The following is a 55,487-nucleotide window of genomic DNA, read 5'->3' on the forward strand; positions in this document are numbered from 1 at the left end:
ACCGGTACACGTAGCGGCACCTTTGTAGCCGTCGCCCTGATGCTGGGAGGCGGTGTCCTAGTCACGGCGAACGTGTTCGCCTCGGCGACCGAGGGCGATTCGGCTCAGACGGCCTCCGCGGGCCAGGCGTTCACGATCGACTGCCCGGACGTCGGCGCGGGACTGACCGCCGTCCCCGAGCAGGCGAAGGAGGAGGTCGACAAGGAACTCGCCCTGCTGGACCAGCAGACGGCCGAGGCCTACCAGAGACTGAAGGACACCTCGGCAGCCCAGCAGCAGGACCCCGGCTTCGTGGACAACGCGATCCTGGGCCCGCTGAAGGACAAGCGGGCGGCGACGATCGCACGCATCCTGCAGGCGATCGACCGTGTGGGCGATCCCCCGCAGGGAATCGAGGGCCTCGCGGGGTGCACGGCGGTCCGCTCCACCGCGGCGCCGGAGGACCAGCAGGGGCAAGAGGGCCAGCAGGGCCAGGAGGGTCAAGAGGGACAGCAGGGCAGCCCGCAGCCCTCCACGGGTGACGGAGCCCAGAACGGCCAGAACGGCCAGGGCAACCAGGGCGGCGGACAGGCCGGCGGCGGACAGGGCGGCAACGGCCCCGTCGTGGCGGACTTCGCCGACATCATGAGCATCAGCCCGAACGCGCCGCGCGGCCCGCAGCCGTCGGACGCCTCTTCCGGCACGTTCTCCTCCGAGTGCGGTGTCAACGCCAACGGTCTGTTCAACTCCGACAACATCATCGTCGCCCCCGGAGTGACCAACGGCGCCCACCACTTCCACGACTACGTCGGCAACCAGTCCAACAACGGACTGGCCACCATCGACGACCTCGCGAAGGCCGAGACGAGCTGCAAGGACCAGGGCGACAAGTCGTCGTACTACTGGCCCGTGCTGCGCGTCCAGGACGGCACCGTCGAGCGGGACGCCCAGGCGCCCGGCGGCGGCACCGAGGGCAACGCCGGGAAGATCGTGACCCCCAAGGAGGTCACCCTCACGTTCGTCGGCAACCCCGTCAGCAAGGTCACCCCGATGCCGCGCCTGCTGCGCATCATCACCGGTGACGCCAAGGCGTTCGTCAACGGGCCGGCCAACGCCAACGCCTCGTGGAGCTGCACGGGTCACGAGGACCGGCAGCTGAAGGAGAAGTACCCGCTCTGCCCCGACGGCAGCGACGTGGTCCGCACCTTCCGCTTCCAGAGCTGCTGGGACGGCCAGAACGTCGACAGCGCCAACCACCGAACCCACGTGGCGTTCGCCGACGCGGGCGGCAACTGCCCGCAGGGCTTCAAGGCCATCCCGCAGCTGGTCCAGCGCATCGTGTACGACGTCAAGGCGCCGAGCGTCCAGGACGGCGGCAAGACGGTGCCGTTGTTCGCGGTGGACTCCTTCCCGGAGAACCTGCACAAGCCGGTGACCGACCACGGTGACTTCATCAACATCTTCGACGAGGGCCTGATGCAGGAGGTGGCCGACTGCATCAACCAGGGCCGCACCTGCGGTGCCGGCGACGACGGTGCGGAGGAGCCCGGCGACGGCGGGAACGACAACCCCGGCGGGGAGGAGCCCGGCAACGGGGGCAACGACAACCCCGGCGACGGCGGGAACGACAACCCCGGCGGGGAGGAGCCCGGCAACGGAGGTAACGACAACCCGGGCAACGGAGGTAACGACAACCCCGGCAACGGAGGCAATGACAACCCCGGCAACGGAGGCAATGACAACCCCGGCGGGGAGGAGCCCGGCAACGGCGGGAACGACGACCCCGGCACGGACGAGCCTCCGGCGGACACCCCGGACGACGGCCAGGACGACGGCCAGAACGGAGGCGGCGACACCCCCGACGCCCCCGTCACGGTGACGCCCAAGGCCGACTCCACGCCTCCGGCGGACGAGGACGACACCGCCGCCCCGCCCGCCGGCGGACACGAGCACCACAGCGGGCAGCAGCAGGACCCGCAGGAGCAGCAGACGGCGCCCGCGCAGCAGATCCCCACTCCCGGCGCGTACGCCCCGAGCCCCGCGGGCCAGGTCGGCCAGCAGGCGATCAACGGCGGTCTGGCCGACACCGGGACCAACCTGTGGCCGGCCGGCCTCGGAGCGGTCCTGGCGATCGGAGGATTCCTCCTGCTCCGCCGTGCGAAGAGCGGTTCGTTCTAGGTCGTGTCGTCAAACGCCCCCCTGCTCAGCGACGCCTGGTACGGCACTCCCCCAGCTCCGCTGGGAGGTGCCCCCACGCTGCGTTGTCGAATCGTCCGAGTAGCCCACTACGAGGACGACTCTCCGCCTTGCGATGCACCGCACCTGGGGGCACCTCCCGGCGCAAGCCGGGGGAGCCGCTGAGCCCGCCCTTCGGGCGGTGGGGGCACCTCCCAGCGGTAGCTGGGGGAGCTCGTTTGACGACACGACCTAGCCCGGGTTCCGGGCAACCGCAGTGAAGACCCCTCGGCGACCGGGCCACCGCCCGGTCGCCGAGGGCGTGAGCGGCTCCGCGGGCACATGGGTGCCCGCGGAGCCGGTGCACGTCCACGACACAGGCCACACGCCGGCCGGAGACGCCGTCAGACGCCCTTCGTCGCGTGGCGCTCGGCGATCCGCAGGACGGCGGCCGCCGCCACTCCCGCCGTCAGGCCGAAGGTCAGCGCGGCCGGTGTCCCGACGACCAGGCCGGCGGAGAGGAACAGCGGCGGCCACTGCAGGCCGGACCCGTCCAACGCCAGCCGCAGCAACTGCGAGGCGACCAGCCCGAGGACGGTCGCGCAGACCGCGCCCAGTGCCATCGCCGGGAACGTGGCCCGCGTGAGCAGCACGGGCAGTCGTCGCAGCAGCCACCACACGACGACGAGCAGCAGCACGTCGGCGGCGCGCGCCAGGAGCCAGTCGGCCGACATGCCGCCCACCGGGGCCGTCCACGCGCCGAGGAGCAGCCACTGGCGCAGCAGCTCACCCGGCTCGGACAGCAGCCCGATGCCCGGGGAGTACGTCTGGATGGCGGCGGCGACCGACTGGTACGACAGCACCACCAGGGACACCGCGATCACCGCCGTCCCCACGGTCGCGGCCAGGCGGCCCGTACGCGCCGGGACGACCGCCTGGGGGAGGGGGTCCGCGTCCTCGGCGGTGACGCGCGCCACGAGCACGGTGACCGCCGCCGCGAACAGCGAGGCCACCGCGGTGGCCTCCCGCCCCGTGGTGATCAGCGACGCCAGCTGGGGCAGGACGCGGTAACTGCCGTGCCCGTACGACGCGATCAGCCACGGTGCGGAGACGGTCACCGCCAGTGTTCCGGCCACCATGCCCCACGCCCACACCGCGAGCAGAGCAGCGGTCCGTCGACCGTGCACCGGGGGCAGCCTGCGCAGCAGGAGCAGTGCGCCCGGCACGAAGAAGACGAAGACCGCGGCGAACCGGATCTGCAGCCCGGTCCGGTAGAGCGTGAGGTAGTCGGCGCCTCCGGTCGCCGTGACGCCTGTCAGGTCCCGGGCCGGCGGGTCGTACGCCCAGGGGGTCAGCCAGACCTGGAGTTCCGCGGCGGCCCGGCTGCCGAGCACGTCGACGGCGCCGGGCAGGTTCAGCGCGTGCGCGCTCGCCCCGGCCCACCACAACAGCGCCGTGAGCAGCAATCCCCCGGTCACGACCGGTATCGCCGCGCGCCGGTGTGTCATTTCCCGTCCCCCCGCTCGATCGTTCGTTCAGCGGGCGTTGATCATAGGGGCACCCGGCCCCGGCCTTCCGGGCGGGTGGGCCGGCACTCCCGCGAACGCCGGGCCCCCCGATGTCCCGCCGAGGGGCGTGCCGACGCGATATCTGCCGTGCCGTGCCGCCGTCCATCGGGTGCGCCGAAAGCCTGGACCGGAAAGCGCGGTAAGAGCGGAAAGGACCGGACGGCCGGATGACGCCCCCTTTCTCTTCCCTTTCCTTTCCGCAGCCCGCGGCTGCCCGCCGTGGGCAGCTCTGCGATCCCCGCGGCGCCGCAGGCGCCGCACCGCCCCGGGGACGCAGAAATCCCCGTACCGCAATTGCGGTACGGGGATTTCCTCACGTATATTGAGTGTTTCTGTGCGCGCACAGAAAAGGCCCCTCAACGGGGGCCAACAGGAACAGCATAACCGACAGGGAGCGAATGTGTCAACTCGCGAAAGTGTCGAACTGCAGAAGGAGCAGGAATTCATCGACCGGCTCTACGAGCGGGTCGACACGCTGCGCGGGGTCGCCGCCCAGCGCGTGGACGACGTAATGTCCCCGGTGGGCAACGGCATGCAGGCCCGTCTCGAGCGCGACATCCTCGTCGCCGAGCGGTCCGGGCTGCTGGCGGCCCTCAACGCGGTCGACGGCTCGCTGTGCTTCGGCCGGATCAACCTCACCGACGGCGCCGCGCACCACATCGGCCGCATCGGGATCCGGGAGGACGACACCGACCACACCCCCCTCCTGATCGACTGGCGCGCACCGGTCGCCCGGCCGTTCTACGTCGCCACCGGTCACACGCCCATGGGCCTGCGCCGGCGCCGGCACATCACCACCGAGGGCCGCCGGGTCACCGAGCTGCACGACGAGGTCCTCGACCTCGAGGACGGCGACCGCACCGGCTTCGAGGACCGCACGGGCGACGCCGTGCTGCTCGCCGCCCTCAACTCGGCCCGGACCGGCCGCATGGCCGACATCGTGCGGACCATCCAGGCCGACCAGGACCGCATCATCCGCGCCCCGCACCGCGGCGTCCTCGTCGTCGAGGGCGGTCCCGGCACCGGCAAGACCGCGGTCGCCCTGCACCGGGCGGCCTTCCTGCTGTACGAGCAGCGCGAGCTGCTGGCCAAGCGCGCGGTCCTCATCGTCGGCCCCAACCCGGCCTTCCTGAGCTACATCGGCGAGGTGCTGCCCGCCCTCGGTGAGACCGGCGTCATGCTCGCCACGCAGGCCGAGCTGTTCCCGGGCGTCCACGCCCGGGGCACCGACAGCCCGCGCGCGGCGGCCGTCAAGGGCGCCGCGGACATGGCCGAGGCGCTGGCGCTGGCCGTCCGCGACCGCCAGGCGCTGCCCGAGCCCGGCGCGCCGGTGGTCATCCCGCACGACGACGGCGAACTCGTCCTGGACTGGGAGATCGCCTACCAGGCCCGGGACGCCGCCCGCCAGACGCGCCTGCCGCACAACCTGGCCCGGCCGTACTTCGCGTTCCACGTCATCGACGCCCTCACCGCACAACTCGCCGACCGCATCGGCGCGGACCCCTACGGCGGCCCCAACTTCCTCGGCCCGGACGACATCGCGCAGCTCGGCAAGGGCGTCGCTTCCAGCGCGGAGGTGCGGGCGGCCGTCGCGGAGCTGTGGCCGATGCTCACCCCGCAGGACTTCCTCGCCGACTACCTTGCCGCGCCGGTGTACCTGCCGGACGCGGACTCCGAGGCGATCCGCCGCACCCCGGGCGAGGGCGAGTGGACCCCGGCCGACGTGCCGCTCCTGGACGAGGCGGCCGAACTGCTCGGCGTCGACGACAGCGCCGCGCGGGCCGCCGCCGAGGCCGAGCGACAGGAGCAGATCGCCTACGCGCAGGGCGTCCTGGAGGTGTCCAGGGGCTCGGAGTCCTTCGAGTTCGAGGACGCGGAGTCCGAGGTCCTGGCCGCCCACGACATCATCGACGCCGAGCGGATGGCGGACCGGCAGGAGGAGGCCGACCACCGCAGCGCGGCCGAGCGGGCCGCCGCCGACCGGACCTGGGCGTTCGGGCACATCATCGTCGACGAGGCGCAGGAGTTGTCGCCGATGGCGTGGCGCCTGCTGATGCGCCGTTCCCCGACCCGTTCGCTGACCCTGGTCGGCGATCCGGCGCAGACCTCCGAGGAGGCGGGCGTCGGCTCGTGGGAGAAGATCCTCGAGCCGTACGTCGGAGACCGCTTCGAGCACGTGCGGCTGGGCGTCAACTACCGTACGCCCGCGGAGATCATGGATCTGGCCGCGCAGGTGGTACGCGTCGAGGACCCCGCCTTCGAGCCGCCCCGGTCGGTGCGCTCCACCGGCGAGAAGCCGTGGACGCGGCACGCCGGCGCGGACCTGGCGGGCGCGGTGGCGCTGGCCGTCGCGGAGCTGACCCCGGGGCGGGGGCGCCTCGCGGTGATCGCGCCGCGCGCGCTGCACGAGGAGATCGCCGCCTCGCTCGACGGCATCACGCCCGGCGCCGAGCCCGACCTCACGCGGCCCGTGGTGCTGCTCGGCCCCCGCGAGGCCAAGGGGCTCGAGTTCGACCACGTCCTCGTCGTGGAACCGGCCCGCTTCGGGACCAGCGACCTGTACGTGGCCCTGACCCGCGCCACCCAGCGCCTGGGCATCGTCCACCGCGAGGCCCTGCCCGAGTCGCTGCGCTGACCCCCGGGCGCCCCCGGGCGCCCCCGGCCCGCCGCCCACGCCCCCGGCTCACGCCGGGGGCGTCCGGAGCGTCCCCATGCTCCCCGTACGGTGCGGTGGCGTCGCACCCGGTACGTGGACGCCGATGCCCCCGGCCTTGCTGCCGCGGGCGGGCCGAACTCCCGTACGGGGCCCGCCCGGAGGAACCAGATCCGGTGCCTCCGGGCGGGTGCCCGTGTGCCGGGGTCCCGGATAGGCTCAGGCATGCGATCTCGAACGGGCGGCATGTGGTGGGGGACGACGGTCGAAGCGCCGGACCCCGGAGGTCTGGCGCGGTTCTACGCGGAGCTCCTCGACTGGCACATCGGGCACGAAGAGCCGGGCACGGCCATCGTGGCCGCCTCGCCGCAGGGACCGTTCTTCGTGTTCCAGCAGGCGGAGGGCTACCGGGCCCCGGTGTGGCCGCCGGCCGACGGCGAGCAGCGGCCGATGATGCACTTCGACTTCCAGGTCGGCGACCTGGACTCGGCGGTCGCCGAGGCGGTCGCCCTGGGCGCCACCGTCGCGGAGTTCCAGCCGCAGGAGCACGTCAGGGTGCTCTTCGACCCGGCCGGCCACCCCTTCTGCCTGTGCCGCGACGACGCGTAGACCGGGCGACGACCGCCGCGCCGTCGGCCTCGCTTGAGCGCAGGCCGGCGGCGAAGGCGACAGCGACCGGACGGTAGGTCAGTACCAGCTGTTGTTCTGCCAGAACGACCAGGCGCCGCAGGGGCTGCCGTAGCGGCTGTTCATGTACTTCAGGCCCCACTTGACCTGCGTGCCGGGGTTGGTGCGCCAGTCGGCGCCCGCGGAGGCCATCTTCGAGCCGGGCAGGGCCTGGACGAGGCCGTAGGCGCCGGAGGAGGAGTTCGTCGCGGTGTAGTCCCAACCGCTCTCGTGGCCGACGATGTTGGAGAAGCACTGGTACTGCGACGCGTCGCCGATGATCGCCTGCGCCATCGCCTGGACCTCGGCGACCGTGTACGAGGCCTTCACCACGAGTGCGGCCCTGGCGGCCGCCTTGGCCTTGCGGTCGGCCTCGGCCTTCGCCGCCGCGGCCCTGCGGGCGGTGGCGTCCTTGGCGGCCTGCTTGCGGGCGGCCTGCTCCGCGGCCTGCCGGGTGCCGACGTCCGCGGCGTCGGACTGCGCCTGCACCTGCTGCGTCAGCGACGCCTGCTGAACGCGCTGGGCGGCGGGTATGTCCGCGAGGACGGTGGAGTCGCTGGCGGCGACGGGCTGCACGCTCGCCTGGCTGCTCGACGCGACACCGACGACGGCGCCCACGGAGGTGACCGCCGTGGCCGAAGCCACCGCGATCCCCCGGACCGAGATCCGGCTCACACGGTTTCCTTCCAGCGTGGCCCGTTCGGTGGACTCCCGGACACGATCGTGCCCCCGCCGCCGACTCCGGTGCCGCGCAAGGGTGTTCGCGCGTACGTACGGGTGTGCCGAGGGCAGGGCCTGACTGGAGCGACAGCCTGCCGTAGGGGAGGCCCCAAGGCAATTCCCCTGGCACATTTCCTTACACGCGCATCATCGGCACCGGCGCCCTCCCCCGTACCGGCCGCCACGACCTGCCGCCCGCAGCGGTGCTCAGCGGCCTTCAGTGGCGTTCAGTGGCCGGCGAGCTCGCCGGTGAGCCTGCCGTGGAGCGCGGCGCTGGGCCGGTCGAGGCCGACGATCTCGACCTTCTTGCCGCGCTGGGCGTACTTCGTCTCGACGGCGTCGAGCGCGGCGACGGAGGACGCGTCCCAGATGTGCGCGGCGGACAGGTCGACGACGACCCTGTCCGGGTCGGTGGCGTAGTGGAAGCGGCCCACCAGGTCGTTGGAGGAGGCGAAGAAGAGCTCACCGGTCACGGAGTAGACGACGGTCGTGCCGTCGGGGTCGACGACGGCGGTGACGTCCGCGAGGTGGGCGACCCGCCGGGCGAAGACGACCATGGCGGTCAGGGAACCGACGACCACGCCGATGGCCAGGTTGGAGGTGGCGACCACCACCACGACGGTGACGGCCATGACGCCGATCTCCCCGGCCGGCATCCGGCGCAGCGTCCTCGGCGCGACGGAGTGCCAGTCGAACGTCGCGAAGGAGACCATCACCATCACCGCGACCAGGGCGGCCATGGGGATGTCGGAGACGACCGGGCCGAAGACGATGCACAGCACCATCAGGAACGCGCCGGCGAGGAAGGTGGACAGCCGGGTGCGGGCGCCGGAGACCTTCACGTTGATCATCGTCTGCCCGATCATGGCGCAGCCGCCCATGCCGCCGAAGAGGCCCGTGACGATGTTGGCGATGCCCTGCCCGATGGACTCGCGGGTCTTGGAGGAGCGGGTGTCGGTGATGTCGTCGACGAGCTTGGCCGTCATCAGCGACTCCATCAGTCCGACCAGCGCCATCGCCAGCGCGTAGGGGGCGATGGTGGTGAGGGTGTCCACGGTGAACGGCACGTCGGGCAGGCCGGGCACCGGCAGCGAGGACGGCAGGGCGCCCTTGTCGCCCACGGTCGGCACCGCGATGCCGGCGGCGACCGTGACGACGGTCAGGGTCACGATGGACACCAGTGGGGCCGGGACCACCTTGGTGACCTTGGGGAAGAACACCATGAGCGCCAGGCCCGCGGCGATGAGCGGGTAGACCGCCCAGGGCACGTCGTGCATCTCCGGGACCTGGGCCAGGAAGATCAGGACGGCGAGGGCGTTGACGAAGCCGACCATCACCGAGCGCGGCACGAACCGCATGAGCCTGGCCACCCCGAGCGCTCCCAGGACGATCTGGAACACGCCGGCGAGGATGACGGCGGCGACGAGGTAGCCGAGCCCGTGCTCCCGGTTGAGGGGACCGATGACCAGGGCCACGGCCCCGGTCGCGGCCGAGATCATGGCGCGGCGTCCCCCGACGACGGAGATGGTCACCGCCATGGTGAAGGAGGCGAACAGGCCGATCGCGGGGTCGACCCCGGCGATGACCGAGAACGAGATGGCCTCGGGGATCAGCGCGAGGGCGACCACCAGACCGGCCAGCACCTCGGTGCGCCACACCTTCGGATCGGTGAGCCAGTCGGGGCGCGGGGCGCGACGCAGAGTTGCGGTGGGAGAGGACAAGGGAACGGGTACCTGTCGTGCTCGGGCACGCCCCCGTGGACGGCGGGGGAGCGCGGGAAGGGCGCGGACAACGGGACGGCACTCCCGGGCGGCCGGGTCGCCGGACGGGCGGCACGCGGGGCACGGCCCGACGCGCGTCACCGGACCGTCAGGGCGGGCAGGCGGCGGCGCCCGTGACCATGGACGCGGCCACGTGGGTCTCCCGCACGGTTCGAGGTCTCCGCCGGGGGCGCCGTCGGCCCCGGCTCGGCAGTGCGCGGACCCACCGGGTCCGCGCACGCAACTCTACCCTGACGTTAGGGTAGGGATCGGCGGGCACGGGAAGGGCGGGGCGACGGTCGTGGACGGCGGGCACATGCAGATCGGTGAGGTCGCGGCGCGGACCGGGCTGTCCCTGCGCACCATCCGGCACTACGAGGAGACCGGTCTGGTCACGCCCTCCGCCCGCTCCCAGGGCGGGTTCCGGCTCTACACCGAGACCGACGTCGCGCGGCTGATGGTGATCCGCCGCATGAAGCCGCTCGGCTTCACCCTCGACCAGATGCGCGACCTGCTCGACGCCGTCGACCGCCTCGACGGAGCCGACCCGCCCGGTGGTGCCGAGCGCGAGGCGCTGCTGGACCGCGTCCGTGCCTACGAGCGGGAGGCGGCGCGCAAGATCGAGGAACTGCGCGTGCAGCTGTCCCGCGCCGAGGACTTCGCCGCCACGCTCCGTGCCCGCCTGTCCGGACCCGGTCGGCCCTGAGCGGGGCCGGGCGCGCCTGCACCAGCGGCCGTACGCCCGCTACGGCACCCTCAAATCCCCCTCTGAACCCGGCTCGCGGAGGCTTCGACCACCCCCGGCGGCGGGCACGTACCCGGCAGGGGCACGGGGGGAGAGGCCATGGACGAGGCGACGGCGGTCCGGCTGGAACCGCACGAGATCGCGATGCTGCGCGGGGGCCCCAGAGCCGCCGTGACGGTCGCCGTGGTGGCGCTGCACCTGCGCGGCGCCGTCGAGTCCGGACGGCCGGGCACCCTGCGCCGGGAGCCCTCCCCGGAGCAGGCCGACCCGCCGCCGCACCGCCATCCGCTGGAGAAGGCGGTACGCGTGGGGCTGTACCGGCCGGCGGGGATCAGGGAACTGCTCGGCCGCGCGGTCGTGCGGAAGGCGCTGTCGCGGATGCGGGCCGAGCTGGCCGGGGCGGGGCTGCTGCGGCTGGTGCGCGCGAGCCCGACCCGGGCCGCCCGCCGGTACGTCGCCGAACTGCGGCGGAACACGCCGGTGCCCGAGGACCGCGCGGGGCTCGCGGAGGCCGACGTCCTGCTCGCCGTCGCGCTCCACGGTGACCCGGCGCTGACCGCGCTCGTCCCGGCGTTCACCGCCGAGGCCGGGCTGATCGGCCGGGGAGCGGTCGCGGACGAGGGCCTGTTCCCGTTCGGCCGGCACGAGTTCCTGCGCTGGCGCGCCGACGACGGGGGCGCGGGCTGGGACGGCACCGACGGCGGCGCTCACGGAGGTGACAGTGGCCACTCCGGCGGCCACTCCGGCGGGGGCTTCGGCTGCGGCGGTGGGGGCGGGGGTTCGGACTGACGCCGGCGACGGCGGGCGGGACCCGGCAGGCTGCCCTGCCGGGAGACCTGCCGGCAGCCCCGCGGGTCCCGTCCCGGATCAGAAGCCGAAGGCGGACTTCGTCGTGTAGGCGCACTCGGTGTAGATGTAGCCGGACTTGAGCCTGGCCGTGTCGGACGCGGGGCTCGATCCGTCCGACGAGGTCGACTTGTGCAGGAAGTACGTGGTGCCCACGGGCAGCCGGATGGTGCGCTGGGGGTAGTTCCTGCTGCTGTCCTGGCAGGGCCTGGACCCCCCGAACGAGGGGGTGAGGAGGTCGTACGACGTGCAGCCCCGGCAGGCCTTGAGGGTGATGCTGCCGGTCACCGGTCCGGTGTAGAGCACCGTGATCGGGTTGGGGCTGTCGTTCTTGATCGTGACCGAGATGCTGCCGCCGGAGGCCAGCGTGGGCAGCCGCTTGCCGGCCGCCGGGATCGCGTCCGCGACCTCCGCCGCGATGGCGAACTTCTTGGCCAGCGCGCGGTTCCCGGCGCTCTTGTTCTTGGCGACGAACGTGTTCATCGTCCCCCGCGCCTCGTCGAAGTCGCCCTCCTTGTACTGGTCGACGCCGCAGGAGTACACGCCGGAGTCGGCGCTCCTTCCGGCCCGGGCGGCGGATGCGGCGACGGCGTCACCGATGTCCCCGCCGCCCGTGTTCAGGCCCCCGGCCTGGGTGCCCAGGGCGCGCAGCCGCTCGACGGCGGCGCAGGGGTCGGAACCGCCGACGTCCTTCGCGGCCTTGTCCACGGCCGAGTCGACGGCCGGTGCGACCTTCGCTGCCTGCTCCGAGTCGGGGAAGCTGCGGACGAGTTCGCCGAGGTTCCCCGTCCAGTCGGAGTCCTGGTTGTCCAGCCGCTGCGCGCCGCACTCGTAGAGCGAGGTGGCCAGGCGGTCGTCGGGCCACGTGGCGAGCGTGCCGAGCGGCTGCTTGCCGATGGTGCCCGGGACGGTGCGCAGGTACGTCAGCGCAGGGATCGCCGCGCAGAAGTCCTGCCGGTCGTAGGCGGCGCCGACGGTGGTGTAGTACGTCTTCAGGCGGTCGGGGACCCGTGCGGCGGCCCGAGAGTCCGGGTGGCCGGATCTGATGTCCCGGTACTCGCGCAGGGCCTTGCGGTAGTCGGACTCGGCCATCTCGAAGGATCTGGCCCCGGCGGCCCGCACCAACGTGTCGGCCTGGTCGAGGCGGCCGAGGAGCGCCTGCTCCTTGGCCTCGTCGCGGGCCGTGTCGTACAGCACGACACCGCCGGCCGGAACGGCCAGCAGCACCAGGCCGAGGGCGATCGCCAGGGGGGAGCCCGCGGGCCACACCAGACGGGTGCGCAGCCCGACAACGGCGCCGTGGACGGCCGCCGCCAGGAGGAGGACCAGGTAGCCGACGACCAGGCCGACGGGCACGCCGTCCGGGTCCGCGGGCAGTGCCACCAGCAGCAGGAGGCCGGTCGCGAACCAGCACACGACCATGGGCGCCCAGCGCCGGGTCAGGGCGTAGCCGAGGCCGAGGCCGCTGAGGTTGAGCAGCCCGACCGCCGCCGCCCGCAGTCCGTCCGGCGGTGCGGGGGGCGGGCTGGAGGGCATGGGCGGGACGTGCCCCGGCCCGTAACCGTAGCCGTATCCATATGTGGCGCCGTGCGGTTGCTCGGACATGGCGGCTCCCCCCGGTCAACACTGCCCGCATGCCTGCAACTTGACAGTGTACGGACGGTATCCGCTTCCCGACAGTGAGTTCGGGGGCGGGATCGGTCGCGGGGCCGCGCTGCGGCCGGGCCGGACCCGGGGCCGGTGGCCGAGGCCCGGGGGCCGGTCGGCGGCCGCTCGCCGACCGGCCGTGCGGCCGCGGGTCAGACGGCCTTGAAGGGCTGCCGGTAGGACTTGCGGAGCGACCCGGCCGCGAGGGGGAGCAGGCTCGCGAGCACCTTGCCCTTGAGCGTGCCGGGGGTGCGGGTGAGTTCGACGTCGACCCGGGTGCCCTCCCCCTCGGGGGTCATCCGGAAGACCCATCCGCCGCCGGGCCCGAACACCTTCGAGTCGTGCGTGGCGATGGTGACCCGGCCCTGCTCGGCGTCCCAGTCGTAGCGCGCCCGCTCCCACGCGGACGCGGTGCCCTCGGTCACCTCGGCCCAGGTGTCGCCGATCGCGTGGACGGTCAGGTGCCCGGCGTCGATGGTGGGCCAGTTCCGGGCCCGCGCGGGCCCGAAGTCGGTGAGCACGGCCAGCGCCTCGGACGGGCTGAGCGAGGAGGTCAGGTGAAAACGAACGACAGCCATTGCGGCGTCCCCCACATCAAGAAGTAACCGTTTCGAACGGTGACGACCGTCCCACGGGGAGAAGTCACCTGTCAAGCAAGTGACGAAATCAGGGTCACCGGTTAGGATGGTGATGTGAAACATGCCTTTCCCTGCGGGACGCTCGCCCTCGACTTCCTGGGCACGCTGCGCGCGCGACGCAACGCGGTGCCCACGGAAAAGCTCGCCACGCCCGGACTCCTCGACGCCTGGTTCACCGAGTCCGGGATGCTCGACCACGAGCCCGGCGCCGACGCGGCGGACCTCGCGGCCGCCGTGGAACTACGGGAGTCGATCTACACCCTGGTCGGGGCCCGGCTCGACGGTGCCGCGCTGCCCGCCGGCGCCGTCGCCGCGGTCAACCGCCACGCCGCCCGTACTCCCGTCGTGACGCAGCTCGCCGCCGACGGCACGAGCCGTTCCGGGTCCGCCGCACAGGGCCTCGCCGCCCTCGCCCGCGAGGCGGTCGGGATCATCGGCGACGAGGCGGCCCTGCTGCGCGAGTGCGCCCGCCCCGAGTGCACCCAGGTCTACCTGGACCGTTCCCGCGGCCGGCGCCGCGAATGGTGCGCGATGCGGACCTGCGGCAACCGCGTCAAGGCCGCCGCCTTCCGCGCCCGCCACCGCACCACGACGACGGCCTGAGACGAGCCGGGGGCCGCCGCGCCGCGGCCCCCGACGATCGACGACGTGGCCTCCCACGCGGCGGCCATCGCGAGGAGCCTGGCCGCGAGGCGCCACCGCCCGCCCGGGGCTGAGCGTCCCGGGTGGGCGCGGCCTTCCGGGCGGGCGTGCCGTCGCGGTGAACGTCGGAGTCAGGCCCGGAGATGGGCGGAACCGGCCGGAGGACGGGGCACCGGCCGGCTCGCGAGTGCCTCAGATGGTCGCCGTGTCGATCACGAAGCGGTAGCGCACGTCGCCGGCCAGGACGCGCTCGTACGCCTCGTTGATCCGACCCGCGGAGATCAGTTCGATCTCGGCGCCGAGGCCGTGCTCGGCGCAGAAGTCGAGCATCTCCTGGGTCTCGGGCATGCCGCCGATGTTGGAGCTGGTCATCACCCGGCGCCGGCCGTTCAGGGCCTTGAGGTCGAGGTGCACGGACTCCTCGGGGAGACCGACGTTGACCATCGCGCCGTCCGTGCGCAGCAGCGATACGTAGGCGGAGAAGTCCAGCCCCGCCGAGACGGTGTTCAGGACGATGTCGAAGGTGCCGGCCAGCTTCGCGAAGGTCTCCGGGTCGCCGGTGGCGTGGTAGTGGTCGGCGCCCAGACGCAGACCGTCGTCCTTCTTGCGCAGGGACTGCGACAGGACGGTGACCTCGGCGCCGAGCGCGTGGGCGATCTTCACGCCCATGTGACCCAGGCCGCCCAGGCCGACGACGGCGACCTTCTTGCCGGGGCCTGCGTTCCAGTGCTTCAGCGGCGAGTACGTGGTGATGCCCGCGCACAGCAGCGGGGCGGCCACGTCCAGCGGCAGCGCGTCCGGGATGCGGACGACGAAGTGCCGGTCGACGACGATCTTCTCGGAGTAGCCGCCGTGGGTGGGCAGGCCGTCCCTGCCGGTGCCGTTGTACGTCCAGGTCGGGCCACCGCCGGTGCAGAACTGCTCCAGGCCGTCCTTGCAGTTCGCGCACTCCCGGCAGGAGTCGACCATGCAGCCGACTCCGACGCGGTCGCCGACGGCGAAGGTCGTCACGCCGGGGCCGACCTCGGAGACGACGCCGGCGATCTCGTGGCCGGGGACCATCGGGTAGAGGCCGGGGCGCCAGCCGTCATGGGCCTGGTGGATGTCGGAGTGGCAGATGCCGGCGAACTTGATGTCGATCAGGACGTCGTGCTCGCCGACCGCGCGCCGCTCGATGGCGGTCCGCTCCAGCGGTGCCTTGGGTGCGGGTGCGGCGTAGGCAGCAACAGTCGTCATGCAGGGGTTCTCCTCGTGATGTGCGGACCCGGTGCCCGATCGATCCCGGGCATGGTTGCCGAGTACATCCCAGCCTGCCCCAGGTCGGGCGGATCAGCGTTCACCCGCCCTTTCGTACGACCGCTGTGCCTACCACCGGCGGGGTCAGGCTGCGCTGCCTACGACCAGGGGACGGCGCGGATACTGGAGGTATGGAACAGCGAGCCGAAGCCGTCGCCGCACGGCCCCTGAACCGCCGGGCCGAGCTGAGCGAGTTCCTGCGCAGCAGGCGGGCCCGGCTGAAGCCGGAGGACGTCGGACTGGCCGACGCCGGCCGGCACCGCAGGGTGCCCGGCCTGCGCCGTGAGGAGCTGGCCCAGCTCGCCGGGGTCTCCGTCGCGTACTACACGCGCCTGGAACAGGGCAACAGCCACAACGTCTCCACCGACGTGCTGGGCTCCATCGCCCGCGCCCTGCGCCTGACGGACGCCGAGTACGCGCACCTGACCCACCTGGCGAAGCCGAAGGCGTACAAGAAGAAGCCCGCGACGCGGCAGCCGCAGGCCCGGTCGGCGCTGTGGCAGCTCCTGGACTCGCTGGAGGGCGTCCCGGCCTACCTCGTCGGACGGCGCTCCGACATCCTCGCCTGGAACAGGGCGGCGGCCGCCCTCTTCGGCGACTGGTCGGAGCTGCCCGCGAGCGAGCGCAACTGGGCGCGGCTGGTGTTCCTCCGTCCCGAGTACCGCGATCTGTTCGCCGACTGGCAGCAGAAGGCGATCGACGTCGTGTGCGGGCTGCGCATGGACGCCGGCTGCTGCCCCGACGACCCCCAGCTGTCCGCCCTTGTCGGTGAACTCTCCGTCAAGAGCGAGGAGTTCCGTCGCCTGTGGGCGCTGCACAACGTCAAGGAGAAGAGCCACGGCGTCAAGCGCCTGCACCACCCGCTGGCCGGCGAGCTCCAGTTGAACTTCGAGCAGTTCCGGCTCGCGGACGACCCCGACGTGACCCTCGTGACCTTCCACGCCGAGCCGGGTTCGCCCTCCGCCGAGTCGCTGCGCCTGCTGGTCAGCTGGGGCACGGACGCCACGCACCGCGTGCCGTCGGTCTGAGCCGGGGCGACGAAGGGCACCCCACGGCGACAGGGCCCGGTCGGCCACGGGGCCCGGTCGCCCGGGCCCCTGCCCCAACTCAGCGGACGGGGTGGAGCGGGCCGACCGTCAGCCCGTGCGCCCCGCGGACAGCGCACTCCGAAGCCTTCCACGGCACGTCGATCTGCTGCCTGGACCCGGGCGGGAAAACGCCCATGAAGGAGACGCTCGTCAGTCGGCACTCGCCGGCGGAAAGACCGGCCTGCCCGTTCAGCGCCTTCGCGTCCGCGACGGCCCGGGCGTTGGGAATCAGGGTGACCGTCGTGGCGGGTGTGCCGGTGGCACGGTCGGCCGGGGTGCCGATCCGGGCACCGTCACGGCCGTGGAAGGACACTCCGGGGAATCCCGTCAAGGAGCACGGCTCGGTCCCCGTGTTTCGGAAGGCCAGTTGGAAATGCGTGGTGCCGGCGGCGGAATCCTGGTTCTCCACGGAAACCCGCAACTGCCCGGCCGCGCACCGCTGCACGCCACCGACGCGACCCGCCTCGGACTCCGCATCCTGACCGCCGGAACGATCGCGTGACACCTCGTCGGAGGACGAGTCCTGCCCGGCGGCCCGTTCTCGCGAGGTGGACGGGGACATACTCGCCGACGAGGAATCCGGGGCGGCCGCCGCCGGAGAGTCCGCGCGGCCGGCGCCTGCCTCGTCACCGCCCTGACCGCACGCGGTCAGGGCGGCGAAAGCCAGGGTCAGGGCGGGTATGACACGGCAGGCGGTCGAGACCTTCATGAAAGACCTACTTTCCCATTCGTGGCGGGGCTCTTCCCCGTCACGACCACCACCCTGACAAGCCGGCCTGACGCAATGCCAGTCACAAAGCCCCTCGTGACGATCCGACCGGAAGGCGGTTACGCGCCGGAGACATTGAGAACCCCGTCGAGTCAACGTCCACGAATTCCCGACGGAAATCCGTGCCACCGACAATGCGTCGTGGCACGGAAATTCCATGTGCCGCCACGGCGCGATGACTCGCGAATTCCGGCGCGCCGCGGAATTGCTGCCCGGGTCCGGTGCGGCCGTGGGGGAGGGGGCCGCCCGGCCGGCCTCAGAAGCCGACGAGGAGGTGACGGGGCCCGCGCAGCATGGCGTTCCGGCGGTAGGGCGGCGGGTCCTGCAGAAGGGTCGCCGTGCCGAGGCCGGGCAGGAGCGCGCCGAGCGCCGTCTGGGCCTCGATGCGGGCGAGCGGGGCGCCGTAGCAGAAATGGACGCCGCTGCCGAAGCCGATGTGCTCGTTGTCCTTGCGGGCGAGGTCGAACCGCTCGGGGTCCTTGAAGCGCAGCGGGTCGCGGCTGCCCGAGGCGAGCGCGAGGATCACCGACGTCCCCTTCGGGATGACGGTGCCCGCGATCTCCACGTCGGCCAGCGGGACGCGCTCGCGCAGGTGCACCGGCGGCTCGTACCGCAGCAGCTCCTCCACCGTCTCCGGCATCAGTTCGGGCTCCTGGCGGAGCCGTTCCAGCTGGTCCGGGTGGCGCAGCAGCGTGAGCACACCGTTGGTGATCAGGTTGACCGTGGTCTCGTGCCCCGCGATGAGCAGCAGGATCGCGGTCACCGCCAGCTCCTCGTCGGTGAGCCGCAGCTGCGGATCGGGCTCGTTGACGAAGTCCGAGAGCAGGTCGCCGGTGGGCCGGCCGCGGCGCTCCTCCGCGAGACCGAGCAGGTAGGCGCCCATCGCGATCCGGGCCTGGCGGCCCGCCTCGGCCCGCGCGGCGCTGTCCTCGCCGGGACTGATGTCGGCGGCGGCGACGAGCCCGTCGGTCCACTCCCGGAACCGGGGCTCGTCCTCGCGCGGGACACCCAGCAGCCGGCAGATGACCGAGACCGGCAGGGGATAGGCGAGGTCGTCGACGATGTCGACGTGTTCGCGGCCCCGGAGCCCGTCGACCAGTTCCCGGGTGACCCGGGTGATCTCGCCGCGCATGGCGTCGACCCGGCCGGGGCTGTGGGGCGGGCCGAACGGCCGCATGGCCAGGGTGCGCAGCCGGTGGTGCTCGGGGTCGTCCAGCCGCAGGAACGGCAGGTGCCGCGTCTCCTCCACCGCCTCCGGGGCCGGCGTGGTGCGGTTGCGGGGGTCCGCGCTGAGCCTCGGGTCGTGGAGCAGGCCCACGACCTCGTGGTACGTGCCGACCAGGTAGCTGCCGTCCGCCTGCCGCACCACGGGCCCGGCCTCGCGGAGTTCCGCGTACAACGGGTACGGGTCGGGGCGGCTGGCGTAGTCGGTGATGCGTTCCAGCAGGGTCTCGGCGGTCATGCGGGGTGGCTCCTCGTGGGTCCTCGTGGGGTCCTGCCGGATGGGCGGGGGGCGGGTCACCCAGTGGGCCGCGCCAGCACCAGCCGCCGGTCCGGCAGGTACCCGGTGAGCGCGACGGTGGGACCGTGCGAGAGCCTGCTCGGGTCCGGCACGTCGGAGGGGACCGGGACCTCGGCCGCCGCACGCCGGTCCGCGGCCCCCGGCGGGGGCGGGAACGGGGCGGCCACCTCGATGAGGCGCTCGTAGTACTCCAGCGACTTGGCCATGTCGACCGTGACCGCGGCGGTCACCCGGCCGCGGTAGCCGTAGACCATGACCAGACGCCGCTCATCCAGCGAACCCTGGGCGACGACCACCTCGTCGGAGAAGGTCGGGACCCCCACCGACTTGATGTTGTGGCCGAACTGGCTCGACCAGAACGTCGGGACCGCGAGGTGCGGACGCCGCTGCGGCCCGGGACTGACCATGTTGTGCGCGGCCACCTCGGCCTGGTCCACCGCGTTGCGCCAGTGCTCGAGGGAGAGCAACTGGTACTCGTACAGCGGGTGCGGGAAGCGCGAGACGTCACCGGCCACGAACACGTCGTCCGTGACGATGCCGTACATGTCGAACGCCCGGCAGCCCGCGTCGCAGGCGATCCCGCGCGGATCCGCGGCCAGGCCCGACTCCGCGAGCCACTCCACGTTGCGCACCGCGCCCATGGCGACGACGCACACGTCGGCGTCGACACGGGTGCCGTCCGAGAGGTCCGCGCCGGTGAACCTGCCGTTGCCGCGCAGCGAGGTGACGGTCACGCCGCAGCGCAGGTCCACGCCGTGCGCCCGCTGCATGGCGGCCGCGAGCTTCGACAGCGTCCCGCCGAGCGCGCCCACCAGCGGGGCGGGCCCGCGCTCGGTGACCGTGACCTCCAGACCCCGCTCCCGGCACACCGACGCGATCTCCGAACCGGTGAAGCCCGCCCCGATCACCAGCACCCGGCGCGGCCCGGCCGCCAGCCGCTCGGCCAGCCCCGCGGCGTCGTCGCTGGTGCGCAGCGTGAACACCCCGTCGAGGGCCGCCTCCTCGGGAACCGGCCAGGGCCGGGCCCGCGTACCGGTCGCGATCAGCAGCCGGTCGAACGGGAGCGACGAGCCGTCGCCCAGCAGGACCCGCTTGCCCACCGCGTCCAGCCCGGCGGCGGGCACGCCCAGCCGCCACTCCGCCTCCGGGTCACGGCGCATCGGCAGCCCGGTGGCGTCCGCCCGCCCCTTGCCGAGCAGCACGTGCTTGGACAGCGGAGGCCGGTCGTACGGCGGGTGGGGCTCGTCCCCGACCACGGTCAGCGAACCGGTGAAGCCCTTCTCGCGCAGCGCCTCGGCTGCCCTCAGGCCGGCCAGGGACGCGCCGACGACGACGATCCGCCCCTCACGGAGGTCACCGGGCACCGGCGCTCACCCCCTCGCCCACCAGGATCGCCTGGACCGGGCACGCCGCGGCGGCCTGGCGCACGCGTGCGTACTGGTCCTCCGGGACCGCCGGGTTGTACAGCAGTGCCTCCGGGCCGTGCAGTTCGAACACGTCGGGCGCGAGGAACACGCACTGCGCATAGCCCTGGCAACGGGTGAGATCGACGACAACGCGCATGCCCAGCCACTTTCTCCGGCCCCCGGGTGTCCTGCCTCGTCCCTCCATTGGTAAGCCCTGCGGGGCGGCGGCGCGCGTCCGGCTACTCCGCCGGGATGCGGCCCCGCCCGGGCGGGGCCAGGCTGGGCTGGTGCCATGCCGAGTGATCGTCTACCCGCCGTCGGGCAGCGGCGGCCGCCGGGTGCGGTGCGACGGCAGGATCCTCGGCCTCGCCCACGGACCCCGCGACGTCCTCGCGCTGGTCCGCCGCGCCGGGCTCCGCATGCGCCTGGGGGACCTGTACGACAGCGACCTCGTCGAGTGGCGCGGCGCCGGGCCCACGACGTGGTGACGGGCCCGCGTGACGGCGCGGCGCCCTCGCGGCTACGCACGCGTCCAGAGCGGCGCCATCACGCCCAGGTCGATCACCGACACCCACTCCGCCGACGGGATCGCCCGCTCCACCACGAACCACTCGTCCGGACGCCCGTCGAAGAGGGCCGCCGCGAGCGCCTCGGCCGACCCGGCGGGCAGCTTCGTACCGGCCCAGGCATGCCACCGCTGCGCCTCGGGCACCGGGACCTCCACCGTGATCCGCACCGTCCGGTCGCGGAACGGCCCGGGCAGCGACCCCGGGCTCGGATCCGCGGTCAGGTGCACGGTCCGCGCCGGCTCCATTACGGCGTCCGGCCCCTCCGGCCGGGTCGCCCGGATCTCCGCGTCTGCCAAGATCAGCGGCCACAGCCCCGGCCGCGTGAAATGGAAAAGCAGCATGCGGGGACCCTACTGGCGTACCACCGCCGGGTACGTTTCCGGCATGTGACGACGAGCGCCGCCCCCGGCCACGACTCCGCCGGCCCGGTTCGGGTTCAGGTTCGGGTTCGGGTTCAGCGCAGGCGGTAGGGCGGTCCCTGGGCACAGCCATGGGGTGCGTCGTTGCCGCTCTCGCTGAAGTCCGCGCAGGTCAGCACTCCGCCCGTCCGCCGTCAAGGGCCCGCACCTCCAGCGCGCTTGACAGTAACCGGGTCCGGTTTGCCCGGTTCGGCAACACGCCGCCGTGACGGCGCCGGGGTACGTGCCGGGGCGGGACCGCCGCGATCCGCGTGACCGTGAACTGCGGTTGCAGTCCCTCGTGCGCAGCCGGCCGGGTGTGTCGGCGGCGGCCCTTAAGGTGCGGGAAACGCATGCAAGGAGGAGTTCCCGTGGGGTTCTCAGGGCACCTGGTCTTCGCCCGCAGCGAGCGTCCGCTGCTGGAGGCACCCGTGTTCGACGGCGTCGCTCAGGAGCGGAAGGACGCCGTGCACGCGTGGTGGCCGCGCCCCGGCGGCTGGCAGACCCTCCAGGCCGACAACGGGGTCTGGACGGAGGAGGATCTGCCCGCCCTGGTCGAATGGACCGGCGCACCGGCCTGCGTCGCGGACGTGTCCGACAGCAGCGTCGCCCTGGTGACGGGGCTGGGGACGGACGGGCGGCGCTGGCAGGCATGGCTCAACCTGCACATCGCCGCGGGGTTGCTCACCGAGGAACCCGAGGACCTCGAAGACGTCAGCCTGTGGGTGGACCCCCGAGTTCGACGAGGCCGTGAACCGCACGCGCGCGGCACTCGACGCGGACGTCCCCGCGGACGCCGCCGGCGCCCTCGCCTGGGCCGCCGCGGCGGACGTCCCGGCGGTGGGGACGCGGTCCCGGATCGAGGAACTGCTGCGCTCGGAGGAGACCTTCGTGGAGGACCTGTTCCACGCGCTGCTGGACGCGCTGGGCTTTCCCGAGGCGACGGAACCCGCGCCGCGGCCGTAGGGCGGGAGCGCGAGGTCCGAGGCGGTCCCGGAACCGGCGGGGAGGGGCTGTTACAGCTTGGTCATCCGTTGAGCCAGGGCCCATGACGTGCGGGCGCGAGGGTGATCGCCGACGCGCCGCGGCAAGCGCGCCGTCGACCGGTCCCCTCGCGCTCGAAAGGCACGGCATTGTTCGCTCTCGTCTTCGGAGGGCACATGTTGTACCTCCTGCTCGTCGCCCTCGTCTCCGCCGCCGTGCTGGGGGTCGTCGCGACCGCCCTGCGGGGCCGTTCCGACCGGCCCTGGACCTACGGGGCCTGGGCGGCGACGACGACGGCCGCCCTGTTCCTGACGCTCTGGCTGAGACCCGTCGGCACCGGCGCGGTGAGGTGCACGGTGAGCAAGGACGTGTGGGAGTCGTTCGGGACGACCCAGGGCTGGATGAACGTCGCCCTGTTCGTGCCGATCGGATTCCTCGGCGTCCGCGCCGCCCGGCGGCCGGTGCCGCCGCTGCTGCTGTCCGTCCTCCTGGCCTGCGGGATCGAGACCGTCCAGGCGTGCCTTCCGGTCATCGGCCGCTACTGCGACACCAGTGACCTCGTCACCAACGTCGTGGGCGCCGCCGCGGGCGTGGGGGCCGGGCTGCTGTCCCTGCGCCTCGCCGGACGGGGGCTGCCGGCCTGGCCCACGCGTCACCGCGGCTTCCTGGCCGTGACCGGGTCGGGATTCGTCGCCGTCGCCTGCGTGCTGTCGACCGTCGTCGACGTGCGCGTGGTGGACCACGCCGAGCCGAACAGGCAGGCGTCGGCGGAACAGCGCGCCGTGATCGGGGAGGCGGTCCGCGAGGCGCTGGGCGACGACGTCACGATCGCCCGCGTCTCGGACAACACGCCGTGCGGTATGGACGGCGTGAACGAGGAGGTCTGGGCCGAACTGGAGCCGGACGGCGTCGCCTTCATGCGCTGGCCCGACCCGGACGGGTACCGGGTCGACGTGTCGCTGGGGCCGCGGACCGAGGCCCCGGCCGTGGGCAGGCCCATCCCGGGGGCCGCCGGTCCCGTGCACGACGCGGCCGCCGCCGAGCGGACCGCCGGCCGCTACGTGGCCGCGCGCTATCCCACCGCCGGCACAGAGCGGCCCGCGGTGCTCCGTGCCGACGACGGCCCCGGCGAGACGTGGACCGTCACGTACCCGTACCGCGACGACCGCATGGCGGCCGTGACGTCGCTGGAGGTGCGGGTGAACTCCGCCGGACGCCTCCTCGGCGTCCGCGTCACCGCGCCCGCGGGGGACAGCCGGGACAAGTACTCCGGGGCGTGTGCCTGACGGTCGCCCGTGACGACCCGCGGGGGCCGGGGCGGCTGTCGCCGCCCGTGGGGCACGACGGCAACGGTTGGGCATCCGGGTTCCGAGGGGCGTCGCGGCGCTCGTCGTCGGGGTGGTCGGGGTGTTCGTGCGGCGGGGTTCCCCACCGGACGACGAGGACTGCGCCGGTGCGGGCCGCCCGGGCCCCCGCGGCGGGAGGCGGGAGGCAGGGACGGGGACGGGCCGGTGTCGGTGGTGGCGCCTAGCATCGGCCGGGACAGCACGTTCCGTCACGTTCACCAGCGCCACCGGAGGCCGCAGTTGTCCTCGATCCACGACTTCACGACCTGGGAGCCCCTGCTGAGGGTCCTGCGGGCCGGCAACGCGGAGCGGCTCGCGGCCCCGGGCGGCCACGTTGCGGGCCGGATCGGCCTCGGATCGTGGAGCGTGCCGATGCCGCCCAGGTTCCCGGCGCCGGGACGGGCCCTCCAGATCGAGGACGTGCAGGACGAGTTCGACGCGGTGGAGGGGTGCGGAGCGCCCTGGCGGACGCCGGCGTGGAGGACGTCCCGTTCACCGCCGAGATCGAGCCGGACGGAAGGACTGTCCTGTACCTGCACGGCCCAAGTCCCGCCGTGGAGACCGGGATCGGCGGTGCGCACCCGGGTGCGCTCGTCCTGGTCGAGGACGCGGTCCCGGAGCCCTGGCGCCGCCTTCCCGAACCGGCGCCGGAGGCGGTTGTGTCCCCGACGGCCGATCCGGCGTGGCTGGAGCGTACGCTCCGCGAGCGGATCCCCGACGCCATCGGTGCCACCGAGGCGGAGATCGCCGAGGCGGAGGAGCGCCTGGGCGTCGTGCTGCCCGACGAACTCAAGGCGCTGTACCGCGTGACGCGGGCCCGGTGGGAGGACTGGGCCGACGACTACGAGGCGGCGAAGCGGGTCTTCGGGGCGGTCGGCTGCGAGCTGTTGTCGCTCGACGACCTCTACGTCGCCGACGCGGCCTCACGCCCGTGTCCCTGGGAGTTCGCCGCGATCGAGGCGGTGGTCACCGCTCCCGACGCCGCGGTGCAGGGGGTGGTCGGCTCACCCGGCTGGATCGCCTTCGGCGACAACGGCGGCGGCGACCGGATCGCGGTCGACCTGACACCGGGTCCGCGCGGGCACATCGGACAGGTCGTCATCCTCAGCCACGAGGAGAACGTCGGCGCCGAGCTGGTCGCCGACTCCCTCACCGACATGGTCGCGGACCGGCGTCCGACCCACGCCGGTGAACAGCGGACGGGCGAGCCCGAGGCCGTGGCCTGGGTCAACACCGGGAGCCTGGGCAGCGTCGCGGCCGCCGCACACCCCGGGCTCGAGGTCCTGAACATCGGCGTCCGGGAGGGCGAGCCGCTGAGCCTCGCCCCGGTCGTCGGACTGCCCCGCCTGCGGGCCCTCACGGCCTACCCGGGCACGCTCGCCGATCCGCTGGAGATCGCCGGGCTGACCGGACTGGAGTACCTCGAACTCGGCCCAGAGCACTGGCGCGTCCTGCTGGACGCCGGGGCCGTCCCGCGCGGCCTGCTGGCCGCGGCCATCGAGGTGCACGGCGACCGGCACCCGCTCCCCGTGGTGGACCTGGCCAACGAGATCCTCGCCCTCTGGGACCGCCCGCCGATCCCCGTCACCGTGCTCGAGGGCCACCTCGGACCGGTGGGGTAGCCGGCCGACCCGGCCGCGAAGCCCACTGGCCGGAGCGGCGCAGCGTTTCCGCCGCGAGGGTGCTACTCCGGTGGCGCCTCGGCGTGTTGGTCCCAGCCGACCGCCACCGCCCAGGTGACGCCCGGGCTCGCGGTGACCTTGAGCCGGGTCGCGGCCTTGGCGGTGGTCATCGCCGCGCCGTTGAGGCTGCCGTCCGGCCGGCCGGAGCAGTGTTCCGTGAACGTGCCGTAGCGGCCCGCGTCGACGGTGAGCGTCCCCGTGCCCTGGCACTGCGTCGCCACGTAGACCGTCCCGCCCGGGGGCTTCGCGGGCAGCGCCTGCTCCAGGCCGCCGCTGCGCCGTCCCGTCGACACCCAGATCCTGGCATCCGTCAGCCCCTCCGCCGGATCCTGCCAGGACGCGGCGGACGCGACCGGCGGGGCGGGCGCCGCCGAACGGGGCGTGGCGCGGGCCGTGGCCGCTTCCGGCTGCCGGGCGGCCACCGGGCCGGCCGAGCAGCCGCTCAGGACGAGGACGGACGCGACGCCGCCCAACAGAGCGCGCCGCAGTGCGCGATGGAACACATCAACCCCCATGTGCGGTTCCCGATCGACCGGATCATGCCGGCAGCTCCGGCCGTGGGCGTACAGGACGCCGTCGTCGGGGTACGCGGGGCGCTGGGCCTCGCGACGTCGGACTCCTCGGCGAACGTGGGTGCGTGACCGCCGGGCCGCTCCCGCGGCGGACCGCGGCCGGCCTTCGGGTCAGCCCGTGGCGTCGTCGCTGTGCACGATCTGAATCAGGTTGCCGCACGTGTCGTCCAGGACGGCGGTCGTGACCGGGCCCATCCGGACGGGCTCCTGGGTGAAGTACACCCCGAGCCCGCGCAGCCGCTCGAACTCCGCCCGCACGTCGTCCACGGCGAAGGAGGTGGCCGGGATGCCGTCCTCGACCAGCGCCGACGTGTACGGCTTCACCGCGGGATGGCCGGAGGGCTCGAGCAGCAGCTCCGTCCCGTCCGGGTCCTCCGGGGAGACCACCGTCAGCCACCGGTCCGTGCCGAGCGGGACGTCGTGCTTCTTCACGAAGCCCAGCACGTCGGTGTAGAAGCGCAGCGCCTTCTCCTGGTCGTCGACGAAGACGCTGGACAGGTGGATCCTCATGGGGTGCTCTCCGGTGCGTCGGGCCTGAGCCACCGCGTCACGATGCGCTCAAGGGGTTCGGTGTTCAGGTCGTGGTACTTGTACCGGCCCTGGCGCCGCGTGAGCACCAGGCCCGCCGTCTCGAGCACGGCCAGGTGCTGGCTGACCGCCTGGCGGGACAGCCCGAGGCCGTGCTTCAGGGCAAGCCGTCCACAGATCTCGAACAGGGTCTGGCCGTCCCGTTCCACCAGCTCGTCCAGGATGCGTCGGCGGGTGGGGTCGGCCAGTGCCTTGAAGACATCCTCTGCCATGGCCCGAGCATAGGCAAGTGACGACTTGCCTATCAAGCCGTCGAGCCCTGCGGTGCCGGGGTCAGGCGTCCATGGAGTAGCCGAGTTCCTCGGCTGCGATGTGCCAGTAGGAGTTCTCGTCGGCGACCGCCGCCGCGTCGACCGCGCGGAAGCGCTCGACCAGCGCGTCGGTCAGGGCGTCGGCGTCACGCATCGCACGTTCCAGGGCCTCGTCGGAGTCGTCGTCCTCCGGCGCCTCGTACCGCTCCGCCTCATGGGCGGCCTGCTCGTAGGCCCGGCAGAACGCCACGAACTCCTCGTGGCCCGAGTTGAGCAGGCGCGCCGTACCGTCGTTCCCCAGCAGCCACAGCGAGCCGTCGGTGCGGCGCAGGCCGATCGCGCTCACGCCCGGGTCGAGCGCCACGACGGCGTAGCGGACGTCCTCGACCGTGCGCTCGGAGAAGGGCGCACCCTGCCACTCGCCCGGATAGGGCCAATCGGAGCATCCCGCCAGGAGTGAGGCGAGCTCAGCGTCGTCCATGCGGAGAACCTATCCCGGGCGGCGGCTGGAACCCCGCCCGGCGGATCACCGGTCCCGGCGCGTGCGCTTGGTCAGCCGTCCCAGGAGGTCGCGGCGGGCGGGGCCGGTGAAGGGCGGGAGCTCCGCGAAGCCGGGTTCGGCGCCGAGGGTCCCGGCGAGATGGGCGAGCGCCGTCCGTACCCGGGTGAGCGGGTGGTCGGGGAAGCGCGCGTCGTACTCCTCCGCGTCGGCGCGGTGGAAGGGGAGCCCGCCGCGCAGCCCGGGCGCGTAGGGATGCTCCAGGAAGTAGTGCTCAGGCCCGAGTTCGGCGAGCACCATGGCCTCGCGCATCCCCGTGACGCCGTCCTCGAAGGCCTGCACCTTGACCACCGCGCTGCAGGCCGCGCGCGGCAGGGTGTACGTGCCCAGGAACGCCTGGCCTCTCGGCCGGTCCGGCAGCGGCACTTTGAGCACCTGGCGCAGCGCCGGCAGAGCGGCGACCCGGACGACGTCGGCCTCGATGAGGCCGCCGCCCGCGTCGGCCGTGAAGCGGGCGAGTGCCTGCCGCAGCCGGTCCGGCTCCTCCAGGGGCGCCGGTATGTCCGGAGGCAGGTCGAAGAAGTGCAGGCTGATCACATCGCCGTGGTCATCGGTCCAGGCGTGCTCGGCGACCTGCCGGCAGGTCGGCACCGTCGAGTGGTCCCATGGGCAAAGATCATGCCGTAGGGGCGAGTTCGGTGTCACGGCGCACCACGGCCGCTTACCTGACGTCGAGGGCGAGCAGTTGGTCGTGCGTGCCGCGTCCGGTGATCCGCCCGACGACGTGTTCCGTGGCCCCTCGACTACGCGTGCGCCAAAGGTGACGGAGGCTCAGCCGTTCGCGGTCCGCCCGGCCGCGGACGCGTGCGTGACGGCCAGCAGTGCCGTGTCGTCGGTCCGCCGGCCGCCCGTGTGCCGGTGCCGGTCGGCGAGCAGGGCGTCCACGAGGGCGTCCGGGCCGGGGTGCCGGCGGCCCCTGCATCCGGCGACGGGGTCGTAGAAGGTGCCCGCCGCGTCGCGGGCCTCGGTGAGTCCGTCGGTGTAGAGCAGCAGGGTGGCCCCTTCGGGGAAGGGCAGGGTGTCGACGGTGCCGGGGCCCTCGCCGAGGGTGGCGAGACCCAGGGGCAGGCCCGGTCGGGCGGGTTCGACGTAGCGCACGGTGTCGCCCAGGAAGAGCAGTGGCGCCGGGTGGCCCCGGTTGATCAGCCGTACCTCGTCCCCACCGCGGGGGAACTCCGCCAGCACGCCGGTGACGAAGCCCTCGAGCTCGGTCAGGGTGCCCGACTGCCGTGCCTCGAGGGTGACGGCCTGCTCCAGCCGCCGCACGAGCCCGGTCAGGCTGGGCTCCTGGAGGGCCGCCTCGCGGAAGGCGCCGACGCCGACGGAGACCGCTCTGACCGCACCCATCCCCTTGCCGCGCACGTCGCCGATGACGCAGCGCACCCCGAACGGGGTGTCGACCACGGCGTACAGGTCCCCGCCGATCCGCGCGTCCGTCTGGGCCGCCTCGTACCGCGCGGCGAAGCGCAGTGGGCCGATCCGCTCCGGCGGTGCGGGCAGGACGGCGCGCTGGACGGCGGCGGCGATGTCGCGCACGGACCGCAGCTGCCGCTCGCGGTGGTGGAGGAGCCGGTTGAGGAGGACGGCGACCACGGTCACCGTCGCGACCATGACCAGCTCGCTCACCGCGACCGCGCTCTCGCGGTAGCCGAAGTACCGGAACATGGCCCAGTCGAGGACGAGCGCGCTCACCCCGGTGAGGATCGTGCCGCGCAGGGACAGCAGGGTCGCGGCCGCCAGGATCGCGGCCGCGTAGAGGGCGGCGGCGCTGACGGTGCGGGGGGTGACGAAGTCGATCAGCAGGGCGAAGGACAGCAGCGTGGCCGGGATCAGGCGGCTCCGCCGTCCCGGCCGCTTCCACGTTCCCAGTCTCGCCACGCGCTGCTCCCGACGCCGACCGGGCTCCTGGCCGGCTCAGGCTAACCGCCCCCGCTCCGCCCCGCTCTCCACGTCACCCGACTCGCCCACGCCGTACCCCGTCACGGGGCGGCCGTCGGCCGGACGGCGCAGGCGTCCTTCATCCCCGGTCCGGTGTCCGCCGTGCGGCCGCGAGTGCGGCGCCCGCGACGAGGAGGGCGGCTAGGGCCGCGTAGCCGTAGGGGAGGGCGGAGGCGGCCGCGACGCCGCCCACGAGCAGGGGGCCGCCCGCGTCGCCCAGTTCACGGCCGAGTTCGGCGGCGCCCATGGTCTGGCCGAGGCGTTCGCGGGGTGTGGCGGTGGCGAGCGCGGCGAAGCCGAGCGGGGTGATCAGTCCGGTGCCGGCGCCGATGAGGGCGGCGCCGCACAACACCCCCGTCAGCCCGGGGAGCACGGCGCAGCCCAGGCCGGCCGCGGCGAGCAGCAGTCCGGCGGTGACGCCGCCCCGCACTGTGAGGCGGCCGGCGTCCAGCGCGCGCCCGGCGCGGGGCTGCACGATCGCCGCGCACCCGGCGAGTACGGACACGGCCGCGCCGGTGGCGACGGTGCCCAGGCCGGCCGCGCGACCGGAGACCGGCAGGAAGCCCACGCCCACCGAGAGGGCGGCGGTCGCCCCGGCCAGGGCGGCGGTCGGGGCCAGGAAGGCGGGCTCCGCCAGGCGGCGACCCAGGTCCAGCAGCGTCTGCCGGGCCCTGGGGAGCGGCGGTACGGCGGGCACCGCGAGCGCCGCCCAGACGGCGACGGCGGCGCCCAGGGCCGTCAGGACGGCGAAGAGCAGACGCAGGCCGCCCGCCCACATCAGGACGCCGCCGAGCAGCGGTCCGAGGGTGTAGCCGATCGACTTCCAGAAGCCGTACGAGCCGAACGCCCGCCCCTGCCCCGCCGCCGGGTTGAGGCGCGCGACGAGCGCGGAGGCCGAGGGGGAGAAGGCGGAGGCGGCCGCGCCCTGGCCCAGCCGGGCCGCCCACAGCAGGCCCGGGCTGTCCGCGACGGCGTAGAGGGCGGAGGCGGCGGCGAAGGCGACGAGCCCGCCCAGGAGCACCGGCCGGGCCCCGACGCGGTCGGCGAGGGTGCCGAAGAGCGGCTTGAGGACCACTTCGGCGCCGTCGTACACGGCCAGCAGCCCGCCGAGGACGATCAGGGAGGTGACGGCGTCCTCGGAAGGGCCGCCGAGGCCCGCGGCGACGCCGTGCGCGCCGAAGGCGGTGGTGAACCCGGCGGCGTACAGCGGCCACATCCGCCGGCGCGGCGACGCCTCCCGGCCCGGGGCCGCCGCGGTCACCGCGGCACCGCCGGCGCTCCGCGCGGTGCGGTGCGCCGGCCGCGTCGCATCACGTCGTCGACTGGCACTGCGTACGGCACACCGGGAAACCTACCGCCGTCGTACCGCGCCCGGCGGGCGGTCACGCGGTCAGTACTCCTGTGGTGAGGAGCCCGAGGAGCAGCAGGCCGACGGCACGGTTGGTACGGGCGGCCGGAGCGCTCGCCGGGTGGCCGTCAGGTTCGGGTGCCCGCCGCTGGGTGGGACGGCGTCAGTCCGTGCCGCCCGCCGGTCCGGCCCGCAGGCCGCGGCGGAGGGCGTCGAGCTGTCCGGCGATCATGCGCCGGCCCACCTCGGTCCGCGGGGCCAGCTGGGCCGCGCCGTGGAAGGCACCCGGGAAGTGGTGCAGCTCGGTGGGCACGCCCGCGGTGATCAGGCGCCCGGCGTACGCCAGGGCCTCGTCCCGCAGCGGGTCGAACTCGGCGGCCGCGACGTACGCGGGCGGCAGCCCGGCCAGCTCCCGCGCCCTGGCCGGGGCGGCGTACGGGCTGACGTCGCTGCCGCCGCGCAGCCCCCTGCCGCCGAGGTAGCGGTCCCAACTGTGCTGGACGCCGCGGCGGTCGAGGCCCGGGGTGTCGACGAAGGTCTGCATGGACGGGGTGGTCAGGCGGTCGTCCAGCATGGGGACGCCCAGGTACTGCATGCGCAGGGCGGGACCGCCGTGGTCGCGTGCGTACAGGGCGACCGCCGCCGCCAGGTTGCCGCCGGCGCTCTCCCCGGCCACGCCGATCCGGCCCGGGTCGACCCCCAACGCGTCCGCGTGCCCCGCCAGCCAGCACAGGGCGGCGTGGCAGTCCTCCAGGGCCGCCGGATAGGGGTGTTCGGGTGCGACGCGGTAGTCCACCGACACCACGACCGCACCGACCTCCGCGGCGATGCGGGTCGTCTCGTTGCGGAAGAAGTCCACGAGGCCGATGACGAAGCCGCCGCCGTGCAGGTACAGCAGGGCGGGCAGCCTCGCGCGGTGTCCCGCGGGCCGGTAGACGTGCACCCGGACGTCCGGAGCGCCCGGCGGGCCCGGCACGGTGGCCTCGCGGACGTCGACCGGGACCGGCGGTGCGTAGGGATCGGCCTCCATCGACGCCGCCTCCGCCCGCATCCGCGCGACCGCCGCGCGTTCGTCCGCCGAGGCGGACCGCGACATCCTCAGGGCCAGTTCCGGGTCGAACGGGAAAGCCAACGCCAACTCCTCCTGTGCGCGGGACGCCTTGCCCCGCTTCTGACTTGAATTACTGAAGTCAGGTGCGGAGTGTACGTGCCGAATCCTTGCCGGGTCAAAGATCTCGCCCGGCGGCGGGAGTGGTGCCCGGCGTTCGTGGGCAGCGCGGCGTCTCCCGGACGCCACCGGAGGACCCTGCCGGGGCGCGGAGGGGGCCATCGGTGGCACGGCATGCGACCCCCATGGACCTAACGTCCGGCGTGCCGCGCGCCGGACGGCGCCGCGTCGGGCCACGCTGCTGGCGTGAGGCGTGAGGCGTGACCGGCCGCGCGGTGAGCCGCCGTCGCGACGTCCGGCTCGCAGGCCGCGCACGGCATCCCCACGAAGGGCCCCAGACATGTCCGCTTCCCCCCTCGGCACGCTGTCCCGCTCCGGCTCCCACGCGCTCGACGAGCACGGCGTCCCGCCGTACGTCCACGACGCCGGGCTGCTGCTCCTGCGGCTGGTGCTCGGGCTGACGATGGCGAGCCACGGAGCGCAGAAGTTGTTCGGCTGGTTCTCCGGGGTGGGCCTCGACGGCGCCGGACGCGTCTTCACCTCGGCCGGCTACCCGGCGGGCAAGGCGATGGCCGTGATGGCCGGGCTCAGCGAGGTGCTGGGAGGCCTGGGCCTGGCCGTCGGGCTGCTGACCCCGCTCGCCGCGGCGGCGGTGCTCGGCGTCATGGCCAACGCCATCGCCCTGAAGTGGAGCGGCGGGTTCTTCGCCCCGGCCGGGGTGGAGTACGAACTCCTCATCGCCGCGGTGGCCGTCGTCCTCGCCGTCGTCGGGCCCGGCCGCTTCGCGCTGGACCGTCACGTGCCCGGCGTGCGGGCGCACCGGGTGGGCAACGGCGTCGCCGCGGTCGTCCTCGGCGTGGTGCTGGGCACGATCGTGCTGCTGTTCCGCGGCTGACCACGCCGTGCCGGAGGCCCCGCGCCGCCCGGCGGGCAGCCACGGGGCCCGGGGAGGCCTACGGTCGTCACCGCCGAGGGCGATGAGTTCCGGCCCGGGCACGGGTCCACAGTGGTGACGGCCCCGGAAGGCCGTACGGCACCGCCCGGTACGAGACACCACGGAGGCCCCCATGACGACCATGCCCGACGACCCGACCACCGCGGCGCCCGGCCGCCCGCCCGTGGTCGACCCGGCCACCTGGCAGGCCGCCCGTGACGAGCTGCTGGTCCGCGAGAAGGCCCACACCCGGGAGGGCGACGCCCTCGCCGCGGCCCGGCGCCGGCTGCCGATGGTGGAGCTCGACGGGACGGCCGAGGTCGTCGGGGCCGACGGCCCGGTGCCGTTCCTCGACCTGTTCCAGGGCCGCGACGAGCTCGTGGTCTACAAGCACATGTGGTACGACGGCGCGCCGCACCAAGGGCAGTGCGAGGGCTGCACCACCACGGCCTGGCACCTCAAGGACGCCGTCTACCTCAACGCCCGCGGCGTCTCGTTCGCCGTCCTGACCACCGGCCGCTGGGACGAGGTGGCCTCCTACGTCGCGTTCATGGGCTACACCCAGCCCTGGTACTCGGTGCGCGACGTGCCGGGCCCGGTCGGCGACGGCATGGGGCAGATCACCTCCTTCCTGCGCGACGGCGACCGCGTGTTCCTCACCTACTCCACGACGGGCCGGGGGAACGAGCGGGTCAACGGTTCCCTCGGCCTGCTCGACATGACGCCGTACGGCCGCCGCGAGACGTGGGAGGACAACCCCGAGGGGCGGCCCGAGGGCGGCGCCGCGTGCTGGTCCTGGCGCTCGGACGCGGACGGCAACGCCACGTGGGGCCCGGCCAGCCGGCCCGTACCGCAGTGGACCCGCCCCGGCGCCGGCCCCGTGGAGACCCTCGGCCGGCGCGGCCACCACCACTGACGGGCCCTGCTCCGCTCAGTAGCGGGCGCCCACGGGAGGCTGGATGGCGTCGAGGTCGGCGAGGTCGGCCGCGGACAGCCGGACGTCCGCGGCGGCCGCGTTGTCGGCGAGGTACTTCGGGGTCTTGGTGCCGGGGATGGGGACGACGTGCGGGCCCTGGGCGCCGAGCCAGGCGAGGGCCACCTGCGCGGGGGTGGCGCCGACCCGGTCGGCGACCTCGCGGACCTTGGCGGCGATGTCCAGGTTGGCCCGCAGGTTGTCGTCCTGGAAGCGCGGCAGCCGGCGGCGCTGGTCGTCCTGCGGCAGCTCGTCGAAGGAGGCGAACCGGCCGGCGAGGAAGCCGCGGCCCAGCGGCGAGTACGGCAGCAGGCCGATGCCGTGCCGCTCGCAGTGGGGCAGGACCTCGGCCTGCACGTCGCGGGTCCACAGGGAGAACTCGGACTGCACGGTCGTCACCGGGTGGACGGCGCGGGCGCGCTCGATCTGGTCGACGCCGACCTCGGAGAGCCCCAGGTGGAGGGCCTTGCCCGCGGCGACGGCCTCGGCCATGGCGCCCCAGGTCTCCTCGAGCGGGACGTCGGGGTCGACGCGGTGCAGCTGGTAGAGCTCGACGTGGTCGGTGCCCAGGCGGCGCAGGCTTGCGTCGATGGCGGCGCGGATGTGTTCGGGCCGGCCGTTGGGCCTGACCAGCGGGGAGCCGCCGGGGCCGCCGGTGGGGTCGAGGCACTCCATGCCCGCCTTGGTGGCGAGGACCGCGCGCTCGCGGTGGCCGGCCAGGGCCCGGCCGAGGAGTTCCTCGTTGGTGTACGGGCCGTAGACGTCGGCCGTGTCGATCAGGGTCACGCCCAGGTCCAGGGCCTGGTGGACGACGGAGACGGAGGTGGCCTCGTCACGAGGGACGGCCATGTCGTAGGCGAAGCTCATTCCCATGGCGCCCAGGCCGATGACGCCGACCCGCGGTCCGTGGGTGCCCAGGGTGGTGGTGCGCATGCTGTGTCCTTGCCTTCGTGTCGAACGGGGCGGGCTGCTCGGTCACAGTCCGTGAACGGTGTGCCGCCCGGGGCGGCTGCCCCGTGCTGCTCCGCCACCCTCCCGCCGCGGCGGACGCCGTGGCAGGGCGTGCCGCGACGGGGAGCGGTGTTCGGGGGTGCGGTACGGCCCCCCACGTCGGCCTCGTCCGCGCCGGCCGGCTGGCACACTGGGCGGATGAGCCCTGACCAGCACAGCAACGACCTGGCGGGGTTCCTGCGCGCCCGCCGCACCCAGGTCACCCCCGAGCAGGTCGGCCTCCCGGAGGGCCCGGGAATCCGCCGCACCCCGGGGCTGCGCCGCGAGGAGCTCGCGACCCTCGCCGGGGTCAGCATCGACTACTACACGCGACTGGAGCGCGGCAAGGAGACCCGCCCGAGCCCCGCCGTCGTCGACTCCCTCGCCCGTTCGCTGCTCCTGGACGGCGACGAGCACGAGCATCTGCGCCGGCTGGCCGCCCGGGCCACGCGCAGCGCCGCCGAGCCGCCCGCCGTGCCCAGCAGCGCGGTGCAACCCGGTGTCCGGCTCATGCTGGAGAGCCTGCGGCCCGCACCCGCGTACGTCCTCAGCCGCACCCTGGACGTGCTCGCCGCGAACCCCGCGGGCCTGCACCTCTACGCGGGCATCGAGGACTGGCCGGCCACGCGGCGCAACCTGGCCCGCTACTACTTCCTGCACCCGGCTGCCCGCGATCTGTTCCCCGAGTGGGAGACCCGCATCCGCGGCTGCGTCGCCCGCCTCAGGGCGCTGGCCGGCATCGACCCCGACGCGCCGGACCTGGCCCGGCTCGTCGGCGAACTGCTGCTGAAGAGCGACGACTTCGCCCGTCTGTGGGAGCGGTACGACGTCCGGCCGCACCGCCCCGGCACCAAGCACTTCCGGCACCCCGAGGTCGGCGACCTCACCCTCGGCTACCAGCCGATGCAACTGGACGGCACCCCCGGGCACCGGCTCGTCGCCTACTACGCCGAGGAGGGGACCCCGGACCACGACGCCATGGTCCTCCTCGACATGATCGGCACCCAGCGCGCCGCCGGCACGGGCGGCCACGACAGCGACGCAGCCCCCGACGCCCTGCCGGCCCCACTGCGCAGCCGCGACACCCCGCGGTAGGCGGCCCGAACACCCGCTGAGGGAACGAGAGTTGCGGGCGCTACCTGGTGCGGCGGCGCTGCCGTCGGCGGCGCGTGCTCTCCACTGCCGCGACCGCCGCCATGAGCGTGCCCACCCTCACGACGGAGTCGACGAGGTCCTCCGGGCCGCCGAGGAGGCGGGCCGCGCCCCATCCGGCGAGTGAGAGCACCGGCCAGACGACGAGCACGGAGACGGCGGTTCCGCGCCGGGGCGGAGTGGTGTCGGCGATGGGGTGAGGGTTTCGGCCGATCCGCCGGGCCCTCGTGACAGTTCGTGCAGCTCATGGGGGTGATCGCTCCGGTTGCACCCATCGCGGGATGCGGACAGCATGTTCCGGGGGTGAAATGTCCGGCTGTTGCCCCTCCGGCGCCGGCGGTGACCGCTCCCTGTGACGCCCGTCGCCGCTCCGCGCCGCCGGGGCGGTGGTGCCGTGACCAGGAAAGGAACCTCCTCATGTCCACCACCGTCATCCAGCACGTCCTGGACCGGCTGCGCGACATCGGTGTGCGTCATGTCTTCGGTGTCCCGGGCGACTACGCCTTCCCCGTCAACGACGCCATCGCCGAGCACCCGGACATGCAGTGGATCGGCAGCTGCAACGAGCTCAACGCGGGCTACAGCGCCGACGGTTACGCCCGCGTCCATGGTGTGGGCGCGGTGTGCACCACCTACGGGGTCGGGGAACTCAGCGCGATCAACGCCATCGCCGGCGCGTACACCGACCACCTGCCGGTGTTCCACCTGGTGGGCATGCCCAAGATGCCCGTCCAGGCGCACCACTCGATCGTCCACCACACCCTGGGCAACGGGGAGTTCGGCCTCTTCCTCAAGATGGCGGAGCCCGTGGTGTGCGCGAGCGCCGTCATGACGCCGCAGAACGTCGCGTCGGAGACCGAGCGCCTCATCGCGGCGGCGTTCCACCACCGCCGTCCCGTCTACATGGCCTTCCCCGCCGACCTGGCCGAGATGCCGATGGTCGGGTCGGCCCAGCCGATCCCCGCGCCCGCGAGCGACCCCGCACAGCTGGACGCCGCCGTGCAGGCGATCGCCGACATGCTGGGCCGGGCGAACAGCGCGTGCGCCCTCCCCGGCGTGCTGACCGCCCGCTCCGGTCTCGCGGACGAGGTCCAGCGCTTCTTGGACGCCACCGGGATGCCCTTCGCCACGATGATGGCCGACAAGGGCGTCCTGAACGAGGAACAGCCCGCCTACTCCGGCATGTACGACGGCAAGCTCATGAACGAGAGCGTCCGCCGCTTCGTCGAGGGCAGCGACGTCGTCGTCCTGATCGGTGCGCTGATGCACGACTTCAACAGCGGCGCGTTCACCGCCAACCTCGACCCCGGTCGTACGATCGACATCCGCCACCACCACGTGAGCGTCGACGGCATGACCTACCAGAGCGTGGAGATGAAGGACCTCCTCCCCGCGCTGGCCGCACAGCTGCCGCGCAGGCAGTGGCCGCACATCGAGGCCGAGGTGACCCGCATGGGCCCGGCGGGCGGCAGCGGCGGCGACTCCATCACCGCCGAGAACCTCTATCCCCGCTGGGAGGACTTCCTCCAGCCGGACGACATCCTGGTCGCCGAGACCGGAACCGCCTCCATGGGCCTGGCGTTCGCCAGGCTGCCCAGCGGAGCGACCTTCCACAACCAGACCCTGTGGGGCTCGATCGGCTGGGCCACCCCCGCCGCGGTCGGCGCGGCCGTCGCCGCCGCCGGGGACGGCCGGCGCGTCGTCCTCATCACGGGCGAGGGCTCGCACCAGCTCACCGCGCAGGAGATCAGCCAGTTCGGGCGGTACGGGCTGCGGCCGGTGGTGTTCGTCCTGAACAACCACGGCTACCTGATCGAGCGCCTGCTCTGCAAGCATCCCGACATCGCCTACAACGACCTCGCCAACTGGCGCTACTCCGCACTCCCCGAGGCCCTGGGCTGCGAGGACTGGTTCACCGCCCGCGTCTCGACCCTCGCCGAACTCGACCAGGCGATGCGCACGGCGGCGGAGTCCGGCACCGGCTGCTACATCGAGGTCATGACGGACACCTACACCGCACCGCCGCTGGCCACCCAGCTCCACGACAACATCGGGAGCCTCTACTCCACTTGACCGGCGCCGCGCGGCCCCCCGACGCCGACGGCCCCGCCGTCCCCCCACCACAGGTCGCCGTCGGACGTCGGTACGGCGCGCATCCCGCCGACGTCGCCGCCCCGGTGCAGGGCTTCCGCCACGTCGTGCAGGTACCGCGTGAGGCTTGGCGACGCATCGGAGAAGTCGCCGCAGTCGCCGTGTCCCGCCCAGCCGAGGCGGCCGTGACCGGGGCCAGGACGCAGATCGAGGACCTGGGCGGTGCCGTCGGCACCCACGGCCCAGGGGACCCAGAGGGGGTGCCACCAGGGTTCGTCGTCCCAGGGGCGTGCGGTCAGGCCGTCGACGTCCGAGGCCACCTGCATGCACATGCGCCAGTGCTTCACGATCGCCGCGACGGCGAGCGGGGACTGACCCTCCGGCAGCAGTCCTGACCACTCCGTCGCCCCGTCGTGGCAGCACAACGACTCGACCAGTTCGCCGGGGAGCGCTGTCCCCAACGCGCGTTCGGCCTCCCGGATTTCGTCACGCGGGGCAGGAGGGCCGAGCCGTGCGAGCGCGGCCGGGGCTCGGGCGGCCAGCCACGCGTCGATGCGCTGCCAGGACGTCGACACGGAGGCCTTTCCCTGCTCGTTCACGATGCGAGCGTACGCGTAGCGGTCCGGCGGGCGGCGCGCAGCAGGCGTCCCCTACTTCGGGCGGCACCACCTGGTCGATGCGTGACGCCGGCACGGTCGGGGTTCAGGCGACGGTCCCGTCCGGAGTTCTGCGGCGCGCCAGGACGCCGGAGGCGGTCACTTCCGCTGTCCGGCGCACGGCGTCGGTGAAGTCGATGTGCATGGCCGCCGGCGCGGGATCGGAGGCGTAGGCGGTGAGGAGGGCTTGCGGGGGGCGGCTGCACGGCCAGGCTGCGACGGCCATCAGCAGGGTCGTCTCCACGAGGGCCGCGGCACCGTCGTCGCTCAGTTCTGGCAGGTGCCGGGCGGCGAGAGCGACCAGGCTCCCCAGGGATTCCCGAGCGGTGTGCTTGTGCTTGATCGCGACCTCGGCGGAGATGTTGTGTTCCAGTACCGAGGCCTGCGAGCTGAGCAGGTCGCACAGGACGGGGCGGCGTGCCATCGAGACGGCCAGGAGTTCGGCAAGCCGGTCCCCGCGCTCCTCGACGGAGCCACCGGTGGGAACGGCTTCGCGTTCCAGTTCGGCGATCCAGTCGGTCACCTGGGTCTCCAGCAACTCCAGCAGTACCGCCTCGCGCGACTCGAAGTAGCGCAGCACGTTGGCCTTGGCGAGGCAGACCCGGCGGCTCAGGGCGCTGAGGGTGAGTTCGGCCACCGTCATCTCGGTGAGCATCGCGTCCGCCGCGTCGAGGGGGGCCCGAAACCTCAACGGCGGCCGCCCGGGCCTCATCGAATCCCTGGCCTACCGGATCGTCCCCTCGCAGGGACCCGAGCAGGGCGCCGAACCCCTGCTGTACGCCGCATCCGACCCCGGCGCCGTCCCCGGCGGCTACTACGGTCCCCGCTGGGGACTCATCGGTCCGACCAAGACCGTCCCGCTCCCGCGCCCCGGCCGCGACAGGTCCGCCGCGGCCCGGCTGTGGCAGGAGGCAGAACGACTTACGGGTGAGTCCGTCCCCGCCCAGGGCGTGTGACCGAGGCTTGCGCGCGATCACTTCTCCACGCCTCACGGCCCGTTGCGGCAGAATCTGCGGTCGTGGCCCAGCAACGTGACACGGCAGAGCTCTATCCGGACATCGCGGAGGGCGGCGGGCTCGCCGCCGCCCTCCGGGCCGGAGCCGAACAGGGGGGCTTCCGCCTGCCCGTGACCGCCTCGTCCGGCGACCCGCTGACGGGTGCCCTCGTCGGGAGCAGGGTGCCGCACCGGGGCCCGCTGCGCGTCAACGCGTCGGAGTTCGAGCGGCGGTGGTGGATCCGCGGTGCGGACGCGGTGCAGGGGATGCCGCTCGTGGAGGGCGCCGCAAGGGAGTTCGGGCAGCTCGTGAGGGCCGCGCGGGCGTGGTGCGAGGGAGCGTCGCTGAGCGACATCCGCCGGGCCGCGCCCTTCGTGCTCCTGACCGGCCGGTTCGAGGTGCCCGACGGGGACCCCGCGCTGCTGGCCGATTCCGAGTGGCGCGGCCTGCGCAAGGAGGCGAGGACGGTGGCCGTGCCCGGGTACCGGCCGCTGATCGAGGCGGCGTACGCCGTGCCGGCGCTGCGGGCCCTGTACCCGTTCAGGATGGGCTGGGCGCTGTGCTTCTCGACCACCACCCGCCCCGGCCTGACCGTGGCGGGGCCGCGCTTGAAGGCGTACGACAGCGACGAGTTCACCGTCAGTGCGGACCTCGTCGGCGGGGGCGTGCTCGCCGTGACGGCCACGGCGCGGGAGGCCGTGGCGGTCGCCGTCCGCCATCTGCCGCCCGGGCTCGGCCCCGTGGGGTCCGGGTCGCCCTGACGGCCGTCGGGGACGGCGCGCCGTCAGGAGCGGAGCAGCTCGGCGGCCCGTTCGGCGATCGCGTAGACCGTGGCGTTGGTGTTGGCGGAGGGGATCGAGGGGATGACGGAGGCGTCGGCGACGCGCAGGCCGTCGATGCCGTGGACACGCAGCGTCCGGTCGACCACGGAGCCCGCGTCGTCCCGTCCGCCCATGCGGCAGGTGCCCACGGGGTGCATGTACGAGCAGAGGGTGCTGAGCGCGTACTCCCGCAGGCCGGCGTCGTCCGCGACCTGCGGGCCCGGCAGGACCTCGTGCCCGCGCCAGTCGCCGAGCGCGTCCGCCTGGCCGATCTCCCGCGCCAGGCGCAGCCCTTCGACCACGGCGGCCAGGTCCCGGCCGTCGGCGTAGTAGTCCGGGTCGACGAGCGGCAGGACATCGGGGTCCGCGCTCGCGAGGCGGACGCTGCCGCGGCTGTGGGGCAGGATCGCGGAGACGGCGATGGTGTACCCCTGGCCCGGGCCGGGGCCGTCGGCGGAGGGGACGTGGCCCGGGGCGTCGACGAAGAGCACCTGGAGGTCCGGGCCGTCGAGGGCGGCCGCGCTGCGCACCAGGCCGAGTGCCTCGCCGTGGTTGTTGACGCCCGCGGGGACCGGACGCGCCGAGCGGTAGACGAGGTTGGCGATGGGATGGTCCTGCAGGTCCGACCCGACGCCCGGGAGGTCCACCAGGACGTCGACGCCCGTCCCGCGCAGGTGCTCCGCGGGGCCGATGCCGGAGAGCATCAGCAGTTGCGCCGATCCGATGGCGCCCGCTGTGACGACGACCTCGGCCGAGCAGCCGACGAGCGCCGCCCTGCCGCGCCGGGTGACGTACTCCACCGCGGTGCACCGCCCGCCGCTGATGTGCAGCCGGCGCACATGGGTGCCGGTCACCACCGTCAGGTTCGGGCGGTGCAGGGCCGGGCCCAGGTAGGCGTCGGCGGCGCTCTGCCGTCGGCCGCCGACGATGTTGAGGTCGGACCAGCCGAAGCCCTCCTCCGCGCCGCCGCTGATGTCGGTCGCCCGGGGGTGACCGGTCTCCGCCGCGGCCTCGAGCATGGCCGCCACGACCGGGTGCGGGGGGTCGGGCGGTCCGACGGTCAGGGGGCCGCCGACCCCGCGCAGGGCCGGGTCCCGACCCGAGGTGTTCTCGCTGCGCTTGAAGTAGGGCAGCAGCCCGTCGAACCCCCACTCCTCCAGGCCGGTGCCGGCCCACGCTTCGTAGCTGGAGCGGTGGCCGCGGACGAAGTTCATGGCGTTGATGGCGGAGCCGCCGCCGAGCGTGCGTCCGCGGCCCAGGAGCACGCCGGTGCCGCCGGCCCGTTGCGGGACGGTGGTGTCCCCCCAGTCCGCGGACGTCCGCAGCAGCGCCGGCCAGGCCGGTGGTGTGCTCATGTCGGGTGAGGTCTGCGCCGTGCCCGCTTCGAGGAGCAGGACGCGGGCGTCGCCGGGCTCGGACAGCCGGGCGGCGAGCACGCTGCCCGCCGTCCCGCCGCCGACCACGACGTAGTCGTAGCTGCCGGTCGTCGATTCCATGGTCGTCCCGGTCGCTCATTCGAGGATGTCGGTCATTCGAAGACGGGGTAACGCGGCGGCTGGGAGCCCTCGATGGTGATCCACTGGAGTTCGGTGAACTCCTCCAGGCCCGCGTGGCCGCCGGACTTGCCGTATCCGCTGTTCTTGACGCCGCCGAAGGGCATCTGGGGTTCGTCGTCGAGGGTGGTGCCGTTGATGTGGCACATGCCGGCGTTGATGCGCTTGGCGAGGTCGAGCGCGAGGGCGATGTCCCGGGTGAAGACGGCCGAGGTGAGGCCGTAGTCGTTGTCGTTGGCGACGCGCAGGGCCTCCTCGGGTCCGTCGACGGTGATGACGCTGACCAGGGGGCCGAAGGACTCCTCCCGGTAGACCCGCATGTCCGGGGTGACGTCGGCCAGTACGGTCGGCGCGAAGCACGGCCCCTCGGACGTGCCGCCGGTCAGGAGCCGGGCGCCGCCCGCGACGGCGTCGAGGACCAGGTCGGACAGCCGCGCGATGCTGTCCGGTCCGACGACCGGGCCGAGCGCGGTGCGCGGGTCGCGTGGGTCACCGTAGGTGACACCTGCGGCGACGGCGGCCAGGCGCCGGGTGAACTCCTCGGCGACGGCGCGGTCGACGACGATGCGCTCGGTGGACAGGCACGCCTGGCCGGAGTTGGCGAACGCCCCGAAGGCGGTGGCGCTGACCGCCCGGTCGAGGTCGGCGTCGGCGAGGATCAGGACCGGTGCCTTGCCGCCGAGTTCGAGGATCGCCTGCTTCATGTGCGCGGCCGCCCGCTGCGCGATGAGGCGTCCCACCCGGCTCGACCCGGTGAAGTGCACCCGCCGTACGGCCGGATGCGCGATGAGCGCCTCCACCACCTCGGGGCCGTCCTCGGGCGCGTTGGTGACGAGGTTGTACACCCCGTGGGGCAGCCCGGCCTCGGTGAGGCATTCGGCGACCAGGCCGTGCGTGCGCGGGGTCTGCTCGGACGCCTTCATCACCACCGTGTTGCCCACGGCCAGCGCGTACGGGACGGAGTTGCCGACCAGCAGTGCCGGGGCGTTCCACGGGACGACGCAGGCGACCACGCCGACCGGCTTGCGGATCGCGATGGAGGTGCGGCCCGGCACCTCCGAGGGGATGAGCTCGCCGGTGAGTCCGTCGTGGACCGCGCTCGCCGCGTAGCGGAACTTCTCCGCGAGGGTGGTGGTGTTGAAGTGGCCCCAGGAGGCGGGGGCGCCCATCTCGACGGTGATCGCCTCGGCGATCTCCGGGGCCCGTGCCTCGAGCGTGTCGGCGGCCGCCCACAGCAGGCGGCGCCGCTCGTTGGGCGGCAGTGCCGCCCAGGCGGGGAAGACCCGCTCGGCGGCGTCGACCGCCCGCAGGACGTCCACGGAGAGGGCCGCCGCGGCCTGGGAGGCGATGTCGCCGGTGAAGGGATCGCGTGCCTCGAAGGTGTGCGCGTCGGCCGCTTGTTGCCAGGTGCCGTCGATCAGCAGCTGCTGGACGGTGTTCTCGCCGGTGAGAGTCACGGTGGTTCTCCTGCTGTGCGGGGGCGCCGTGTTTCCTGCGCAGCACGGTGCCTGGAGGTGGCGCTGGGGCCGCTGGTGCCAGAGCGAAGGGTGGGGCCGATCAGGCGCGGGCCCGCGGGGGTGCGGCGCCCGGCCGGGGACGCACGGGGTGGCGTCGTGCACGTCGGCGGTGTCGCCGGGCTCGGTCGGGCGGCGCGGAAGCGTGTCCGGCTCCGGCTCCAACCCCTGCTCGGGGAGCGGGAGTCGGCGCGAAGCCGTCGCCGGCCCCGGCGGGTGTGCGGGTGGCTTCGCGGACGCTTCCCCTGGGGGTGTACGGGGGTCGAAGGTGATGTCCTTCGCGGCGTCCGGAGGTTCCCGGATGGTGTTGTGGGGGGATGTCCAGGAAGCGTAGCGCTGATAAGCCGCGAGACGCAACAAGTGCTAACATTTATCCGAAAAAGGGTCATAAGGTATCACGATGGAGGGGTCGCCCCCGGCGTCAGCTCCTGGTCGACCCAGAGGAGTTTGCCGTCCGGAAGGTGCCGGGCACCCCACGCGGGGGACAACTGGGAGACGAGGAAGAGCCCCCGGCCGTGCTCGTCGGTCGCGGTGGGCCGGCGCAGCAGCGGACGGCTGTGGTTGGTGTCGCTGACCTCGCAGGTCAGTACGGCGTGCCGGATCAGGCGCAGGCGGATCGTGCGGTCGCGGTCGCAGCCCCCGTCGCCGTGGACGACGGCGTTGGTGACGAGTTCGCTGACGATCAGTGCCGTGGACTCGGCCAGACCGTCCAGCCCCCACCGGGCCAACTGCCGGGTGACGAGCGACCGTGCGCGCCCGACGACGGCCGCGTCGGCGGGGAACCGCCACGACGCCACACTGCCCGGACCGAGCGAGCGGGTCCGTGCCAGGAGCAGGGTGACGTCGTCGTTCGGCGCCCCCTCGGGCAGTGAGGCCACCGCCGACGAGCACAGCTCCTCGAGCGGGAGGCCGGGCCGTGCCAGGGCCGCGCCCAGGCGGTCCATGCCGACGTCGATGTCGTGGTCGCGGTCCTCGATCAGGCCGTCGGTGTAGAAGGCGAGCACGCTGCCCTCGGGCAGTTCCAGCGTGACGGCCTCGAAGGGGGCCAGGCCGAGGCCGAGCGGCGCCCCGACGGGCAGGTCGGGGAAGGTGACGCCGCCGTACGGGCCGACGACCGCGGGCGGGGGGTGCCCGGCCCGGGCCAGGGTGCACAGGCGGGTGACGGGGTCGTACACCGCGTACAGGCAGGTGGCCGTCATGGTCGTGCCGTCCGGGGCGCCGTCCGGGCCGGCGTCGGCCTCGGCGAGGTGGGTGACCTGCTTGTCGAGGGCGGCCAGCAACTCGTCCGGGGGCACGTCCAGGTCGGCGAGGGTGTGCACCGCCGTACGGAGCTGGCCCATGGTGGCCGCCGCGTTGATGCCGTGTCCGACGACGTCGCCGACGACCAGGGCGACCCGGGCCCCGGACAGCGGGATGACGTCGAACCAGTCGCCCCCGACGCCGTGGTGGCTGTCGGCGGGCAGGTAGCGCCAGGCCACGTCGGCGGCGGCCCCGCCCGTGGCGCGGCGCGGGAGCAGGTGGCGCTGCAGGGCGAGGGCGGCGGAGTGCTCGCGCGCGTACTGGCGGGCCTGGTCCAGGCAGGTGGCGGCCCGCCGGACGAGTTCCTCGGCGAGGAGCAGGTCGTCGGCCTCGAACGGCCGGGGGTCCTCGGTCCGGATGAACGTCGCCACGCCGAGGACGGCCCCCCGGGCACGGATCGGGAGGAGCATCAGCGAGTGCATGCGGTGCCGGCGGACCTTGGCGGCGCGTGCCGCGTCGTCGTGGTCCAGCCACGTGCCGGGGGAGCCGTTCAGCACCGGCTCCAGACGGGCCCTGCCGGAGCGCAGGACCCCGGTGAACGGCGACGCCGGCGGGGTGGAGACCGGATCTCCCCGGGCGAACAGCGACTCCGGCGCACCGGGCCGGATCGAGGCCAGGCCGGCGCGGCGGACGGCCGGGGTCGGTCCCGCGCCCTCGGGGCGGGACCGGGCGGGTCGCTCCCCGCCCAGCAGGACGGACTCGGCCAGGTCGACGGTGGCGTAGTCCGCGAGGGCGGGCACGGCGAGGTCGGCCAGCTCCTGCCCGGTCCGCATGACGTCCAGGGTGGTGCCGATGCGCCTGCCGGCCTCGTCCAGGATGCGCAGGCGCTCCTGCGCGCGGCGGCCGTCGGCGTCGTCCGCGTCCACCGTGCACACGCCCAGCGGGCGGCCCTGCGCGTCGTCGAGGCGGAAGAGGGAGGGGGCCGCCGCCGGCTCCTGGCGCGCCCGGGCGGGCGGGGAGGCCTGGTAGTCCCCGTTGATCACGAGGTCACCCCTCTCGAGCATCCGGTGCATGACGGCCTCGAGCGACTCCGCCTCGGTGCCGGGGACCGGGTGGGGCGGGCTCCCCGGCAACTGCGGGGGCGGGCCGGCGCCGTTGCCGAGTTCGTGGACGTCGTTCACCCAGATGCAGCGGACCTGGGTGTCGCGGATCGCGATGCCGATCGGCATCCGATGCGGCATCGCGACCGCGGCCGGCGGCGGCTCCGCCGCCACGGGGCCGTTCGCCGTCCAGGAGGCGTGGGAGGACGTCTCGGAGGCCGACACGAGCCACTGCGCGCGGCCGTCGCGGCCGGCCAGTGACTGCGCCGTCAGGCGCACGCCGATCGCGTGCCCGTCGCGGTGACGGATCCGCGCGGGGCCCGACCAGCGGCCCCGGCGGCGGAGTTGGCCCGCCGCGGCGGCCTCCGCGTGCGCGTCGCCGTCGGCCAGCAGCACACGGGCGGGCCGGCCGACCACGTCCGCGGCGGCGTAGCCGGCGAGCCGCTGGGCGGCCTGCGACCAACCGGCCACGGTGCCCTCCGAGTCGAGGAGTGCCGTCGCCGCCCCGCCCGGGGCGGCGGCCCCGTTCGCCTCGGACGACGCCGTTCCACTGGTACTGCTCATCGGTCGTTCCTCCTGTGTCCCCCCGCGGTGCGCGCTCCCTCGCGGTGGTGCGGCCGTGCGACCCGGTGCGTCAGGCAGCCGTGGGAGGTTCGGGATGCGCGGGTGCTCCGGACACGTCCATGCCGGAAAGGCTACGCATGCGCACGGCCGGGAGTGTGGTCCAATTCCACGACGTATTCGCGGGACAATTCCTCGGGCGGGTGCCCGGCAACCCGCGCCCGGCCCGGGCGCCGCACGGTGCGCCAACTCCCTTCCGCGACCGTCTTCACCGGTGGCCGGGACATCGGAGCCTCACACCCGGAGCGGCTGCTTCGTCTTTCCGTACGAGCGCCGCACCGCCGGACAAAGGCCGTCGCGGTGCGAAACCGGCGACGTTCGGACCTACGTCGTCCGGTCGTTCACGCACGCCGCTCCGAAAGGCCGGGTAAGCCGATGAAATACGCGGAAGAAGTCGCGCCCATATCCGATCTGCTGGAAGAGCGGAGAATGCTGCTCGGCCTCGCGCGCGGGGCCGGGGCCGCCGCGGAACCGGCCCGGCAGTCCCTGCGCGGCCTCCGGGCCGGACCGGCCGGGACCGGACGGCACGGGGAGGCGGTCCGCGCGTTCCGGAAGGCGTGCGAGTCGCACGACCTGCGGCTCCTGGCCGGACTCCTGGCCCCCGACGTCTCGGCCGTCTTCGACGGCGGCGGCAGGATCCGCACCCCGGAACGGCCGGTCGGCGGGGCGGACGACGTCACCCGCTGCCTGGGCGGGCTGCTGGCCCCGCGGGACGGCGTCGTCATCGCCGAGGCCACGTTCAACGGCCGGGCCGGGCTGGTGGTCGGACGCGGCGGCGAGGCCGCCGCGGCGATCAGCCTCGACGTGCGGGGCGACCGGGTCGTGAACGTCTGGCTCGTCCTGAACCCCGACAAGCTGCGCGGCTGGGAGCGGTCGTGAGGGCCGGCCCCCGGCATCCCGGCGGGCCGTCCCGCCGTGCCTCCGGTGAAAGGGGAAGCGGCCCCTTCCGGGAATACCGGGCACTTCCTGTGCGAGGACCGCCACAGGATGTCCGGATTGCGACCATAGGCTGTGTCTATCGACGCCTTCGTATATGCGTCTTGGACGGCACGGCGTACTCGTCCATAGCATCCCAGCATGGCACTCGCAGGAATTCGTCCGGCGCGGGTCAGCCGCCGGGGAACGGCCGTGACCACCTCTGAGGAGACTTCCATGAATTGGCGCGAAGCCGCCGCCTGCAGTGAGGAAGATCCGGAACTCTTCTTCCCCATCAGCGGCAGCGGTCTGGGAATGGTGCAGATCGGCGAGGCCAAGGCCGTGTGCCACCGTTGCCCCGTACGGGAGCGCTGCCTGGAGTGGGCGCTGGGAGCCGGCCCCATGGAGGGCGTCTGGGGCGGCACCACCGAGGCCGAACGGCGCGCGATGCAGCGACGCACCCAGCGCGAGCGGCTGAGAGGAGCGGGCGGTACCGCGGCCTGACCGCCCCACGGCGGACGGCTCGCCGGTTCCCGCCCCGGCCTGCACGATGGAACCAAGACACTCATGGAGGCCCTGCGCCGCCGCACAGGTGTCTCCTCGGCCCTAGGACTCACGCTCATGCGGGGCAAGGACGCGGGACGACTGAGCACCCGCTCGAACCCGACGCTCGAGGACCGGCCCATGCTGATGGCGCTGGCCTTCCGGATGCTCGGCTCGACGCACGACGCCGAGGACGTCGTCCAGGAGACCTACGCCCGCTGGTACGGCATGTCCCCGTCGGCACGCGCCGGCATCGAGTCCCCCACGGCCTGGCTCGTCCGTGTGGCCGGCCGGATCTGCCTGGACCACCTCGGCTCCGCCCGGGTGCGCAGGGAGCGGTACACGGGCGAGTGGCTGCCCGAGCCCCTGCCGGACAGCGCGGCGTGGAGCAGCGTGCGGAGGCCGGGGCAGCCGGACGACCCCGCCGACCGGGCCGCCCTCGACGAGTCCGTCACGATGGGGATGCTGGTCCTGCTCGAGGCACTCACCCCGGCGCAGCGCGTGAGCTTCGTCCTGCACGACGTCTTCAAGGTCCCCTTCGCCGAGATCGCCGCCATCGTCGGCCGCAGCGCCGAGAGCTGCCGCGCGCTGGCCGTGGCCGCCCGCCGCGGCATCGCCTCCGCCCGCAGGCACGAGGCGGACCAGAAGGAGTACCGGCGGCTGGTCCGCGAGTTCAAGAGGGCCTGCCAGACGGGCGAACCCGACCGTCTGATCACGCTGCTGGACCCGCAGGTGACCGCCAGGGCCGACGGGGGCGGACACGTCAGGGCCGCACTCAGGCCCATCCGCGGAGCGGACAGGACGGCGCGCTACCTCATCGGTGTGACCCGCAGGGAGAGCGGTCTCGCCATGACCGGCATCACCCTGGAGAACGCCGCCCACCGCCCGGCCCTGGTCTGCCGCTCGGACGGGGCGGTGGTGGCCGTCGTCACCCTGAACGTCGTGGGATCACGGATCACCGACGTGTGGCTCACCCTGAACCCGGAGAAGCTGGCCTCCTGGGCGTAGGCGCGCTGGACCTGGCCTGGCCACCACCGGCCCTCCCGTGGCGCGTTCAGCGCTCGACCGCGTGCCGCATCTCCTCCTCGGTCGGCGTGGCCACCTGGGACGAGGGGCCGTAGAAGGCGTGCGACAGGCGCACCCTCAGGCGTTCGCGGCGGGTCCGCCGGCGCGGGAGGCCGTCCTCGTCCTCGTCGGGGCCGGGGGCCGGCGGCCGGTACTGCTCGTGGGAGCCCAGGACGTGACGCCGCGCGGCGTCGAGGGGGCGGTGGACCTCGACGTACTCGCCGTGCGGCAGCCGGCGGATCACCCCCGTCTCGGCGCCGTGCAGCAGCTTGTCCCGGTCACGCCGCTGCAGGCCCAGGCAGATGCGTTTGGTGACGGTGAAGGCCACCACCGGGACGACGAACACGGCGACGCGGATCGTCCACGTGACCGCGTTGATGGAGAGGTGGAAGCGCGTCGCGAAGATGTCGTTGCCGCCGCCGGCCAGCAGGCAGAAGTACAGGCTGAGCCAGGCGACGCCGAGCCCCGTGCGCACCGGGCGGTTGCGGGGCCGGTCCAGCAGGTGGTGCTCGCGCCGGTCCCCGGTGACCCAGGACTCGACGAACGGGTAGACGCCGATGGCCACCAGGACGGCGGGGAAGAGCAGCAGGGGTATCAGCACGCCGAGCACCAGGGTGTGCCCGCCGAGGTCGACCTCCCAGCCCGGCATGACGCGGATGAGGCCCTCGGCGAACCCCATGTACCAGTCCGGCTGGGCACCGGTCGAGACCTGGTCCGGCCGGTACGGCCCGTAGTTCCAGACGGGGTTGACGGCCGCGACGGCGGACAGCGCGGCCAGCACGCCCGCGACGAGGAAGAAGAAGCCGCCCGCCTTCGCCACGTACACCGGCAGCAGCGGCATGCCCACGGCGTTGCCGTTCCTCCGTCCGGGGCCCGCCCACTGGGTGTGCTTGTGGTGGAAGAGCAGGATCAGGTGGGCCGCCATCAGTGCGACGAAGATCCCGGGCAGCAGCAGGACGTGCACGGAGTAGAAGCGCGGGACGATCTCGCCGCCGGGGAACTCGCCGCCGAAGAGGAACATCGAGAGGTACGTCCCCACGACCGGGACCGACAGCACGGCGCCCTGCAGGAAGCGCAGTCCGGTGCCCGACAGCAGGTCGTCCGGCAGCGAGTAGCCGATGAACCCCTCGAACATGCCGAGGACGAGCATCAGCCAGCCGAAGACCCAGTTGACCTCCCTGGGCTTGCGGTAGGAGCCCGTGAAGAAGTGCCGCATCATGTGGACGAACATGGCCGCGACGAAGACGATGGCCGCCCAGTGGTGCATCTGTCGTACCAGCAGACCGCCGCGCACGTCGAAGGAGATGCCGAGGGTGGAGGAGTAGGCCTCCGACATGCTGACGCCGTTGAGCGGGGCGTAACTGCCGTCGTAGACCACCTCGTTCATGGAGGGGTGGAAGAAGAGCGTCAGGTAGACGCCGGTCAGGACCAGCACGACGAAGCTGTACAGGCAGATCTCGCCCGGCATGAACGACCAGTGGTCGGGGAAGATCTTGCGCATGTGGGCCCTGGCCAGGGTGTAGACGCCGAGGCGGCCGTCCGCCCAGTCGGCCAGCCGCTCCCCCCGGGGCGTCCGTCCTCGGTCTCTGGTGTTGCTGATCGTCACCTTGGCTTCCCTCGGGACTGTGCGCGCGGCTTCACGCGTCGGATGGGTCGTACGTCACGACGGCCCGGGCGCCGGGGATGTGAGGTGACGCCGGACACAGCGCCGCGCGCGGGTGCGGCCCGGTGCGGCCCGGGTGCGGCCCGGGTGCGGCCCGGGCGTGGCACGGGTGTGCCGCGGATGTGCGTCCGGTGGCCGGAGCGCCTCACATTCGCGGGCGCCGCCTCGTCATAGGGACATGCAGATCGGACACCTGAAGGGCCCGCTCCACGAGGTGATCGCGGGCCGCCTCGCGCGGCTCGCCCGCCTCGCCCGTCCCGAACACCTCCATCGACGGCTCGCGGCCGCGGTCGCGCACGCCGGCGGCACACCGGCGCCCGCGTACACCCGCGGCCCCGGCCTGCGCCTGGTGGAGGGCGGCGGCGGTGCGGGCTCCGGCCGGACCCGGGGGCGGACCCACGGGCGGCGGCGTGCCTGACGCGCCCCTGCCCGGAGCCGCCGACCACTCGCTGAGCACCGTGTTCGGCGAGCGCCGGGTGCTGCTGAACCTGGCGTTCCGCATGCTCGGCTCCTCGTACGACGCCGAGGACGTCGTCCAGGAGACCTACATGCGCTGGTACGCCCTCTCCGACGACGTCCAGCGCGACATCAGGTCGCCCATGGCGTGGTTGGTGCGGGTGGCGAGCAGGATCTGCCTGGACCACCTGTCCTCGGCCCGCGTACGAAGGGAGCGGTACGTGGGGGAGTGGCTGCCCGAGCCGCTGCCCGGGTCGGCCGGGGACAGCGTGGGCCCGGTGTCGGCCGGCGTCGACCCCGCGGACCAGATCAGCCTGGACGAATCCGTGACCATGGGGGTGCTGGTCGTCCTGGACTCGGTCACCCCGGCCGAGCGCGTGGCGTTCATCCTGCACGACATCTTCGGCGTCCCCTTCGCGGAGATCGCGGAGACGGTGGGCCGCACCCCCGCGGCCTGCCGTCAGCTCGCCACGTCCGCCCGCCGCCGGATCAGGGCGGCCGAGCGCCCGGGGGTCCTCGGCTCGCGGCACCGGGAGGTCGTGTCCGCGTTCAAGCACGCCTGCGAGACCGGTGACCTGGACTCGCTCGTGGGCCTCCTCGACGCGAACGCGACCGCGACCGCGGACGGCGGCGGACTGGTCAGGACCGCCCTGCGTCCCGTCGTCGGAGCCGACAAGATCGCCCGTCTCTTCCTCGGCGTCCTGCGGAAGGAACCCGGGGTCTCCTTCCGCGTGGAGGACGTCAGCGGCCGCCCGGGCCTCGTCGGGCGCGTGGACGGCGTGACCGCGGCGGTCATCGGGATCGGCCTCGGCGAGGAGGGCCGCATCGACCGGCTGTGGCTCGTGATGCACCCGGACAAACTGCGCGCGTGGCGCGGCAGGGACGACGTCCCGGGCGAGTACCGGGACCGCCGCCGTACGTGAGACGTACTGGCGGCCGGCGCGGAGGTCGGGCAGGCTCGCGGCATGGTCTCGGTGGTGCAGAACGTGGCGATCGACTGTGCGGATGCCTATGGGCTGGCCCTGTTCTGGAGCCGGGTGACGGGCCGTCCGCTGCATCCGGGGGACGCGCCGGGCGACCGCGAGACCCAGGTGATGCTCGCGGAGGGACCGGTGCTCTACTTCAACCAGGTGCCGGAACCCAAGACGGTCAAGAACCGGGTCCATCTGTGCCTGCGCCCCGGGACCTCGCGGGAGCAGGAAGTGGAACGGCTGCTGGGCCTCGGGGCGACGCTGGTCGCCGACCACCGCGATCCCGACGGCACCGGCTGGGCGGTCCTCGCCGATCCCGAGGGGAACGAGTTCTGCGTCCTCCGCAGCGAATCCGACCGGGCGGCGGCGCATTCCTGACGACTGATTCCTGACGATCGGGCGCCCGCCCGCCCGGCCCACGCCCGCCCGGCCCATGCACGCCCGGCCCATGCACGCGCCGACACGCCGACGCAGGCGCCACGGGCGTCGGGCGGCGGTCGTGCCGCCCCGGAACGCGCCCGTGAGCTGGGTAGAGTCGCCGGCGTGGGACTCTGGCTGCTCAACAACCTGAACACGGCCGGCCTCGCGATCCTCATCGTCGGAGGCGTCGTCGTCCTGTCGCTCGCCGCCTGCCTGGTGGCGCGCCGCCTTTTCCCCGAACTGGTCCGTGGCGTGACCAATGACGTGTCCCGCACGGTACTCGAACTGTTCGGGGCGATCTACGGAATCGTCCTCGCCTTCGTCATCGTGACCCTCTGGACCGAACTCGAGCAGGTTCAGGTGGTGGTGACGTCGGAGGCCAGCGACCTCGCCGTGATCTCCCGCAACGCGCACGCGTTCCCAAACGACGTGCGGGTGAGGCTGGACCGCGCGATCGGCGACTACGTCCACGCCGTCGTGGAGGACGCGTGGCCGCTGATGCGCGAGGGGAAAAACAGCCTCAGCGCGACCTCGGGCAAGCTCGAGGCGTTGTACGGGGTCCTCCAGGGCTACGACCCGAAAACCGCCTCCGAGCAGGCCTTCTACAGCGAGTCGGTGGAGCGGCTGAACGACGTGACCACGCAGCGCAGAACCCGCATCCTGGCCGCGACGCAGCACCTGCCCGTCCTCCTGCAGGTCCTCACCTACGGGGGAGCGCTGGTCGTGATGCTGGTCACCCTGCTGTACGGGGTGGAGAACCTCAAGGTGCAGCTGCTCTTCGTGGGGTCGATCGCGTTGCTGGTGGGCCTGAGCCTCACCCTCGTCCTCGTCCTCGAACACCCCTTCGCCGGGGATGTGAGCGTGAGTCCGGATCCGTTCATGGAAGGCCAGCTGGGCAAGTACTGGGGCAGGTGACGTGGGATCGCCCGGGACCGGCCCCGCGCGGCCGGTTCCGGGCGATCCTCCGTCACAGGCCGGTACCGGCGGCCGCGGCCTTGCCGCTGAGGTTCTCCAGGTCGCTCCTGCGGACCCGGACCAGCAGCAGCGCGACCAGCAGTGCGACGGCCGCCATGGCCGCCGAGGTGACGAACGCCGAGGAGATGCCCTCGGTCAGCACCTGGTGTCCCCAGTGGCCCGGCAACTGCCCGCTCCGTGCCACCTCGGCCTTCTCCGCGTCGGTGGCCCGCGCCAGGAAGGCCGGCATCTGCCGTCCCGCCTCGTCGCGGGTCGCCGTTCCGAAGACCGTCACCATGATGGAGAGCCCCAGTGAGCCGCCGACCTGCTGCGAGGCGTTGAGCACCCCGGAGGCGGCGCCGGCCTCGTGCGGGGCGACGCCCGAGACACTGGTGAGGGTGAGCGTCACGAAGTTGAGGCCGATGCCCGCGCCGAAGAGGAACAGCGGCGCCATCACGCCGCCCACGTACGTGGTGCCGGGATCGATCGCCGTCAGCCAGCCCAGCCCGACGATCGACAGGGCCGAGCCGATGACCACGAACGGCTTGGGGCCGAGCGCCGGCAGCAGCCGCTGCGTGATCCCGACCGCGACGACCAGCGCCGCGGTGAAGGTCAGCGACGCCAGACCGGAGCGGATCGGGCTGTAGCCCAGCACGATCTGGAAGAACTGCACGATGAAGAAGAACATCCCGTACATCGCGCCCGCCAGGCAGAGGATGATGACGTACGAGCCGACGCGGTTGCGGTCGCCGAACATGCGCAGCGGGATGATGGGCTGCGCGGCCCGGGACTCGACGAGCACGAACGCCGCGAGGAGCACCGCCGACGCCACGAAGGCGGTGACGGTCAGCGGGTCGCTCCAGCCGTCCCCGGAGGCCCGGATGAACCCGTAGACGAGCGAGGCCATGCCGAGGGTCGAGGTCGCGGCGCCGGCGACGTCGAAGTGGCCCGGGTGGCGCCGGGACTCGTTGATGTAGACCGGGGCGAGCCCCGCCACGAGGAGCCCGATCGGGACGTTGACGAACAGCACCCACCGCCAGTCGAGCCACTCCGTGAGCATGCCGCCCGCCAGCAGCCCGACGGCCGCGCCGGCCCCGGAGACGCCAGCGAACACGCCCATCGCCCGGTTGCGTTCCGGGCCCTCGGCGAAGTTGGTGGTGATGAGCGCGAGCGACGTGGGGGAGGCGATCGCGCCGCCGACGCCCTGGAGGGCGCGCGCCGCCAGCAGCTGCCAGGGCTCCTGCGCGAGGCCGCCCAGCAGGGACGCCAGGGTGAAGACGACGATGCCGGTGGTGAACACGCGCCGGCGCCCGAGGATGTCGCCCGCCCGGCCGCCCAGCAGCAGCATGCCGCCGAAGGTCAGCGTGTAGGCGCTCAGGACCCAGGACAGGTCGGTCGTGGAGAAGCCGAGCGAACGCTGGATGTTCGGCAGCGCGACGTTCACGATGGTGCTGTCCAGCACGATCATCAGCTGGCATGCGGCGATGATGAACAGCGCGATCCCCGGGTGGCCGGTTCGACGGGCGGCACCGGGTACGGGCGCGGCCTGTTCCAGCTGGGTCGTCATCGGCCGACCCCCCGCCGTGCGGTCGTGCCGATCCTGACGTCCGCGGACCGGCGGCCCGCGTCAAGAGGGTCGGACATCTCTTTCCTTCCGTCGAGGCGAAGTGCGACGGCGCGCCCTGGGGGCGGCGCCTCACCGGAATGACGAGGCGCTCCGACCGCGCGTGAGGTGATCGCCGTCACAGGGCGCGCGTGCGTGTGAGCGGCGCTACATCACACATGCCGGCGGCGCGTCGTCGTGTCCGTGTAGGGGCCGATCCGGCCGGGAGGACGGGAGTGCCGATGGAAGAGCCATCACAACAGCGGGTCGTGGTCGGCGTCAGCGGCTCCCTGAACAGCCTGGTCGCGTTGCAGCGCGCCGGCGCCGAGGCACGTCTGAGCAGGCGCAGGCTGCTGGCCGTCCTGGTGTGGACCCGGGCCGAGGCCGGCCTGCTGTCCCGGGGCCCCGGTCCGGAGGTGCCCGTGGCCGGGAACGCGTTCGGGCCCGCGTTCGGGCCCACGTTCGGGCACGCCTTCGGGCGCGGGCCCGGAAGCGCGGCCCGGAGCGCGGCGACGCGGCTCCTGACCGCCATGCTGAACGACGTCTTCGCCGCCACCGCCGACGACCTGCACATCGACGGCCTGGCGATCTCGGGCCGGCATCCGGGGGAGACCCTCGTGAAGATCGCCCAACGCGACGACGACCTGCTGGTCGTCGGCGCCGGACGGAGGCGGCCGTTCGGCTGGGCGCGGTCGCGGGTGGCCCGGCACTGCCTCGTTCACGCGTCGTGTCCGG

General features: G+C 73.6%; 52 protein-coding genes and 1 pseudogene (1 of these 53 running past the window's edge). 25 read left to right on the forward strand and 28 right to left on the reverse strand.

Annotation, left to right across the window (positions count from 1 at the left end; all coding sequences use genetic code 11):
- Window positions 1–39: 39 nt before the first annotated feature.
- Window positions 40–2,157, forward strand: a complete 2,118-nt coding sequence (locus ACFZAU_RS29990; protein ID WP_500554720.1) for a DUF1996 domain-containing protein — start codon at window positions 40–42, stop codon at window positions 2,155–2,157.
- A 401-nt stretch (window positions 2,158–2,558) separates the two neighbouring features.
- On the opposite strand, the gene ACFZAU_RS29995 is transcribed toward ACFZAU_RS29990, so the two are convergent.
- The gene (locus ACFZAU_RS29995) at window positions 2,559–3,662 is read right to left on the reverse strand and encodes a hypothetical protein (protein WP_500554721.1); all 1,104 of its coding nucleotides are present in this window, start codon (window positions 3,660–3,662) and stop codon (window positions 2,559–2,561) included.
- Window positions 3,663–4,146: 484 nt separating this feature from the next.
- On the opposite strand from ACFZAU_RS29995, the gene ACFZAU_RS30000 reads away from it, so the two are divergent.
- Entirely contained in the window at window positions 4,147–6,357 is a 2,211-nt protein-coding gene (locus ACFZAU_RS30000) for a HelD family protein (protein WP_500554795.1), read from the forward strand.
- 243 nt (window positions 6,358–6,600) lie between these two features.
- Entirely contained in the window at window positions 6,601–6,984 is a 384-nt protein-coding gene (locus tag ACFZAU_RS30005) for a VOC family protein (protein ID WP_500554722.1), read from the forward strand.
- Window positions 6,985–7,062: 78 nt separating this feature from the next.
- Here the strand turns inward: ACFZAU_RS30005 and ACFZAU_RS30010 are convergent, their stop codons facing one another.
- Both ACFZAU_RS30010 and ACFZAU_RS30015 read right to left on the reverse strand, forming a co-directional pair.
- Complete coding sequence (locus ACFZAU_RS30010) at window positions 7,063–7,716, reverse strand: aggregation-promoting factor C-terminal-like domain-containing protein (protein ID WP_500554723.1); 654 nt, start codon at window positions 7,714–7,716, stop codon at window positions 7,063–7,065.
- A gap of 272 nt (window positions 7,717–7,988) precedes the next feature.
- Window positions 7,989–9,482, reverse strand: a complete 1,494-nt coding sequence (locus ACFZAU_RS30015; RefSeq protein ID WP_500554724.1) for a SulP family inorganic anion transporter — start codon at window positions 9,480–9,482, stop codon at window positions 7,989–7,991.
- Between the two features lie 340 nt (window positions 9,483–9,822).
- Here ACFZAU_RS30015 and ACFZAU_RS30020 point away from each other — a divergent pair, with 340 nt between their 5' ends.
- Together ACFZAU_RS30020 and ACFZAU_RS30025 are read left to right on the forward strand one after the other, a co-directional pair.
- Window positions 9,823–10,227: a MerR family transcriptional regulator gene (locus ACFZAU_RS30020; RefSeq protein WP_500554725.1), complete on the forward strand. Its 405-nt coding sequence runs from the start codon at window positions 9,823–9,825 to the stop codon at window positions 10,225–10,227.
- Window positions 10,228–10,365: 138 nt separating this feature from the next.
- Entirely contained in the window at window positions 10,366–11,055 is a 690-nt protein-coding gene (locus ACFZAU_RS30025) for a TIGR04222 domain-containing membrane protein (RefSeq protein WP_500554726.1), read from the forward strand.
- Between the two features lie 78 nt (window positions 11,056–11,133).
- Here the strand turns inward: ACFZAU_RS30025 and ACFZAU_RS30030 are convergent, their stop codons facing one another.
- Both ACFZAU_RS30030 and ACFZAU_RS30035 read right to left on the reverse strand, forming a co-directional pair.
- The gene (locus ACFZAU_RS30030) at window positions 11,134–12,717 is read right to left on the reverse strand and encodes a hypothetical protein (protein WP_500554727.1); all 1,584 of its coding nucleotides are present in this window, start codon (window positions 12,715–12,717) and stop codon (window positions 11,134–11,136) included.
- A gap of 194 nt (window positions 12,718–12,911) precedes the next feature.
- Window positions 12,912–13,337 carry a hypothetical protein gene (locus tag ACFZAU_RS30035; RefSeq protein WP_500554728.1) on the reverse strand — a complete coding sequence of 142 codons (426 nt, stop codon included), beginning with the start codon at window positions 13,335–13,337 and terminating at the stop codon, window positions 12,912–12,914.
- A 114-nt stretch (window positions 13,338–13,451) separates the two neighbouring features.
- On the opposite strand from ACFZAU_RS30035, the gene ACFZAU_RS30040 reads away from it, so the two are divergent.
- Entirely contained in the window at window positions 13,452–14,000 is a 549-nt protein-coding gene (locus ACFZAU_RS30040; RefSeq protein WP_500554729.1) for a CGNR zinc finger domain-containing protein, read from the forward strand.
- Window positions 14,001–14,231: 231 nt separating this feature from the next.
- Here ACFZAU_RS30040 and ACFZAU_RS30045 read toward each other — a convergent pair whose 3' ends face one another.
- A complete protein-coding gene (locus ACFZAU_RS30045; RefSeq protein WP_500554730.1) occupies window positions 14,232–15,275 on the reverse strand; it encodes an NAD(P)-dependent alcohol dehydrogenase in 1,044 nt (347 codons plus the stop codon).
- 191 nt (window positions 15,276–15,466) lie between these two features.
- Here ACFZAU_RS30045 and ACFZAU_RS30050 point away from each other — a divergent pair, with 191 nt between their 5' ends.
- Window positions 15,467–16,363 (forward strand): helix-turn-helix domain-containing protein, encoded by an 897-nt coding sequence (locus tag ACFZAU_RS30050; RefSeq protein WP_500554731.1) that lies wholly within the window; start codon window positions 15,467–15,469, stop codon window positions 16,361–16,363.
- 79 nt (window positions 16,364–16,442) lie between these two features.
- Here ACFZAU_RS30050 and ACFZAU_RS30055 read toward each other — a convergent pair whose 3' ends face one another.
- The 4 genes from ACFZAU_RS30055 to ACFZAU_RS30070 form a co-directional block, all read right to left on the reverse strand.
- On the reverse strand, window positions 16,443–17,351 hold the full coding sequence (locus ACFZAU_RS30055; protein ID WP_500554732.1) for a DUF4232 domain-containing protein: 909 nt from the start codon (window positions 17,349–17,351) through the stop codon (window positions 16,443–16,445).
- A gap of 97 nt (window positions 17,352–17,448) precedes the next feature.
- Entirely contained in the window at window positions 17,449–18,654 is a 1,206-nt protein-coding gene (locus ACFZAU_RS30060) for a cytochrome P450 (protein ID WP_500554733.1), read from the reverse strand.
- A 56-nt stretch (window positions 18,655–18,710) separates the two neighbouring features.
- The gene (locus ACFZAU_RS30065; RefSeq protein WP_500554734.1) at window positions 18,711–20,078 is read right to left on the reverse strand and encodes an NAD(P)/FAD-dependent oxidoreductase; all 1,368 of its coding nucleotides are present in this window, start codon (window positions 20,076–20,078) and stop codon (window positions 18,711–18,713) included.
- The gene (locus ACFZAU_RS30070) at window positions 20,068–20,277 is read right to left on the reverse strand and encodes a ferredoxin (RefSeq protein ID WP_499600585.1); all 210 of its coding nucleotides are present in this window, start codon (window positions 20,275–20,277) and stop codon (window positions 20,068–20,070) included. Before ACFZAU_RS30070 ends, ACFZAU_RS30065 begins: the two co-directional genes overlap by 11 nt.
- A gap of 130 nt (window positions 20,278–20,407) precedes the next feature.
- On the opposite strand from ACFZAU_RS30070, the gene ACFZAU_RS30075 reads away from it, so the two are divergent.
- Window positions 20,408–20,608: a hypothetical protein gene (locus ACFZAU_RS30075; protein WP_319135553.1), complete on the forward strand. Its 201-nt coding sequence runs from the start codon at window positions 20,408–20,410 to the stop codon at window positions 20,606–20,608.
- 32 nt (window positions 20,609–20,640) lie between these two features.
- On the opposite strand, the gene ACFZAU_RS30080 is transcribed toward ACFZAU_RS30075, so the two are convergent.
- Window positions 20,641–21,030, reverse strand: a complete 390-nt coding sequence (locus ACFZAU_RS30080) for a hypothetical protein (RefSeq protein WP_500554735.1) — start codon at window positions 21,028–21,030, stop codon at window positions 20,641–20,643.
- 807 nt (window positions 21,031–21,837) lie between these two features.
- Between ACFZAU_RS30080 and ACFZAU_RS30085 the strand changes: the two genes are divergently transcribed.
- The 3 genes and pseudogenes from ACFZAU_RS30085 (at window position 21,838) to ACFZAU_RS30095 (ending at window position 25,039) form a co-directional block, all read left to right on the forward strand.
- Window positions 21,838–22,053: a hypothetical protein gene (locus ACFZAU_RS30085; protein ID WP_500554736.1), complete on the forward strand. Its 216-nt coding sequence runs from the start codon at window positions 21,838–21,840 to the stop codon at window positions 22,051–22,053.
- Window positions 22,054–22,247: 194 nt separating this feature from the next.
- Window positions 22,248–23,357, forward strand: coding sequence for a VanZ family protein (locus ACFZAU_RS30090; protein ID WP_500554737.1), 1,110 nt, complete (start codon window positions 22,248–22,250; stop codon window positions 23,355–23,357).
- Between the two features lie 300 nt (window positions 23,358–23,657).
- A pseudogene (locus ACFZAU_RS30095) lies at window positions 23,658–25,039 on the forward strand (SMI1/KNR4 family protein).
- A gap of 62 nt (window positions 25,040–25,101) precedes the next feature.
- Here ACFZAU_RS30095 and ACFZAU_RS30100 read toward each other — a convergent pair.
- From ACFZAU_RS30100 to ACFZAU_RS30135, 8 genes are all read right to left on the reverse strand, one after another.
- Window positions 25,102–25,614, reverse strand: a complete 513-nt coding sequence (locus tag ACFZAU_RS30100; RefSeq protein WP_500554738.1) for a hypothetical protein — start codon at window positions 25,612–25,614, stop codon at window positions 25,102–25,104.
- Between the two features lie 168 nt (window positions 25,615–25,782).
- A complete protein-coding gene (locus ACFZAU_RS30105; RefSeq protein ID WP_500554739.1) occupies window positions 25,783–26,181 on the reverse strand; it encodes a VOC family protein in 399 nt (132 codons plus the stop codon).
- A complete protein-coding gene (locus ACFZAU_RS30110) occupies window positions 26,178–26,471 on the reverse strand; it encodes an ArsR/SmtB family transcription factor (protein WP_499600573.1) in 294 nt (97 codons plus the stop codon). Before ACFZAU_RS30110 ends, ACFZAU_RS30105 begins: the two co-directional genes overlap by 4 nt.
- A 61-nt stretch (window positions 26,472–26,532) precedes the next feature.
- Window positions 26,533–26,991, reverse strand: a complete 459-nt coding sequence (locus ACFZAU_RS30115; RefSeq protein WP_500554740.1) for an SUKH-4 family immunity protein — start codon at window positions 26,989–26,991, stop codon at window positions 26,533–26,535.
- A gap of 45 nt (window positions 26,992–27,036) precedes the next feature.
- Window positions 27,037–27,660 (reverse strand): hypothetical protein, encoded by a 624-nt coding sequence (locus tag ACFZAU_RS30120; RefSeq protein WP_500554741.1) that lies wholly within the window; start codon window positions 27,658–27,660, stop codon window positions 27,037–27,039.
- A gap of 180 nt (window positions 27,661–27,840) precedes the next feature.
- Complete coding sequence (locus ACFZAU_RS30125) at window positions 27,841–28,947, reverse strand: PP2C family protein-serine/threonine phosphatase (RefSeq protein WP_500554742.1); 1,107 nt, start codon at window positions 28,945–28,947, stop codon at window positions 27,841–27,843.
- A gap of 139 nt (window positions 28,948–29,086) precedes the next feature.
- Window positions 29,087–30,223 carry an MFS transporter gene (locus ACFZAU_RS30130; RefSeq protein ID WP_500554796.1) on the reverse strand — a complete coding sequence of 379 codons (1,137 nt, stop codon included), beginning with the start codon at window positions 30,221–30,223 and terminating at the stop codon, window positions 29,087–29,089.
- 295 nt (window positions 30,224–30,518) lie between these two features.
- A complete protein-coding gene (locus ACFZAU_RS30135; RefSeq protein WP_500554743.1) occupies window positions 30,519–31,487 on the reverse strand; it encodes an alpha/beta hydrolase in 969 nt (322 codons plus the stop codon).
- Window positions 31,488–31,863: 376 nt separating this feature from the next.
- Between ACFZAU_RS30135 and ACFZAU_RS30140 the strand changes: the two genes are divergently transcribed.
- Window positions 31,864–32,418 carry a DoxX family protein gene (locus tag ACFZAU_RS30140; RefSeq protein WP_499600567.1) on the forward strand — a complete coding sequence of 185 codons (555 nt, stop codon included), beginning with the start codon at window positions 31,864–31,866 and terminating at the stop codon, window positions 32,416–32,418.
- A 172-nt stretch (window positions 32,419–32,590) separates the two neighbouring features.
- The gene (locus ACFZAU_RS30145; protein WP_500554744.1) at window positions 32,591–33,373 is read left to right on the forward strand and encodes a DUF899 family protein; all 783 of its coding nucleotides are present in this window, start codon (window positions 32,591–32,593) and stop codon (window positions 33,371–33,373) included.
- A 15-nt stretch (window positions 33,374–33,388) separates the two neighbouring features.
- Here ACFZAU_RS30145 and ACFZAU_RS30150 read toward each other — a convergent pair whose 3' ends face one another.
- Window positions 33,389–34,363: an aldo/keto reductase gene (locus ACFZAU_RS30150; RefSeq protein WP_500554745.1), complete on the reverse strand. Its 975-nt coding sequence runs from the start codon at window positions 34,361–34,363 to the stop codon at window positions 33,389–33,391.
- Between the two features lie 216 nt (window positions 34,364–34,579).
- Between ACFZAU_RS30150 and ACFZAU_RS30155 the strand changes: the two genes are divergently transcribed.
- Window positions 34,580–35,515 (forward strand): helix-turn-helix transcriptional regulator, encoded by a 936-nt coding sequence (locus ACFZAU_RS30155; protein WP_500554746.1) that lies wholly within the window; start codon window positions 34,580–34,582, stop codon window positions 35,513–35,515.
- Window positions 35,516–35,555: 40 nt separating this feature from the next.
- On the opposite strand, the gene ACFZAU_RS30160 is transcribed toward ACFZAU_RS30155, so the two are convergent.
- Window positions 35,556–35,723, reverse strand: coding sequence for a hypothetical protein (locus ACFZAU_RS30160; RefSeq protein WP_500554747.1), 168 nt, complete (start codon window positions 35,721–35,723; stop codon window positions 35,556–35,558).
- A gap of 266 nt (window positions 35,724–35,989) precedes the next feature.
- Here ACFZAU_RS30160 and ACFZAU_RS30165 point away from each other — a divergent pair, with 266 nt between their 5' ends.
- The gene (locus tag ACFZAU_RS30165; RefSeq protein WP_500554748.1) at window positions 35,990–37,645 is read left to right on the forward strand and encodes an alpha-keto acid decarboxylase family protein; all 1,656 of its coding nucleotides are present in this window, start codon (window positions 35,990–35,992) and stop codon (window positions 37,643–37,645) included.
- Here ACFZAU_RS30165 and ACFZAU_RS30170 read toward each other — a convergent pair.
- Window positions 37,633–38,262 carry an SMI1/KNR4 family protein gene (locus ACFZAU_RS30170; RefSeq protein ID WP_500554749.1) on the reverse strand — a complete coding sequence of 210 codons (630 nt, stop codon included), beginning with the start codon at window positions 38,260–38,262 and terminating at the stop codon, window positions 37,633–37,635. The genes ACFZAU_RS30165 and ACFZAU_RS30170 overlap by 13 nt on opposite strands.
- 103 nt (window positions 38,263–38,365) lie before the next feature.
- The gene (locus tag ACFZAU_RS30175) at window positions 38,366–38,962 is read right to left on the reverse strand and encodes a TetR/AcrR family transcriptional regulator (RefSeq protein ID WP_500554750.1); all 597 of its coding nucleotides are present in this window, start codon (window positions 38,960–38,962) and stop codon (window positions 38,366–38,368) included.
- A gap of 4 nt (window positions 38,963–38,966) precedes the next feature.
- On the opposite strand from ACFZAU_RS30175, the gene ACFZAU_RS30180 reads away from it, so the two are divergent.
- Both ACFZAU_RS30180 and ACFZAU_RS30185 read left to right on the forward strand, forming a co-directional pair.
- On the forward strand, window positions 38,967–39,275 hold the full coding sequence (locus ACFZAU_RS30180; protein WP_500554751.1) for a hypothetical protein: 309 nt from the start codon (window positions 38,967–38,969) through the stop codon (window positions 39,273–39,275).
- A gap of 62 nt (window positions 39,276–39,337) precedes the next feature.
- Window positions 39,338–40,075, forward strand: a complete 738-nt coding sequence (locus ACFZAU_RS30185; protein ID WP_500554752.1) for a DUF6193 family natural product biosynthesis protein — start codon at window positions 39,338–39,340, stop codon at window positions 40,073–40,075.
- A gap of 23 nt (window positions 40,076–40,098) precedes the next feature.
- On the opposite strand, the gene ACFZAU_RS30190 is transcribed toward ACFZAU_RS30185, so the two are convergent.
- From ACFZAU_RS30190 to ACFZAU_RS30200, 3 genes are all read right to left on the reverse strand, one after another.
- Window positions 40,099–41,631, reverse strand: a complete 1,533-nt coding sequence (locus ACFZAU_RS30190) for a GMC family oxidoreductase (protein WP_500554753.1) — start codon at window positions 41,629–41,631, stop codon at window positions 40,099–40,101.
- A gap of 32 nt (window positions 41,632–41,663) precedes the next feature.
- Window positions 41,664–43,145: an aldehyde dehydrogenase gene (locus ACFZAU_RS30195; RefSeq protein ID WP_500554754.1), complete on the reverse strand. Its 1,482-nt coding sequence runs from the start codon at window positions 43,143–43,145 to the stop codon at window positions 41,664–41,666.
- A 452-nt stretch (window positions 43,146–43,597) separates the two neighbouring features.
- Complete coding sequence (locus ACFZAU_RS30200) at window positions 43,598–46,105, reverse strand: ATP-binding SpoIIE family protein phosphatase (protein WP_500554755.1); 2,508 nt, start codon at window positions 46,103–46,105, stop codon at window positions 43,598–43,600.
- 432 nt (window positions 46,106–46,537) lie between these two features.
- Between ACFZAU_RS30200 and ACFZAU_RS30205 the strand changes: the two genes are divergently transcribed.
- The 3 genes from ACFZAU_RS30205 to sigJ (ACFZAU_RS30215) all read left to right on the forward strand — a co-directional run bounded on the left by ACFZAU_RS30205 (window position 46,538) and on the right by sigJ (ACFZAU_RS30215) (window position 48,628).
- Window positions 46,538–47,041 (forward strand): sigma-70 family RNA polymerase sigma factor family protein, encoded by a 504-nt coding sequence (locus tag ACFZAU_RS30205; RefSeq protein WP_500554756.1) that lies wholly within the window; start codon window positions 46,538–46,540, stop codon window positions 47,039–47,041.
- A gap of 273 nt (window positions 47,042–47,314) precedes the next feature.
- Entirely contained in the window at window positions 47,315–47,581 is a 267-nt protein-coding gene (locus tag ACFZAU_RS30210) for a WhiB family transcriptional regulator (protein ID WP_500464085.1), read from the forward strand.
- 117 nt (window positions 47,582–47,698) lie between these two features.
- On the forward strand, window positions 47,699–48,628 hold the full coding sequence (sigJ, locus tag ACFZAU_RS30215) for an RNA polymerase sigma factor SigJ (protein WP_500554757.1): 930 nt from the start codon (window positions 47,699–47,701) through the stop codon (window positions 48,626–48,628).
- A gap of 46 nt (window positions 48,629–48,674) precedes the next feature.
- Here the strand turns inward: sigJ (ACFZAU_RS30215) and qcrB are convergent, their stop codons facing one another.
- Window positions 48,675–50,291: a cytochrome bc1 complex cytochrome b subunit gene (qcrB, locus tag ACFZAU_RS30220; RefSeq protein ID WP_500554758.1), complete on the reverse strand. Its 1,617-nt coding sequence runs from the start codon at window positions 50,289–50,291 to the stop codon at window positions 48,675–48,677.
- Between the two features lie 235 nt (window positions 50,292–50,526).
- Here qcrB and ACFZAU_RS30225 point away from each other — a divergent pair, with 235 nt between their 5' ends.
- The 4 genes from ACFZAU_RS30225 to ACFZAU_RS30240 all read left to right on the forward strand — a co-directional run bounded on the left by ACFZAU_RS30225 (window position 50,527) and on the right by ACFZAU_RS30240 (window position 53,110).
- Complete coding sequence (locus tag ACFZAU_RS30225) at window positions 50,527–50,766, forward strand: hypothetical protein (RefSeq protein ID WP_500554759.1); 240 nt, start codon at window positions 50,527–50,529, stop codon at window positions 50,764–50,766.
- On the forward strand, window positions 50,759–51,727 hold the full coding sequence (sigJ, locus tag ACFZAU_RS30230) for an RNA polymerase sigma factor SigJ (RefSeq protein WP_500554760.1): 969 nt from the start codon (window positions 50,759–50,761) through the stop codon (window positions 51,725–51,727). The genes ACFZAU_RS30225 and sigJ (ACFZAU_RS30230) overlap by 8 nt, the downstream gene beginning before the upstream one ends.
- Before the next feature lie 42 nt (window positions 51,728–51,769).
- Window positions 51,770–52,153 (forward strand): VOC family protein, encoded by a 384-nt coding sequence (locus ACFZAU_RS30235; protein ID WP_500554761.1) that lies wholly within the window; start codon window positions 51,770–51,772, stop codon window positions 52,151–52,153.
- A 165-nt stretch (window positions 52,154–52,318) separates the two neighbouring features.
- Window positions 52,319–53,110 carry a bestrophin-like domain gene (locus tag ACFZAU_RS30240; protein ID WP_500554762.1) on the forward strand — a complete coding sequence of 264 codons (792 nt, stop codon included), beginning with the start codon at window positions 52,319–52,321 and terminating at the stop codon, window positions 53,108–53,110.
- A gap of 52 nt (window positions 53,111–53,162) precedes the next feature.
- On the opposite strand, the gene ACFZAU_RS30245 is transcribed toward ACFZAU_RS30240, so the two are convergent.
- Window positions 53,163–54,716 (reverse strand): MFS transporter, encoded by a 1,554-nt coding sequence (locus ACFZAU_RS30245; RefSeq protein WP_500554763.1) that lies wholly within the window; start codon window positions 54,714–54,716, stop codon window positions 53,163–53,165.
- A gap of 278 nt (window positions 54,717–54,994) precedes the next feature.
- Between ACFZAU_RS30245 and ACFZAU_RS30250 the strand changes: the two genes are divergently transcribed.
- Window positions 54,995–55,487 carry the 5' portion of a universal stress protein gene (locus ACFZAU_RS30250; RefSeq protein ID WP_500554764.1) on the forward strand. Its footprint extends 146 nt past the window's final position, so the window shows 493 of its 639 coding nt (coding positions 1–493); the start codon lies at window positions 54,995–54,997; the stop codon falls past the right edge of the window.

Origin of the sequence: Streptomyces sp. NPDC008238 (assembly GCF_042956445.1) — a bacterium.
Classification (GTDB): domain Bacteria; phylum Actinomycetota; class Actinomycetes; order Streptomycetales; family Streptomycetaceae; genus Actinacidiphila.

Coding starts and splice junctions, on each gene's coding strand:
- ACFZAU_RS30225 (WP_500554759.1), top strand. CDS start 50,527: ATGCAGATCGGACACCTGAAGGGCCCGCTCCACGAGGTGATCGCGGGC.
- sigJ (WP_500554757.1), top strand. CDS start 47,699: ATGCGGGGCAAGGACGCGGGACGACTGAGCACCCGCTCGAACCCGACG.
- ACFZAU_RS30090 (WP_500554737.1), top strand. CDS start 22,248: ATGTTGTACCTCCTGCTCGTCGCCCTCGTCTCCGCCGCCGTGCTGGGG.
- ACFZAU_RS30165 (WP_500554748.1), top strand. CDS start 35,990: ATGTCCACCACCGTCATCCAGCACGTCCTGGACCGGCTGCGCGACATC.
- ACFZAU_RS30035 (WP_500554728.1), bottom strand. CDS start 13,337: ATGGCTGTCGTTCGTTTTCACCTGACCTCCTCGCTCAGCCCGTCCGAG.
- ACFZAU_RS30045 (WP_500554730.1), bottom strand. CDS start 15,275: ATGACGACTGTTGCTGCCTACGCCGCACCCGCACCCAAGGCACCGCTG.
- ACFZAU_RS30150 (WP_500554745.1), bottom strand. CDS start 34,363: ATGCGCACCACCACCCTGGGCACCCACGGACCGCGGGTCGGCGTCATC.
- ACFZAU_RS30055 (WP_500554732.1), bottom strand. CDS start 17,351: ATGGAATTTCCGTGCCACGACGCATTGTCGGTGGCACGGATTTCCGTC.
- ACFZAU_RS30130 (WP_500554796.1), bottom strand. CDS start 30,223: ATGTGGCCGCTGTACGCCGCCGGGTTCACCACCGCCTTCGGCGCGCAC.
- ACFZAU_RS30070 (WP_499600585.1), bottom strand. CDS start 20,277: ATGCGCGTTGTCGTCGATCTCACCCGTTGCCAGGGCTATGCGCAGTGC.
- ACFZAU_RS30190 (WP_500554753.1), bottom strand. CDS start 41,631: ATGGAATCGACGACCGGCAGCTACGACTACGTCGTGGTCGGCGGCGGG.
- ACFZAU_RS30245 (WP_500554763.1), bottom strand. CDS start 54,716: ATGACGACCCAGCTGGAACAGGCCGCGCCCGTACCCGGTGCCGCCCGT.
- ACFZAU_RS30005 (WP_500554722.1), top strand. CDS start 6,601: ATGCGATCTCGAACGGGCGGCATGTGGTGGGGGACGACGGTCGAAGCG.
- ACFZAU_RS30210 (WP_500464085.1), top strand. CDS start 47,315: ATGAATTGGCGCGAAGCCGCCGCCTGCAGTGAGGAAGATCCGGAACTC.
- ACFZAU_RS30140 (WP_499600567.1), top strand. CDS start 31,864: ATGTCCGCTTCCCCCCTCGGCACGCTGTCCCGCTCCGGCTCCCACGCG.
- ACFZAU_RS30105 (WP_500554739.1), bottom strand. CDS start 26,181: ATGAGGATCCACCTGTCCAGCGTCTTCGTCGACGACCAGGAGAAGGCG.
- ACFZAU_RS30080 (WP_500554735.1), bottom strand. CDS start 21,030: ATGCTGCTTTTCCATTTCACGCGGCCGGGGCTGTGGCCGCTGATCTTG.
- ACFZAU_RS30200 (WP_500554755.1), bottom strand. CDS start 46,105: ATGAGCAGTACCAGTGGAACGGCGTCGTCCGAGGCGAACGGGGCCGCC.
- ACFZAU_RS30060 (WP_500554733.1), bottom strand. CDS start 18,654: ATGACCGCCGAGACCCTGCTGGAACGCATCACCGACTACGCCAGCCGC.
- ACFZAU_RS30145 (WP_500554744.1), top strand. CDS start 32,591: ATGACGACCATGCCCGACGACCCGACCACCGCGGCGCCCGGCCGCCCG.
- ACFZAU_RS29995 (WP_500554721.1), bottom strand. CDS start 3,662: ATGACACACCGGCGCGCGGCGATACCGGTCGTGACCGGGGGATTGCTG.
- ACFZAU_RS30155 (WP_500554746.1), top strand. CDS start 34,580: ATGAGCCCTGACCAGCACAGCAACGACCTGGCGGGGTTCCTGCGCGCC.
- ACFZAU_RS29990 (WP_500554720.1), top strand. CDS start 40: ATGCTGGGAGGCGGTGTCCTAGTCACGGCGAACGTGTTCGCCTCGGCG.
- ACFZAU_RS30115 (WP_500554740.1), bottom strand. CDS start 26,991: ATGGACGACGCTGAGCTCGCCTCACTCCTGGCGGGATGCTCCGATTGG.
- ACFZAU_RS30050 (WP_500554731.1), top strand. CDS start 15,467: ATGGAACAGCGAGCCGAAGCCGTCGCCGCACGGCCCCTGAACCGCCGG.
- ACFZAU_RS30205 (WP_500554756.1), top strand. CDS start 46,538: ATGAAATACGCGGAAGAAGTCGCGCCCATATCCGATCTGCTGGAAGAG.
- ACFZAU_RS30030 (WP_500554727.1), bottom strand. CDS start 12,717: ATGTCCGAGCAACCGCACGGCGCCACATATGGATACGGCTACGGTTAC.
- ACFZAU_RS30025 (WP_500554726.1), top strand. CDS start 10,366: ATGGACGAGGCGACGGCGGTCCGGCTGGAACCGCACGAGATCGCGATG.
- ACFZAU_RS30235 (WP_500554761.1), top strand. CDS start 51,770: ATGGTCTCGGTGGTGCAGAACGTGGCGATCGACTGTGCGGATGCCTAT.
- ACFZAU_RS30110 (WP_499600573.1), bottom strand. CDS start 26,471: ATGGCAGAGGATGTCTTCAAGGCACTGGCCGACCCCACCCGCCGACGC.
- ACFZAU_RS30100 (WP_500554738.1), bottom strand. CDS start 25,614: ATGGGGGTTGATGTGTTCCATCGCGCACTGCGGCGCGCTCTGTTGGGC.
- ACFZAU_RS30175 (WP_500554750.1), bottom strand. CDS start 38,962: ATGACGGTGGCCGAACTCACCCTCAGCGCCCTGAGCCGCCGGGTCTGC.